Genomic DNA, 54,485 nt, shown 5'->3' with positions numbered 1-54,485 from the left:
GCGAGCTGCCCCAGAAGCTGACGTCGTTGCATGGTGTTGTCTCCGTTGTAATTGGGGGGTCGAGGCCTGGCTCTTCAGGCCAGTTCGGAAATCTCGATCAGGTTCAGGTCCGGGTCGCGCACATAGACCGAGCGGATCTTCTGCGTGGCACCGGTGCGCATCACCGGGCCTTCGATGATGGGCCAGCGGGCAGCTTCCAGCCGCTCGATCACCTGGCTCAGCGGCATGGTGGCGATGAAACACAGGTCCAGCGCCCCGGGCACCGGCAGGTGGGCCTTGGGCTCGAATTCGCGGCCCCGCACATGCAGGTTGATCTTCTGCAGGCCAAACTTGAAGGCCTTGCGTTCGACCGGTGGGGTGCCGCCGATGAAGCTCTCCAGTTGCATGCCCAGCACCCGGGTGTAGAAGTCGACGCAGGCGGCCTCGTCGTGGGTGGTCAGCACCAGGTGGTCCAGGTGGTCGATCATGCTGTCCTCTTCAGTCACAGGTTGAAGTCAAGTTGGTGCGTCTGCCGCCGCCGGGCCGCCCCAAGGCGGCAGGGGCCCCCTCGGGGGGCAGCGACCACACGAAGTGAGGGAGCGTGGGGGCCACTCATATCGGGGCAGGGTGCAGGTCGGTGATGCGGCCGGCCTTGGCCACCTGGCCCGGCACCTCGTGGCCCACGATGGTGGGCATCTGGCGCGCCACGGCCAGCAGGCGTGGCAGGTCGATGCCGGTGTCGTAGCCCATGGCGTCCAGCATGTGGATGGCGTCTTCGCTGCTGATGTTGCCGCTGGCACCCGGGGCATAGGGGCAGCCGCCCAGGCCGCCCAGCGAGCCATCAAAGCGGGTGATGCCGCTTTGCACGGCGGCCAGCACATTGGCCAGGCCCATGCCGCGGGTGTTGTGAAAGTGAAGCGTCAGCTGCAGATCCGCAAAGCGCGCCTGCAGGGCCTCGCACACCGCCTTCACCTGGGCCGGTTGGGCCATGCCGGTGGTGTCGCAGATCGTCAGGCCCCGCACCCCCAGCTCGGCAAAGCGGTCGGCAAAACGCAGCACCTCGGCCAGCGGCACCTCGCCCTCCATGGGGCAGCCGAAGCAGGTCGACAACGAGACATTGATCGGCGTGCGCCCGTCCACCCGCCGCACCACCTCGGTCAGCGCGGCCAGGCTGTGCTCGCGCGGCATGCGCAGGTTGGCCAGGTTGTGCGTCTCGGAGGTCGACATCACCAGGTTCAGCTCGTCGGCCCGCGATTCCAGGGCACGTTCGGCCCCGCGCAAGTTGGGCACCAGCACGGTGTATTCCACCCCAGGAGCCCGGCGGATACGGCCCATCACCTCTTCGGCGTCGCGCAGCATCGGGATCGCCTTGGGCGAGGTGAACGAGGTCACCTCGATCTTGGCGTAGCCACACTCGCTGAGCGCGTCCACCAGCGCCACCTTGGTGTCGGTGGGGATGAATTCGGGCTCGATCTGGAAGCCGTCGCGCGTGGCGACCTCGTTGAAGTGGATGCGTGTCATGGGGCGTGTCATGTGGGTTCTCCGGCGACGATGCCCCGGTCTTTCAGGGCCTGGATCTGATCGGCGCTCAGGCCGATGTCGCGCAGCACGGCGTCGGTGTCCTGCCCGATGCCCAGCGGTGCGTTGCGGCGGTGCCCGCCGGGGGTGCGCGACAGTTTGGGGATGATGCCGGGCACGGCCAGTGTGCTGCCGTCGTCCATCTGCACCTGTTCGATCATGCCGCGGGCCTGGTAATGCGGGTCGGCGGCGATGTCGGCCACCGTGTAGATGCGGCCCGCCGGCACCGAGGCCCGGTCGAGTGCGGCCAGCACCTCGTCCACCGTCAGCTTCGCCGTCCAGGTGCCGATGGCCGCGTCGATCTCGGCCACCCGGGCCACTCGGCCGGCGTTGTCGCCCAGGGCCGCGTCCTGGCCCAGGTCGTCACGCCCCATCTCGTGCATCAGGCGCTTGAAGATGCTGTCGCCATTGCCCGCGATCAGGGCGTAGCCCCCGTCGGCGCAACGGTAGGCATTGCTGGGGGCGATGCCCGGCAGGGCGCTGCCGGCCGGGCCCCGCACCGCACCAAAGGCGCTGTACTCGGGCAGCAGGCTTTCCATGCAGTTGAACACCGCCTCATACAGGGCCACGTCGATCACCTGGCCCTGTCCGCTGCGGTGGCGTTCCTGCAAGGCCATCAGGATGCCGATCACGCCATGCAGCGAGGCCAGCGTGTCGCCGATCGACACCCCCACGCGCACCGGCACGCGGCCGGGTTCGGCGGTGAGGTGGCGTAGCCCGCTCATGGCCTCGGCCACCACGCCGAAGCCGGGCTTGTCACGGTAGGGGCCGGTCTGGCCGTAGCCGCTGATGCGCAGCATCACCAGACGCGGGTTCAAGGCCAGCAACTCGTCCGGCCCCAGGCCCCAGCCTTCCATGGCGCCGGGGCGGAAGTTCTCGATCAGCACATCGGCCTCGGTGGCCAGTTGGCGCACGATGGCCTGGGCCTCGGCCGCTTTCAGATCAAGGGCCAGCGAGCGCTTGTTGCGCGACTGCACCTGCCACCACACCGAGGTGCCGTCCTTGAGCAGGCGCCATTTGCGCAGCGGATCGCCGCTGCCCAGGGGTTCGATCTTCACCACGTCGGCGCCGAAGTCGGCCAGTGTCTTGGCCGCAAACGGGCCGGCGATCAACTGGCCCAGCTCCAGCACCTTCAAGCCGGCGAGCGGGCCGGTGGCCGGGAGGAATTCAGAGGGGCTTGTCATGGCGGGCAGTTTGCCGCTGTCCGCGCCCGCCTGTCCATTTCTGTTGCCGCAAGCCCTGTTCGCATTTTGCGAAGTCAGGGGTGGGCGTCAGCCCGGGGGACGTCGCCGGCCCAGGTGCCGGGCGGCCTTGGGGCTGTCGGGTTCCTGGGCCTGGTTCAGCACCAGGGCTTGCTGCTGCAGGCGGGCCAAGGCCTGATCCAGGGCATCGACCTCGGGCGTGCTGAGCACCTGCAGCAACTGGGTGTTGAGCAGGCGCACCTGGGGCATCAATTCCATCACCAGGGCCTCGCCTGCAGGCGTCAGCCAGAGCAGGGCGCGGCGGTGGTCGCCGGGGCGGGGCTCGCGCCGCACCAGTTGCTTGGCCAGCAACTGCCCCAGCGCCTTGGAGGTGCGCGCCCGGTCGAGTTGCACCCGATCCGCCAGTTCGGACGGACCCAGGCCCTGCTGCTGCCACAGCAGCGACAAGACCGACCATTCGCGCCGGGTGATGCCATAGCGCCCCTCGCACAGGCGCACCACCGCCGCGCCCCCGACCGCCAACAAGCGGCTCAGGCGAAACAGCAACATGTCGTCGATGGCCTGGGGCTGGCGCAGGCGGGAGGGGGAAGGGGAAGGGGTCATGGCGTGTTCGGCGTCGCGAGGTGGGGCAGGTAGTGCTGCAGCAGGGTTTCAGTCACGGTGGCCTGCAAGGCATCCCGGCGGCGTTTGAGGGGGTCTCGTTCGGGCAGTTCGCTCATCCAGCGCTTGAACTGGATGAAGGTGGCTGGGTGCAAGGTGTTCATGCGGGCCATCCGCCCGTTGCTGGCCACGATGACGGCTGAAAAGGGGGGGCTGTCCATCAGCACCTGAGCGCGTCGAGCCTGTGTGACCCAGAAATCGTCCTCGTCGTCGCTCAATCGCAGTGGGTGGGGGTCGTCTCCGGCCTGCATGCGACGCAGGATGTCCACCTCGAAGCCCTCCTGGTTCACGGCGGTGTAGCGCTGCAGGCTCCGGATTCGGAAGCTGGGGTCCACCTTTTGCAGCACGCCCAGCATGGAGCTGTCTACCCGGGCCAGGGCGGTGGCAAACCGCAGGCGTCGCCGCACGTCCCACAGCAAATCGATGTCGCGCGTGGCCACGGCGTCGCTGTCCACCATCACCCCCGCCGCTGCTTCGTAGGCATACAGCGCATGGGTTTCCACCACCCTGAAAAAGCCTTGCAGATGGGTTTGGGCCAAGCGGTCCAGCACCGCCACCACCAGGGGGTCTACCCGCCCCACCCGCAAGGCCCGGTTGAGCCGTTGCTGTTCTGTCAGCTTGGTCTTCAGGGCGCTCAGGCGCGCGGTGGATGCCGCCTTTCGGTCCTGAAACTGCCGATAGATCTGCTCCGTCTCTGCATTGCGTGGACCCAGGCTTTTCTCGCCTCCGCCGGTCTGTGTGCGAATCAGGTAGCTCAACTCTGGGGCCCTGGCCGGGCCTTTGTGCCAGTACATCCCGCCGCGCAACTGGTCTGCTTGTGACCGCGCTTCTTCATGCGCCTCGAAAACGGCCAGCGCGTCGATGTACTGGCGTGCCTGAGAAGCATTGAGTTCGCGCATTTCGGTTAAAAATCAGAAAATTTAAAAATATACCGAAATCATATATAAATCAAAGGCTTAATGATTTTTTAAAAAGGCCTTCAAGAAAGAAATGAGACCGGATTTGTGGACCTCAGGGTTTTCAGGGGCATGGATTGATTTCATCAACTGAAGGGTGCGCTTCTAAAGTACTCCCAGCCCGCCACGCGGCCCTGTGACCCTGATGTTGAGCCTGCCCATGCCGAATTCTCACGAACCCTTGCCCCAACTGGCGCTCCGTCGCCGACATGTCCTGGGCATGCTTGCGGCCTTGCCCTTCGCGGCGAAGGCGCAGGGCAATGACTTCGCGTCGCGCCCCACGCGCGTGCTGGTCGGCATCCCGGCCGGTGGCACTCAGGATGTGCTGACCCGGGCGCTGGCCCAGGCGGTGCGGGGCACCTTGGGGCCCTGGGTGCTGGAGAACAAGGCCGGGGCCGCTGGGCGCATTGCGGTCGAGACGGTGAAGAACGCCGAGCCCGACGGCCATACCTTGCTGCTGGGCACCGCTGGCCTCATGACCATGTTCCCTCACGCCTACCCCAAGTTGGCCTACGACCCCTTCAAGGACTTCGTTCCTCTGGTGAATGCCGCCAGCTTCGAGCTGGCCCTGGTCGTCCACCAGTCCGTGCCGGCCAATACCCTGGCCGAGTTTGTCGCCTGGGCCAAGACGCAGGGCTCACAGGGCGAACAGTTGAGCTTTGCCTCCTACGGGGCGGGCACGCCTTCGCACTTTCTGGGCGAGATGCTGAACCGGGCGGTGGGTTTGCGCATGCTGCATGTGCCCTACAAGGGCTCGACACCGGCCCGGCAGGACGTCATGGGTGGCACGGTGCCGGTCTACTTCGACACGGTGGGCGGTGCCTTGTCGATGCTGCCCTCCGGACGGGTCAAGGTGCTGGCCACCAGCGGCAGCCGCCGCTCACCGGCCCTGCCCAGCGTGCCCACCTTTGTCGAATTGGGCTACCCCGATGTCATTGCCTCGGCCTGGTTTGCCTATTTCGCACCGGCCCGTACCCCCGAGCCCATCGTGGCCTTGCTGCGCCGCGAGCTGCTGAAGGCCGTCAACAGCCGAGAAGTGCGCCAGCAGTTGCTGCCCAATGGCATGTACCCGGTGGGGGACGGCCCCGAGGCCTTGCTGCAGACCATGCGCGAAGACAGCGCCCGCTGGGGCCGTATCATGAAGTCGGTTGGCTTCGTGGCGGCCGATTGAGCGCCGCCCAACCCATTTCCATCGAATGACTCCACCCATGTCCGCCTCGTCCCAACGCCCCAACATCATCTTCATCGTGGCCGACGATCTCGGCTACGCCGACCTCGGCTGCTATGGCGGCCGTGAGCCCGTCTCGCCGGTGCTCGACAGCCTGGCCGAGCAGGGCCTGCGCTTCACCCAGGGCTACTCGAACTCGCCGGTGTGCTCGCCCACGCGCTTTGCCATGATCACGGCGCGCTACCAGTACCGGCTGCGCGGCGCCGCCGAAGAGCCCATCAACAGCAAGAGCCGCGGCAGCACCACCCTGGGCCTGCCCACCGAGCACCCCACGCTGCCCTCTCTGCTCAAGGCCAGCGGCTACAACACCGCGCTGATCGGCAAGTGGCATCTGGGCTATCCACCCGCATTCGGCCCTTTGCGTTCGGGTTACGACGAGTTCTTCGGGCCCATGTCGGGCGGCGTCGACTATTTCACCCACTGCGATTCGCGCGGCACCCACGATCTGTGGTTCGGCGAAGAGGAGCACCAGCAAGAGGGTTACCTGACCGATCTGCTGTCTGACCGGGCGGTGGACTGGGTGAACCGCATGGCCCCGGCAGCCCAGGCCGGCCAGCCGTTTTTCCTGAGCCTGCATTACACGGCGCCGCACTGGCCCTGGGAGACCCGCGACGACGAGGCCCTGGCGCAAGAGGTCAAGGACAACCTGTTCCACCTGCATGGCGGCAACATCCATACCTACCGCCGCATGATCCACCACATGGACGAGGGCATCGGCCGCGTGATGGCCGCGCTGCGCGCGCAGGGATTGGCGGACAACACCCTGGTGGTCTTCACCAGCGACAACGGCGGCGAGCGCTTCTCGGACAACTGGCCCTTGGTGGGCGGCAAGATGGACCTCACCGAGGGTGGCATCCGTGTGCCCTGGATCGCCCACTGGCCCGCAGCCATCGCCCCGGGGCGCGTCAGCGACCAGCATTGCCTGACCATGGACTGGTCGGCCACCATGCTGGCTGCGGCTGGCGTGGCGGCGCACCCGGATTACCCGCTCGATGGGGTTTCTCTGTTGCCCGTGTTGCGCGATGAGGCCCCGGCCTTCGAGCGGCCCATGTTCTGGCGCATGAACCACCGCGGCCAGCGGGCCGCCCGCCTGGGCGACTGGAAGTACCTGCGCGTGGATGGGCACGACTACCTGTTCAACATCCCGGCCGATGAGCGCGAACGCGCCAACCATGCCAGCCGCCAGCCCGAACGCCTGGCCGAACTGCGTGCCGCCTGGGCGGCCTGGGAGGCCACCATGCCCCCCATCCCCGACGACGCCACGGTCAGCCTGGGTTACGGCGCCAAGGACATGCCCCAGCGCTGAGCGACCGGCCTGCGCTTCAGCTTGGGGTGAGGGCTGCCAGCAAGCGCTCCAGCCCCGCCAGCGCCTGTTCCACGGCCACACCGCCGGTCTGGGCGCGCACGATGGCCCCATCCGCCGCCAGGCCGGCCGCCTCGGCCAGGGCGTGGGCGTCGGGGCGCCCGACCAGCAAGGTTTCAATCGCGCCCACCATGTCCTGCTTGTGGGCGGCCGAGATGGCCAGCGCATCGCCCAGCCCCCCACCCAGTTCCGCCACCGCATTGATGAAGGCACAACCCCGGAAGCCTGGCTCGCGCAGCCATTCGCCCAGGGCCGCTGCCAGGGGGTGCAGGGGGTGGCGAAGGCGTTCTGCCGGGCTCTGAGCCTCCCGGTGTCTCGCCAGGGCGGCCTGGAACCAGCCCATCCAGCGTTCGTGGCGATAGGCCAGAAAGGCGCGGATCAGTTCGTCCTTGGCCGGAAAGTGCCGGTAGAACGTGACCTTGGTGACCCCCGCCGCCGCAATCACCCGGTCCACCCCGGTGGCGCGCAGGCCGTCGCGGTAGAACAGCTCATGGGCGGCCAGCAGAATGCGCTCGCGGGCCGGCAAGCTGGGGTCGAGCACGAAGGGCGCTGAAAAAGAATCTTCTGTCATGTCGATGATTGTAGACAGGTCTGTCTACATGGATTAGAGTTGTAAGTAGACAGATCTGTCTACATGCAGGATTTTCTGCCCCAACCTTCCTTTGACGGAGCCCTTTCATGGAAACCAAGCCCCCGCTGCCCCCCTTCACCGCCGAGACGGCGGTGCAAAAAGTCCGCCTGGCCGAAGATGCCTGGAACTCCCGCGACCCGGCTCGCGTGGCCCAGGTCTACACCGAGGACACGGTGTGGCGCAACCGGGCCGAGTTTCCGGTCGGGCGTGAGCAGGCCCGCCAGTTCCTGGAGCGCAAGTGGGCTCGCGAGTTGGACTACCGCCTGATCAAGGAGCTGTGGGCGTTCACCGGCGAGCGCCTGGCCGTGCGCTTTGCCTACGAGTGGCATGACGATTCCGGCCAGTGGTACCGCAGCTACGGCAATGAAAACTGGGAGTTCAACCCCCAGGGCCTGATGCAGCGGCGCTTTGCCAGCATCAACGACATGCCGATCCGGGCGGACCAACGCCTGTTCCACTGGCCACTGGGCCGCCGGCCTGACGATCACCCGGGCCTGAGCGAGCTGGACCTCTGAGCAGGCAAGAGGTCAAGCGGCCATGCACCAAACTGGCACAGGCGTTGCTTGATGCCGGGGCATGGTCGCCCGCTTCAACATCCCCCCCGGTACCGATGCCTTGTGGCAGCAGCGCCTGAGCCTGCTGCTCGATTCGACTGACGAGGGCATGTTCGGCATTGACCTGCAGGGCGATTGTGTCTTCATCAACCGGCCCGGGGCCAGCCTGATCGGCTACGAGCCCGCCGAACTGCTGGGGCGCAACATGCATGCGCTGACCCACCACAGCCATGCCGATGGCCGGCCCTACCCGGACCGCGACTGCCCGATCTTCAACGCCTTCCGCCAGGGCTTGCCCTGCCGCATCGACTCCGAGGTGTTCTGGCGACGCGACGGCAGCAGTTTCCCGGTCGAGTACTCCAGCCAGCCCATCCTTGACGGGACCGAGGTGCGCGGTGCGGTCATCACCTTTGTCGACATCACCGAGCGGCGCCGTGCGGCCCAGGCCTTGCAGCGTGCCCACGACGCCCTGCAGCGCAGCAACGATGTGCTGGAGCAGCGCGTGCAACAGCGCACCCTGGCGCTCAGCGAGGCCCTGGTGCGCCTGCGCGAACTCTCGGCCTACTCCGAGCGCGTGCGGGAGGACGAGCGCACCCGAATCGCCCGCGAGGTGCACGACGAACTGGGCAGCCTGCTGGTGGCCCTGAAGATGGACGTCAACTGGCTGCACAAGCGCTTGGGTGAGCAGGCGGCCCGCGAGCCCGAGGCGGCGCAGGATATGCGCGGCCAGATGCGCTGCAAATGCCAGAACATGAGCCGCCTGATCGAGAACGCCGTCGACAACGTGGGTCGCATCATCACCGACCTGCGCCCCAGCATCCTGGACCACCAGGGCCTGTGGGCGGCGCTGGAATGGCAGGCCCACGAGTTCGCCCAGTCGGCCGAGCTGGCGCTGGAGTGGTGCATGAGCGTGCCCGAAACGCTGAGCCTGCCTGAGCCGGCCGCGATGGCGGTGTTCCGCATCTTCCAGGAGATGCTGAGCAACGTGGGCCGCCATGCCCATGCCAGCGCGATCGACATCCTGATCGAGCAGCGCGATGCCCAACTGCACCTGCGCGTGCAGGACAACGGCGTGGGCGCCAGCCCGCAGGCCCTGGAGTCACCCACTGCCTACGGCGTCATGGGCATGCGCGAGCGGGCGCGCCACCTGGGCGGCCTGCTGTTGATCCAGAGCGCACCGGGCGAAGGCTCGTGTTTTCACTTGCAGATTCCGCTGGAGACGCCATGAACCTGGCTGCGACCGCCCCCGCCCCGATCCGCTTGTTGCTGGCCGATGACCACCTGATCGTGCGCCAGGGGCTCAAGCAGGTGCTCGGCGATCCGGCCAATGGTCAGCCCGAGATCACGGTGCTGGCCGAGGCCGCCACCGGCCCCGAGGCCCTGACCCAGATCGAGGCCCTGCAGGGCCCGGCCGGGCTGGACCTGGTGCTGCTGGACATCGCCATGCCCGGGCTCGACGGGCTGGAGGTGCTGCAGCAATTGCGCCGCCAATGGCCCGCCTTGCCGGTGCTGATGCTCAGCACCTACCCCGAGAAACAGTACGCCGTGCGCTGCATCAAGCTGGGGGCGGCCGGCTACCTCAACAAGAGTGCTGACCCCGACGACATGGTGGTCGCGGTGCGCAAGGTGGCCGCCGGTGGCCGCTACCTCAGCGAGGCCACGGCCGAAGCCCTGGCCGGAGCCCTGTCACGCACCACCCTGGCGCCCAGCACGCCGGCCGCGGTCATGGCCGCCATCGATGCCCTGTCACACCGCGAGCACCAGGTGTTCCGCCTGCTCACCAGCGGGCATTCGGTGAGCGAAATTGGTGCACAGCTCAAGCTGGCGCCCAACACCGTGAGCACCTACCGGGCCCGCATCCTCGAAAAGACCGGGGCCCGCAACGATGTCGAGCTGGCCTTGCTGGCGCGCAGCGCTTCTGGAGCCTGAAAAGCCGTCGGCTGCAATCGATTTGTAGGGCTGGCCCTACAGGGTGTCGACATGCCGGGCACGAAATGCAGTGGATCCCCGTCAACGCGCCACTTGGGCGGCAACTTGGCCCGCGCTTTGCGTAGCGCATCACATCCTGATCAACGAGGTGTGCCATGTCCGAGTTCTTTTCGCCCTACGATGCCGACCGCCCCCTGATGCTCAAGTGCAGCTGCGGGCGTGAGCACACGGTGGCCGACCATCAAGCAGAAGTCACTGCCGAAGCGGCCGCCGCCACACTGCGCCAGCGCAGCCTGAGCAGCGAGTTCGAGGCCTACAGCAACGAGTTCATCGAAGCCACCCTGGTCAAGGCCTTGTTTCCGCAGGATGCCTTGCGGCGCCGCTTCCTGCGCGCGGTGGGCAAGGGCACGGCCATGGCCGCCATCAGCAGCGTGCTGCCTGTGGCCAGCCTGCAGGCCATGGCCCAGGAGGCCGGCAAGGGCGGCACCAACCTCGAAAAGAAAGACCTGAAGATCGGCTTCATCCCGATCACCTGCGCCACCCCGCTGATCATGGCCCACCCCCTGGGCTTCTACAAACAGCAGGGTCTGAATGTGGAGGTCACCAAGACCGCGGGCTGGGCGCTGATCCGCGACAAGATCATCAACAAGGAATACGACGCCACCCACTTCCTCAGCCCGATGCCGCTGGCCATGTCGCTGGGCCTGGGCTCGAACGCCACCCCCATGAACGTGGCCACCATCCAGAACATCAATGGCCAGGCCATCACCCTGGCCCTGAAGCACAAGGACAACCGCGACCCGAAGAACTGGAAGGGCTTCAAGTTCGCCATTCCTTTCGAGTTCAGCATGCACAACTTCCTGCTGCGCTACTACCTGGCCGAGGCCGGCCTCAACCCCGACACGGACGTGCAACTGCGCGTGGTGCCGCCGGCCGAGATGGTGGCCAACCTGCGGGCCGGCAACATCGATGGCTTTCTGGGCCCGGACCCCTTCAACCAGCGCGCCGTGTACGAAGAGGCCGGCTTCATCCACCTGCTGACCAAGGACCTGTGGAACGGCCACCCCTGCTGTGCCTTCGGCACCAGTGCCGAGTTCATCCAGAAGAACCCGAACACCTTCGCCGCCCTGTACCGTGCGGTGCTGACTTCGGCGGCCATGGCCCGCGACCCCAAGAACCGCGAACTGATCGCCAAGGTGATTGCCCCGCAGGCCTACTTGAACCAACCCGAGGTGGTGCTGCAGCAGGTGCTGACCGGCAAATTTGCCGACGGCCTGGGCAACATCCGCAACGTGCCCGACCGGGCCGACTTCGACCCCATGCCCTGGCAGAGCATGGCCGTCTGGATGCTGACCCAGATGCAGCGCTGGGGCTACATCAAGGGGGCGGTCAACTACAAGCAGATCGCCGAGAAGGTGTTCCTGCTGACCGATGCCAAAAAGCAGATGAAGGCCCTGGATCAGAAGGTGCCCGAAGGCGGCGCCTACCCCAAGTTCAACATCATGGGCAAAGAGTTCGACGCGGCCAAGGCCGAGGCCTATGCCAAGAGCTTTGCCATCAGCAAGGGGACCTGAGCCATGAGCCCCTTCAAATCCCTGGGCTTCCGCGCCGGCGTGCTGTCGGTGCTGATGCTGCTGGTCCTGCTGGCAGTGTGGCGCACCGCCACCCTGCCCGATGCGCCGGCGGCGGCGCCGGCCAAGGCCTTGAGCGCCGAACAGATCGAGTACCTCAAGATGATGGGCAAGGACCCGGCGGCCGCAGCCCCGGCCGAAGCCGGCGGCAGCGCCAAGTCGGGGGGCTTTCCGACCCCGTTGCAGACCGCCACCGCGGCCTGGCAGCACCTGCGTGACCCGTTCTACGACAAGGGTCCCAACGACAAGGGCATCGGCATCCAACTGGCCTACTCGCTGGCGCGGGTCGGCCTGGGTTTTGGCCTGGCTTGCCTGGTGGCCATCCCGCTGGGCTTCGTGATCGGCATGTCGCCCCTGCTGCGCCGGGCCTTTGACCCCTTCATCCAGGTGCTCAAGCCCATCAGCCCGCTGGCCTGGATGCCGCTGGCGCTCTACACCATCAAGGACTCGTCGATCTCGGGCATCTTCGTGATCTTCATCTGCTCGATCTGGCCCATGCTGGTCAACACCGCCTTCGGCGTGGCTTCGGTCAAGCGCGAATGGCTCAACGTGTCGGCCACCCTGGAGGTCAACCCGCTGCGCCGGGCCCTGCTGGTGATCCTGCCGGCCGCGGCCCCCACCATCCTCACCGGCATGCGCATCAGCATGGGCATCGCCTGGCTGGTGATCGTGGCGGCCGAGATGCTGGTGGGCGGCACCGGCATCGGCTACTTCGTCTGGAACGAGTGGAACAACCTGTCGCTCACCAGTGTGATCTTCGCCGTGCTCGTCATCGGTGTCGTGGGCATGCTGCTGGACCTGGCCTTTGGCCGGCTGCAGAAGGCGGTGACCTATGTGGAGTGATCTCGGCAGCCGTGTCGCGCAGGCGGGGTTGGCCGGGCCCCAAGCAGCAGAAAGGAACCCCAAGGTGGATGGATTTCTGAAAGTCGAAGCATTGAGCAAGGCCTACGATCCGGCCCGCCCGGTGTTCTCGGACGTGTCCTTCTCGCTGGCGCGGGGAGAGTTCGTCTGCATCATCGGCCATTCGGGTTGTGGCAAGACCACCATCCTCAACGTGCTGGCCGGCCTGGACCAAGCCAGCTCGGGCTATGCCTACATGGACGGGCGCGAGATCGCCGGCCCCAGCCTGGAGCGGGGCGTGGTGTTCCAGAGCCATGCCCTGATGCCCTGGCTCACCGTGCGCCAGAACATCGCCTTCGCGGTCAAGTCGCGCTGGCCCGAGTGGAATGCCGCCAAGGTCAACGTGCACCTCGAGAAGTTCGTCGAGATGGTAGGCCTGAGCGCGGCCATCGACAAGAAACCCTCGGCCCTGTCGGGGGGCATGAAGCAGCGCGTGGGCATTGCCCGGGCCTTCAGCATCAGCCCCAAGATGTTGCTGCTCGACGAGCCCTTCGGGGCGCTGGATGCACTGACCCGCGGCACCATCCAGGACGAGCTGATGGGCATCGTGCGCCAGACCCAGCAGACCGTGTTCATGATCACCCACGATGTGGACGAGGCCATTCTGCTGGCCGACCGCATCCTGCTCATGAGCAACGGCAACGACACCCCCCAGGGCTACCGCCCCGGTGGGCTGGCCGAGGTGGTGGTCAACCCCTTGCCGCGTGAGCGCAGCCGGGCCAGCCTGCACCACCTCGACGGCTACTACGAACTGCGCAACCACGTGGTCGATTTCCTCGTCAGCCGCGCCCGGGCGCACTGAGCTTCCACCCCGAACCGGGTGCTTCAAGCCGCGGCCTGCCGGTCGCGGCGGGGCAGCGCTCGGCCCGGGACTTCCAACCTGTTTCCCCGTGTTCTTCAAAGGAGCCAACATGAACCGCAACGACATCACTGAAAAAATCATCACCACCAAGGTGCAAAAAGGCATCAAGTGGGAGGCCGTGGCCAAGAAGCTGGGCCAGTCCAAAGAGTGGACCACCGCCCTGTGCCTGGGCCAGATGACCGCCACACCCGAGCAGGCCAAGGTGCTGGGCAAGATCTTCGGCTTGACCGCCGACGAGCAGAAATGGCTGTGCGTGGTGCCTTACAAGGGCTCGCTGCCCACCCCCGTGCCCACCGATCCGCTGATCTACCGCTGGTATGAGATCGTGAGCGTCTACGGCAGCACCATCAAGGAGCTGATCCATGAGGAGTTCGGCGACGGCATCATGAGCGCCATCGACTTCAGCATGGACATCCAGCGCCAGGCCGACCCCAAGGGCGACCGCGTGAACGTGGTGCTGTCGGGCAAATTCCTGCCCTACAAGACCTACTGAGGCGCCCCGCGGGGCGGGCGCAGGCGTTAAGCTCGGGGCCGTTTTCCTCTGAGGCCCCGGTTTTCTCCATGCGCATCGAATCCATCCGCCAGCAACTGCGCGCCCATGGCGCCGGCCCCGCCCACGAGCAGCGGGTGCTGCGCCTGTGGGCCCAGGCCAAGCCGCAGGACAGCGGCCGGCGGCGGCTGGAAGACTTCATGCCGACGACGGTGCGTGAGTTGCTGCCCGCCTTGAGCGCCGAGCTGGCCGGCCTGGCCACGCTGCGTTCGCAACACCCGGGCGAAGACGGCTCGGCCCGCCTGCTGGTGGCGCTGGCCGATGGCCAGACCGTGGAGAGCGTGCTGTTGCCGCGCGACGGCCTGTGCGTGTCCACCCAGGTGGGCTGTGCGGTGGGTTGCGTGTTCTGCATGACCGGGCGCGAGGGCCTGCTGCGCCAGGTGGGCAGCGCCGAGATCGTGGCCCAGGTCGCCCTGGCGCGCTCGCTGCGGCCGGTCAAGAAAGTGGTGTTCATGGGCATGGGCGAGCCCGCCCATAACCTGGACAACGTGCTCGAAGCCATCGACCTGCTGGGCACGGTGGGCAACATCGGCCACAAGAACCTGGTGTTCTCCACCGTGGGCGACCCGCGGGTGTTCGAACGCCTGCCCCAGGGGCGGGTCAAGCCGGCGCTGGCCTTGTCCTTGCACACCACGCGCGCCGAGCTGCGCGAGCAACTGTTGCCGCGCGCCCCGCGCATCAGCCCCGATGAACTGGTGGACCAGGGTGAGCGCTATGCCCGCGCCACCGGCTACCCGATCCAGTACCAGTGGACACTGATTGACGGCGTCAACGACAGCCAGGAAGAACTCGATGGCATCGTGCGCCTGCTGCAAGGCAAGTACGGCGTGCTCAACATGATCCCCTACAACAGCGTGCCCGATCTGCCCTTTCAACGCCCCAGCTGGGAGCGTGCCGCCGAGATTGCCCGCCACCTGCACCGGCGCGGTGTGTTGACCAAGCTGCGCCAGTCGGCCGGGCAGGATGTGGAGGGGGGCTGTGGCCAGTTGCGGGCGCGCAGCCAGGCTGAAGCGCCGCAGCAGCCTGTGCATTGGGCGCCCCGGCCTGAGAACGTCAACACGTTCTGAAGGCCTGCTCAGTGGCGCGATGACTGCATCGGGTCCAGCCGCTCGCCGCGCAGCAGGGCCACGGGCGAGCGCCAGTAGATCTGCACGTTGTGGATCGGATCGGTGATGATCTTGAAGGCCCAGGCCAGGCCCCAGGCCGGGCTGCGCAGCACGAACAGGTGCAGCGTGCGCAGCAGCAGCCCCGTCACCCCCAGGGCCAGCCACAACAGGCCCACGTCGTGGGCATAGCCGGCCAGGCCAGCGCCCGGGTGGATCAGCCCGAACAGGTCAGGCCGCAGGGCCAGCAGCACCGGCAGCGCCAGCCACACCCCGATCAGGATGGCCTTGCGGCGCATGTTGTAGCCGACCTTGATGGCTTCCTTGTGGGCATCGCTGGCCTGGTTCACGGTGTCGTAACCGCGGGGCTCGAAGAAGATGTGCCCCGATTGGCGCGTCACCATGCCGACCAGCCAACCCACCATCGCGGCCGCCGCCGGGTCGACGAACAGCAGGCCGTAGGCGCACAGAAAGCTGATCGCGCTGATCAGGTGCAGCGTCTGGTTGATGCGGCACTGGTGGTAATAACGGTGGTCGTCCCAGCGCAGGGTGTCGACTTTCTGCAGGAAATCACGCACGGCAAACTCCTAGGTCATGAAAAAGGAATGACCGCAGCGTGACCGGCCCGCATGAAAGTGAATTGACAGCGGGGTGACCGGGCGATGTCACATGGCCTTTCCTTGATCTGGATCGAATCCCGAGCGGGTGGGCGTTCAGTGCAGGGTCAGCGGCTGTGAGCTGGTCTTGACCCGCACCACCGCGGGCCGGGCTTCGTAGCCCACGGACGTCCGGCCCAGCAGGGCCGCCGTCAAGGTGCTGACCTGGCGGGCGATCGGTTCGATGTAGCGGCTGGCCGCCCCGTCGACCGTGATGCAGTCGCCCAGGGCGTGGATGCCGGGCTGGCTGGTGGCCAGCGTGACCGGGTCCACTGCAATCCCGTCGCGCCAATGCAAGCCGGCGCTGCGTGCCAGCCGGCCGGGCGTTTGCAGGCCTGCGGCCACCACCACCTGGTCCACCTCGTGGTGCTGGCCGCCAGCGGTGTGCACCTGGTAGCGCCCGCTGGTGGCCGAGCGGGTCACCTGGGCCACGGTCTGGGCACCCTCGAAGGTGATGGGCAGGCCCTTCCAGGCGGCCAGCAATTGGGCCCCGGCTGCCTGGCTCTGCCAGCGGGCCAGGGGTTCGCGGGCCGCGTCGAGCAGGCGCACCCGGTGGCCGCCCAGGGCCAGGTCGTTGGCCAGTTCGCAACCGATCAGCCCGGCGCCCAGCACCAGCACGTCGCGCGGGCCGTCGCCCAGGGCCTGGCGCAGGCGCTGGTAGGCCGCCAGGTGGTTGATGCGCCAGCACAGACCGGGCGACAGCCCCGCCGGCAGCGCGGCCTCGGCCCCATGGGCCAGCACGAGTTGACGGTAGGGCAGGTTGCCCCGGGTGGTGCGCAGTTGTCGCGTCTCGACGCAGACGCGCACCGCGTGGGTGTGCGGGAGCAGGCGCAGGTTCAGTCGCCGGGCCGCTTCGGCCCCGCTTTCCTTGACCAGGCGCTCGGGGGCCAGGTGGCGTGCCAGTGCCACCGAGAGCAGCGGCTTGTCGTAGCGGTCGCCGCTGCAGGCACTGACCAGGGTGATGGGCAGCCCGGCATCGTGCTGGCGCAGGCTTTCGGCCAGTTGCCAGCCGGCCTTGCCAGCGCCCACGATGACAACGCCCGCATCGCCCCGGCGCACACGCACCAGGGGCGCCGAGGTGTTGGGCAAGGGCTGTCGATCGGTGCCCGGGCTGGGGGGCGTGTAGGGCGAGAAGTCGCTCTTGGTCACGCCGCACAGGGGGCAGGCCCAGTCCTCTGGGATGTCGGCAAAGCGGGTGCCCGGGGTCAGGCCGCTGTCCGGGTCGCCCAGGGCTTCGTCGTACAGGTAGCCGCAGGCGTGGCAGATGTAGGTCTGCCAGGCCGGGGCCAGGGCGTCGACCGCCAGGCCCACGGGGCTGGGGCGGGCATCGGGCTGGCGGGTTGGGGTGTTCATGCGGGCAACTCCTCGGCACTCAGGCGGGCGATTTCCTTGCGCAAGTGCTTGATGGCGGGCGTGACGATGGCCACGAAGTGCGATTCACGCACCCGGCGTTGCACCTCCGAGCTCATCAGGTAGCCCCGTGCGCCCTGGTGCATCAGGGCCGACTGGGCCGCACGCAGGCACAGTTCTGCGCCGTGGGCGCGGGCGTCCAGCACGTCGATGAAGAAGTCTTTGTCGGTGCTGTAGGGGGTGCAGGCCAGCTGCATGACGCGCGCGCTCAGCTCGTCGAGCTCGGCCTGCAAGGCGTCGGGCCGGTCTTCCAGGTACTGGTTGACGTGGCCCAACTGAGGTTCCACCGCCCACATCGAGTCGATGGCACCCTGGGTGATGCCCACGGCCATGCCGCATTGCAGCATCACGAAGGCGGCCCGGATGCGGGCAATGAAGGGGCGTGCCGGATCGGCCATGAGTTCGGCCTCACCCACGAACAGGTCTTTCACGCGCAGGGCATAGGTGGCCGTGCCCTCCATGCCTGAGAACGAGGGGCATTCGCGCAGTTCCACCCCGGGCGCGTCGCAGCGCAACAGGAACATGATCTCGTGCGCCGGGGCGGCGCCGTCCTGGGGCGATACGGCGGCAATGGCGCCGCAGTAGTGGTCCGGCCCCAGGTTGCTGACCCAGGGCAGGGTGCCACTGACCCGGTAGCCGCCGGCCACCGGGGTCGCCTTGAGCAACAGGCTTTCGATCTGCGCAAAGCTCTTCATGGGGTTGGACAGGGCGGTGCCGCCCAGGCGTTCACCGCGCACATGGGCGGCCAGCACCTCGCCACCCAGCGCGGGCTGGCCCGACTGTTGAAGGTACAGGCCGGCCACCGCCTGGCACCACATCATGAAGCCGGTGGCGCCGCACACCCGGGACACCTCGGCCATGGCCTGGATGGCCAGCGCGTAGTCGCCCGGCCCGTGCTCGCTGTCCAGGTGGGCACTCATGGCGCCAGCGCCGGCCAGGGCCCGCAGCACGTCGCGCGGGTACAGGCCCTCTCGATCAATGGCCTGCACCTGCTCGCGCAGGGGGCCCTGGGCCAGGGCTCGGGTGGCCGCCAGCAGGTCGCCGGCTCGAATTTCGGGGGGCAGGTCAGCGGGGTTCATGCTCAAGTCCTTGAGGTGGCTGCAGGGGCTGCGGAGCGGGCCGGTTCAAACCGTCAGTCAGCCAGGCTGATGGTGAACGGGATCGGGTTGCGCAAGGTGTTGGCCACCGGCGAGTAGAAGTTGGCGTGCTGCACGATGTCGTCCAGCACCTCGCGTGGGGCGTCGCCCTCGATCACCACCTTCACGCGAATGGCCTGGAAGCCCATTTCAGGCGGTGTCTTCTCAAGCGCGCCACCGGCGCCCCAGGCGGCCGGGTTGCCGATGTCGCCCTCCAGAAACACTTCCAGCTTGCTCAGCTTGATTTGCTTCCAGGTGGCCACGGCGGTGATCCCCACCGCCAGACAGCCGCCCAGGCCCGACAGCACGATCTCACCCGGCGCGGGGGCGGTGTCCTGGCCGAACAGGTGCAGGGGCTCGTCCACCACCACCGGGGTGTGCGTGCCCACGGTGCTGAGCGAGCGGTACTGGCCCTCCATCACCGTGTGGACTTTGTTGGTGCCGCGGCTGGCGGGGTTGGCCCGGCCCTTGGCGGCGAAGGCGGCCAGGCCCTCGCTGTCGATGGGGCGCAGGTAGGCCTTGACGGTGGTGGGGGTGGCGAGGGCGGAAGCGTCGGTCATGGGGTGGGTCCTTGATGGGGTGGGGGCAGGGCCATCGGCCCCGGCCTGCCTGCTTCATTGCAACCCACGTGCCAAGACCGGTTTGGCACGATCAAAACGCTTGAAACCAATATCCTGATTGAATTGTTTGCTCTGTATATGATAGCAAATTGAACGCCGATTGCGAATCGGCCAGGCCGCTTGTGTCGACCCAATGTCGACAATTTGTCGACCTGTTCAGCGCAGGCCGGCCTTGCGCAGACGGTAGGCAAACTGGCGCAGGGTCAGGCCCAGGCTCTGGGCCGCGCGGGACTGGTTGCCGTGGTGTTGTTGCAGGGCTTGTTGCAACTGGGCCACCGGGTGGGCGTGCACGCTCTGGTAATCGCGCACCAGCGGGGCGGGTGAGGCCTCATCGGCGGCGGCGGCCTCGGGCCAGCCCGCAGGGCCCGGCGGCCTGACCCGCATCGGCGGGGCGCCGGCCTGGCCACTGTTCTGGCTTTGGCGCAGCAGGCGCAGCAAATGGGGCTGGGTCACGGCACTGTGCTCGCTCAACAGGACCAGGCGCTCGATGAAATTGCCCAGCTCGCGGATGTTGCCGGGCCAATCCTGGTGCGTCAGGGCTTGCAGCGCCTCGGGTGTGAGGTTCACATTGCGCTGGTGGGCCTGATTGGCCCGGCTCACGAAATGCAGGGCCAGGGCCTGGATGTCCTCGCGCCGCTCGCGCAGCGAAGGCAGGCGGATCGGGATCACGTTGAGCCGGTAATACAGGTCCTGGCGGAAGCGGCCTGCCTGCACATCGGCCGACAGGTCGCGGTGGGTGGCGGCGACCAGGCGCACGTCCACCCGTTGTTCGCGGCGCCCACCCAGGCGCACCAGCGTGCCCTCTTGCAGCGTGCGCAGCAGCTTGGATTGCAGGCCCAGGGGCAACTCGCCGATCTCGTCGAGAAACAGGGTGCCGCCGTCGGCCTGCTCGAACCAGCCCGGGCGGGCCGCCACGGCGCCGGTGAAGGCCCCCTTCTCGTGCCCGAACAGCTCGGACTCGAACAGCGTCTCGGGGATGGCGGCACAGTTCACCTTGATGAAGGGGTGGTCACGCCGCCCGCTGGCCAGGTGCACCGCGCGAGCGAACAGCTCCTTGCCGGTGCCCGACTCCCCCAGCAGCAGCACGCTCACGCTGGCCTGAGAGACCTGCTCAAGCTCGCTCAGGGCCTGCAGCAGGGCGGGCGAACTGCCGATCAGCCCATAGCGTGCCGCATGGGTTTGCAGGGCGTGTGCCAGCTGGGTGTTGCGGGCTTCAAGCTGGCTCGTCTGCTCGCTCACCAGTTGCTGCAACTGCAGCAGTTGCCCGGCCAGGGTGGCCAGCACGCGCAGCAGCGCCAGGTCGTCGTTCAGGTGGCGCTGCCGGCTGCGGATGCGGTGGCAGGCCAGCACGCCCAGGGTCTGGCCCTTGGCCGTGATCGGCAGGGCGATGAAGGCGACGGTTTCGGGCGGCAGCTCGGCCCGGCGTACCGAGCGGAACAGAAACAAAGGCTCGTTGTCGATGTCCTGCACGAGGGCGGGTTGCCCGGTGGCCAGCACGCGCCCGGTGATGCCTTCGCCCACCGCATATCGGCCGCGCTGGGCTTCGGCGCGTGTGAGGCCATAGGCATGCTGGATGCGGGCCTGGGCCGACTCGGGCTCGCGCAGCACGATGCGGCCCCGGTTCAGGCCCAGCAGTTCGCTCATCAAGTGCAGCATCTCGCGCAACACGGTCTCGGGGCTGAGGCTGCGGCCGACCAGGCGCATCACTTCGTGCATCAGCAGCAGCTCCTGGGCGCGCCAGTCGGTGGTCGGCATCCGGGCGGAGGGCGGGTTCTGATCAGGGGGCTGGGCCATGCCGGCGGCCATGCAGTTGCCGTGCCAGCCCGAAGGAGGCGGTGTCCGAGGTGGGGTCAGAGCAGGATGTCGCTGCTGCCCGGGCACAGCAGGCGCGGAAATTCGCGCATGGGCAGCCAGGCAGCGGTGTGCTCCGGGCTGTGCCAGGGGGGCTGGCGGCTGAGGTCCGGCGGTGTTTCGAATTCGCGGTACTGGCCCTGGCCCAGGTAGATGGCCCAGCGTCCGCCGATGGGCCGCCGGGTATCCAGCATCCCGGGGCTGGGTGGTGGGCGCAGCCAGACGCGGTCGCCCGGCACCGCAAAGCCCGAGGGCAAGGGGGCTTCAGGGCTGCCGATCTGGCGCATCAGAGCCTGATGGAATTCGCAATCGCGCACCGGTCGGTGCTGGAAGCGGGCCTGCAAGCGGCTGTACAACGCCGGGTGGTGGCGGCGCGTTTCCTCGGCCAGACCCAGCAGCAGCACGTATTCCGAGGCGCGGTAGGGCGAGAGTGCAAACCCCGGGCCCTGGGCGGGTTGCAGCAGGGCCTGCAAGGCCGCCGTCAGGGGGCGCTCGGGGCGCAGCAGTGGGGGGTGGCCCGTTTGCAGCTGCCAATCTTCGGGCGGATGGCGCGGCCCGGTCGGGTCGGGGTGGAGCCGGGTGTCGCGTGCCGCCTGCACAATGCCCTGGCGCACCCGCACGGCGGCCGCCCATTCGGCATGGCTGGGAAACGTGAACGCCACCGGGCTGAGCAGCAGCGCCACCACGATCTCGCGCGCCAGATCGTCCGCGTGCCGGGGGTCCAGGGCCAGGGTTCTGGACAGGGCCCGGGTGTCATGGCCCGGCGCCCAGTGCTCGATCAGGGTCGGCTGCAGTGCCACCTGCATCGCGGGTGCCGTGGTGGCATCGCCCGCCAGCAATTGAACATCCACCAGGCTGGCCAGGCCCAGCTGCTGCAACTGCTCCATCAACTGCCAGTGGCCTTGCTGCAAGGCTGCCTTGCTGCTTCCCTGAAACACCACGCCGCAGGCCCCGGGCGGTGACGCCAGGGGAGGCTGCCCGGAGGGCGGAGGGTGGAGTTGGGTGGGCGCGCTCAGCATGTCCTCAGTATCGACAGGCTGATCGCAGCCATACAACCGTGAAAACCCGCCGCCGAGCACCGGCATCCCCCCTGGAAACCCGAAGCCCATGCTCAAGCGTGGGTGATCCAACTGGCGTAGTCGGGGTGGTCCAGATGGGGCAGGGTGTTGTAGGTGACCAACGAATGCCGCTTGGGGTTGAAGTGGAATTCGGTCACCGAACTGTTGCGGATGCGCAGGTTGAGTTCGATCGTGGCTTCAGGGGTGGTGCCCAGGATGTGGCCCACCGCAGTCGAGATGGGCCCACCGCTGGAGACCAGCAGGACGTTGCCCTCGCAGTTCTGGCGCACGTGGTCCAGGGCGCTGCTCACACCGTGCACGAAATCGTTGTAACTGGGCATGCCGCGGGGGCTGACCACCCCAGCCATCCATTGCGTCAGGCCGTCACGCAGCAGGCGAAAGTGGTGCCGATACAGTTCGGGGGTGTCCGGCTTGGGCAGGGGCATGGGGTGGATGGCCTGGATCACCGCCTCGCTGTCGTACTCGTTGAGGCCGGGCCACAGAACGGGCTGGGCCTGCCAGTCCAGGCCCCGGGCGATGCCGGCAAAGGTTTCCTGGTGGCGGCGCAAGGTGCCGGTGATGACGGCCTGGAACTCCAGACCCTTGCCTTTGAAGTACTCGCCCAGGCGTTCGCTCTGGCGGTGACCGAGCTCGCTGAGTCGGTCGTAATCATCGGCGCCAAACGAGGCCTGGCCATGGCGCACAAGGTAAAGGGTTCCCATGGGCGGATTCTGTCAAGCGCCCACAGACCGCACAGTCGCCGCGGCGACCGATTCGTCGGAAAACCGTCACATGGGTGACGGCACTGGGTGGCGCGGGTGCCTCAGGCGCCCGCCAACACCCCTGCCATCACGCCCGCATCGACATTGCCCCCCGACAGGGCCAGGCCCACGGTCTGGCCGCGCAGGGCGCTGCGCTCTTGCAGCGCGGCGGCCAGGGCGGCGGCGCCGGCACCTTCGGCCACGTTGTGGGTGTCGGTGAACAGCGCCCGCATGGCCTGGGCCACTTCGGCATCCGTGACCTGCACCAGGTGGTCCAGGCCGGGGCCCAGCACGGCCAGGGCGGCGGCATCGGCGACGCGGCAGGCCATGCCGTCGGCCAGCACGGTGCTGACCGGGGCTTCGACCACGCGGCCGGCCGCGATGGAGTCGGCGTAGGTGGTGGCATGGGCACTGACCACGCCGACGATGCGTGCGCGGTGGCCCAGGGCCTGTTTGGCGGCAATGGCCGAGCAGGCGCCCGAGCCCTGGCCGATGGGCACGTAGACCACGTCGAGCTCGGGCACGGCGCGCAGGAACTCCCACCAGTAGGTGCTGACACCGCGCAGCAGATCGCGGTGGAAGCTGGGCACCATGTGGGCCCCGCGGTCCTGGGCCAGTGCGATGGCGTGCTCGCGGGCGGCCTGGAAGTCGTCGCCGTGCTCGATCAGGTTCACCCCCAGGCAGCGCATGGCGGCGTTCTTCTCGGTGGAGTTGCCGTGCGGCACGACGATGGTGCAGGGCACGCCATGCGACCTGGCGGCCCAGCCGATGCTTTGGCCGTGGTTGCCCCGGGTGGCGCTGATCACCTCGCGCGGCAATTCGCCGCGCCGGGCGAGTTGGTCGAAGTAGGTCAGGCCGCCGCGGATCTTGAACGCGCCCACCGGGGTGTGGTTCTCGTGCTTGAGCCAGCAGGTAGTGCCCAGGCGCTCGCTCAGCAGGCCCCACTGATATTGAGGGGTGGCCGGGAAGGCGCGGTAGACCACCTCGGCGGCGGCTTCGATGTCAGCCAGGCTGGGCAGGCTGGCCTGGGGCAGTGCGGTGCTCACAGGTCCACCGTCCCTTCGATGCAGGTGACGCTGGCGCCGCCGACCCAGACCTGTTGCTGGTCGTCGCAGTCGATGTGCACCCGGCCTGCGCGGTCCAGGCAGGTGCCCTGGGCGGCCACGTAGTGGCGGGGGGCATGGCCGTCGGCGATCAGCCATTGGGCCAGGCTGGCGTTCAGGCTGCCGGTGACGGGGTCTTCCAGGATGCCGATGGGCGCGGCAAAGGCGCGCACCTCCAGCGTCGGGGCGGTGGGGTCTCCGGCGGGGGCGCTGCTGCTGCGCGGCGTGGCACCGAAGGCCCGGGCCTCACGGTTGGAGCGTGCGATCAGGCCGGTGCGCACCTCGGGGTGGTCGATGGCCACCACGCCGACCTTCTGGCCCAGGGCCTTGAGCTCCAGGTGATCGGGCTGCAGGCCCAGCACCGTCTGCGGGTGGTCCAGCAGCAGGCCCATCCAGACCGGGCCGTTGTCCAGCACCTGGGCCGCCAGCACCTGCTGGGGCTTCAGGCCCAGGGCTTTGGCCACCTGGGACAGCACGGTGGGGCTGGGGTCGCTGCGCCGCAGCGTGGGGGCGGCAAAGGCCAGGCGCTGCCCGGCGCCGCTGCCTTCGCGCCGGATGCGCACCAGGCCGACACGGCATTCCTGCACCACGTGGGCGGCCGAGCGCGGTTGGCCGCCGGCACGCAGCCAGGCGTGGCAGCTGCCCAGCGTGGGGTGGCCGGCAAAGGGCAGCTCACCGCCGGGGGTGAAGATGCGCACCTGGTAGTCAGCCCCCTGGGCGCGGCCCGCTTCGGTGGGGGGCAGCAGGAAGGTGGTTTCGGACAGATTGGTCCAGCGCGCAAAACGCTGCATGGCTTCATCGTCCAGGCCGCTGGCATCCAGTACCACGGCCAGCGGGTTGCCGTAACCGGCCGTTTGGGTGAAGACGTCGACTTGTTGGAAAGGGCGTTGACTCATGGGGCACTCGGGGATTCTTGGGGTGAGAGGGCGCCTGCCTCGGGGCAGGGGCTTCATCCCCGAGGCCAGGTGGTCGCGTCAGCCCAGCGCCTGGCGCAGGGTCTTGGCGAGGGCAGCGACGCCGATGTTGATCTGCTCGACGCTGGCGGTCACGAAGGACAGGCGCAGGGTGCGCGGGTCTCCGTGGTCGGCATAGAAGGGGGCCCCGGGCACGAAGGCCACGTTGTTCTCCACCGCCAGGGGCAGCAGCTTCACGCTGTCCAGCCCCTCAGGCAGGCGCAGCCACAGGAACATGCCACCCACGGGGCGGTTCCACTGCACACCCAGGCCAGCGAACTCGCGGTCCAGGGCGGCCAGCATGGCCTCGCACTGGGCCTTGTAGAGGGCGCGGATCTTGGGCACGTGGGTGTCCAGGAAGCCGTCCTTGATCACCTCGGCCACCATGCGCTGGTTGAAGGTGGGGGTGTGCAGGTCGGCCGCTTGTTTGGCTTGCAGCAGCTTGGGGTAGATGGCTTTGGGCGCCACGATGTAGCCCAGGCGCAGGCCTGGCGCCAGCACCTTGGAGAACGAGCCCAGGTAAATGGTGTTCTCGGGGTTGCGCGCGGCCAGGGGCAGGGCCGGCGGGGCGTCGAACCACAGGTCGCCGTAGGGGTTGTCCTCGACGATGGGCAGGCCGATCTCCGCGGCCTTGGCGGCCAGCGCGGCACGGCGCTCCTCGGTCATGGTGCGGCCGGTGGGGTTTTGGAAGTTGGGCAGCAGGTAGACGAAGCGGGCGCGGTCGGCCGCGCTGCCGTCACCGATGGCCTGGCGGGCCAGGTCTTCCGGATCCGGGCCTTGCTCGTCGCAGGCCACGTTGGCCACCCGGGGTTCCATGGGCGTGAAGGCCTGCAGGGCGCCCAGGTAAGTGGGGGTTTCCACCAGGATGCGGCTGCCGGTGTCGATCAGGATCTTGGCCACCAGGTCCAGGCCTTGCTGGCTGCCGGTGGTGATCAGCACCTGGTCGGGATCGACGTTCCAGGGCAGGTGGTCGGCGATGAACTGGCGCAGCACCGGCAGGCCTTCGCTGGAGGCATATTGCAGCGCGGCGGCGCCATCTTCGCGCAAGACCTTGGCGCTGGCGGCCGCGAAGGCCTCGATCGGGAAGGTCTTGGGCGACGGCAGCCCACCCGCAAAGCTGATGATGCCGGGCTTTTCCGTGACCTTCAGGATTTCACGGATGGCCGAGGGATTCATCTTTTGGGCGCGTGTGGACAGCGTCCAGCTGGGGGTGCTCATGAGGCGTTTCCTTTCGTTGGCAGGGAGCTCAAAACGTGATTGTCGGTGTTTGTGGGCGCGTTCACCGGCGACTTGCGTCCCAGGAACACGGTCAGCACCACGGCGGCGGCGAACAGCGCGGTGCCCAGGTCCAGTCGCTCGCCGAGCAAGGGCACGGCAAACAGCATGGACAAAAAGGGTTGCAGCAGTTGCACCTGGCTGACCCGCACGGTGCCCCCGAGGGCCAGCCCGCGGTACCAGGCAAAAAAGCCCAGCCACATCGAAAACAGGGCCACGTAGCCGAAGGCCAGCCAGGCCGAGGCAGGCAAGGCCTGTTCGGGGCGGCTGCCCCAGGCCAGCGGCAGCGTCAACGGCAGGCCCAGCAGCAGTGCCCAGCAGATCACATGCTCGGCCGGCATCTCGCGTGACAGGCGCCCGCCATAGGCGTACCCCACGGCGGCGCAGGCCATGGCCAGCAACAGCAGCCCGTCGGCCGGGCTCAGGCCCAGGCCCGTCCCCCCCGCATGGGTCAGCGCAAACACCACCACCAGGGCGCTGCCCAGGCCGGCCCAGGCCCAGAACTGCCACGAAGGCCGTTGGCGATGCAGCACGGCGCCCACGGCGGCGGTGGCCAGGGGCAACAGGCCCACGATCACGCTGGCGTGCACGGCCTGCACGTGGCGCATGGCCAGCGAGGTGAACAACGGAAAGCCGAACACCACGCCCAGCGCGGTCAGCAGCAGGGGCAGACGCTGCGCGGCGGTCGGCCAGTGCGCCCGGGTGGCCAGCAGGTAGCCGGCCGAAAGGATCGCCGCCACCACGGCGCGGCCCATGGCCACGAACAGGCCTGACATCAGGGGAGCCTCGGGGCTGCCCACGGCCAGCCGGGTCATGGGCAGGGTCAGGGCGAAGATGGCCACTCCCAGGGCACCCAGCCAGAGGCCGCGGCGCAACAGAGGGTCGGATCCCGTGCTGAGGTTGTTCACAGTGCGCTCCAGAGCAGCCAGGCCGCCGTGCCCGCCAGGGCGGCGGCCATGACGCGGTTGAACACCAGCAGGCGCTGGCCCTGGGCCAGCCAGTGCCGCAGCATCGAGCCCACCAGGGCGTAAGCCAGGTTGCTGAAGAACGCAAAGCACAGCATCACCGGCAGGATCAGCAAAAAGCGCTGCATTGGCTGCGCCTGGCCGGCCACAAAGCCCGCCACGATGGACAGGGCCAGCATCCAGGCCTTGATGTTGAGGAACTGCAGCATCACGCCCTGGCCGAAGGTGACTTGCAAGCGCGAGGCATCGGCCTGGGCCAGCTGGCGGCTGTTCATGAGGCGCGAGGCCAGCCACAGCAGGTAGGCGACACCGGTCGCCAGGATGGCCCAGCGCAAAGCTGGCAAGGCCAGGATCACGGCGCCCACCCCGGCCGAGCACAGCGCCAGCAGCAGCGACCAGCCCACCGGCACCGCCAGCACGAAACGCATCGCCCGGCGCAGGCCGAAGTTGGCCGCCAGGGCCGTCGACAGCGTGGTGTTGGGCCCGGGGGTGAAGCTGCTGGCAGTGGCCAGCAGCAGCAATGCGGAAAATTCTTGCCAGCTCATGTCGGTCACTTTATAGTTTTTGACCAACACAGGGCCAATACAGTTTGTTCGACATTTTCACAATCTGTATTGGCAAAACCTTCAATACAGTTTTGCCCATGCTGACGCGTCACGCCCAACAATCCCTGACCGAACAACTGGCCGAGCGCTTTGCCGAACGCATCCGGGCCCGTCTGCTGGCGCCCGGGGCACGCCTGCCTTCGGTGCGTGAATGCGCCCGCCAGCAAGGCGTGAGCGCCTACACCGTGGTGGCGGCCTACGACCAATTGCTGGCCCAGGGACTGGTGGAGGCGCGGCGTCAACGCGGTTTCTTTGTGCGCGATCTGGTCAGCCCCGAGCCGCCGGGCCCGACGCCTCAGCGCAGTGCCGCTGCCGGGGTGCTGGGCGAGGCCCTTCATGCCCTGCCTTCGGGCTCGCATGTGAACGCTGCGGCGCTGATCCGGGGCATGTTCCACCAGGCCTCGAACAAGCCACAGCCCGGCTCGGGGGTGCTGCCGCCGGACTGGCTGGAGACCACCTTCATGCCGGCGGCGGTGCGCAAGGTGACCAGCACACGGGCGCTGCAGGAGAGCTCCTTGCGTTACGGCGATCCGATGGGCGACGCCGAGCTGCGCCGGGTGCTGGCGCAGCGCCTGGCCGGCCTCAACATCCGGGCGCAGCCGCAACAGCTCATCACCACCGTGGGGGCCACGCACGCCCTGGACATCGTGAGCCGTACCCTGCTCAAGGCGGGTGATCCGGTGATGGTGGAGGAGCCGGGCTGGTCGGTCGAATTTGCCCGGCTCGATGCCCTGGGCATGCGCATCCTGCCCGTGCCGCGCCTGGCCGATGGCCCGGACCTGGCGGTGATGCAGCGCTACTGCGAGGTGCACGCCCCCAAGCTGTTCGTGAGTGTGAGCGTGTTCCACAACCCGACCGGTCACTGCCTGACCCCGGGCAGTGCTCACCGGGTGCTGCAACTGGCGACCCAGCATGATTTTCACATCGTCGAAGACGACACCTATGGCCACATTGCACCCGACCATGCCACCCGGCTGACCGTGCTCGATGGCCTGCAGCGCAGCATTTATGTCAGTGGCTTTGCCAAGATCCTGGCGCCCAACTGGCGGGTGGGATTTTTGGCGGCGCCACCCGATCTGGTGGAGCGCTTGCTGGACACCAAGCTGCTGGCCACGCTGACCACGCCCTCGCTGCTGGAAAAGGCCCTGGCCCTGTGCATCGAGCAGGGGCAACTGCGCCGCCATGCCGATCGCATCCGCACCCGGCTGGATGCCGCCCGGGCCCGCACGGTGAAGCTGGCGCTGCAGGCTGGCTGCACCTTTGTGGCCGAACCGGCCGGCATGTTCGGCTGGGTGGACACCGGGGTGGACACCGATGTGCTGGCGCAGCGCATGCTGGACGAGGGCTATCTGCTGGCACCGGGCGCGTTGTTCCACGCCAGCCGCAAACCGGGCACGCTGATGCGCATCAACTTTGCCACGGCGCAGGACGCCGCGTTCTGGAAGGTATTTGCCCGGGTGGTGGGCGAAAGCCGCTGAGGCGGCGGGCCGCCAGCTTGCTGACGCCTCAGCTGCGGGTGGCCGCGTTGGCCGGCACGTGCTGGCTCAGCAAGGTGTGCAGCAGGGCGCGGTTCAGGTCTTCGGTGTCGAGCTCATGGGCGTGGCGCAGCGCCCGCACGGTGGCCGTGTCGGCGCTGTCGATGGCGCGGGCCAGATCGAGTGCCGGCAGGTAGGGGCCGGACTGGGTGACGTTGGCCGAGTAGATGCGTTCGGACAGCGGCAGGCGGTGCAGGATGCTGCCCAGGGGCTCGTTCATCAACACGTCGAGTTGCGAGAACAGGCCGCACAGGTAGACCTCGCGGCGCAGGTCTTCTTCGATGCCGGCGTCCAGGATGTGCTCCATCAGGCGGGCCCGCAGCACCATGCCCTGGCGCACCGGTTGCAGGTTGAGGTCGGTGCCGGCGTGGGGCAACTGGCCGACCAGCCAGCGCTCCAGCTGGGTGTAGCCCATCATCATCAGCCCTCGGCGCAGTGAGTCGATGCCGGTGCGCAGGCCTAAAGCGGCCGAATTGGTCAGGGTCAGGAAGCGGTAACTCAGAATGGGTTCTTCGCTCAGGATGTCTTCGATGATGTCCATGGACTGGTCTTGCCCGATGGCGCGCAACAGGCGCTCGATGATGCTGCGTGCCGGGGCCAGTTCGCGCCCGCGGTGGCCGTACAGAACGTCGTCGTCGGGCCAGCCCAGCAAGGCCAGGCCGTGTTTCTGGTCCAGGCAGTGGTCGATCAGGGCGGCGCTGGCGATGTTCTCGTAGTAGTGCCCAGGCTGCACCGGGCTGCGCAAAAAGGCGGTGGAAGGCGCGTTGGGCTGGCGTTTCTGCTGCAGTGCGGCCTGCAGGGCGGCGGCAGCGTCTTCGGGTTGCAGATTCAGCAGGCAGCGGTGCACCGGGCGGTCGGGGGCGGGCGGCGGCATGTGGCGCACATCGCCGCGCCAGATCACACGCAGGCCACGTCGATGGGCTTGAACCACCCGGCTCTGCAAGCCGCCGTCGGCCTCCAGCCAGTCACCGGGCACCTCGATCTGGGGTGACTGGGCGTCGCCGTGTTCCAGCAGGCCTGCCAGCAGGGCCGGGGTCTCGGCACACAGCAGCAAGGGTGGCGCGTCAGCGGTCCAGAGCTCGTCGAGCGTGCGCAGCAGGTGGGGGGCGTCGACCGGCATGGCCGGCTCGGGGGCCACGCGCAGCTGGACACCGGCCAGTTCGCGGTTGCGACCCCACAGAGGGCGGTAGCCGAGGGTGATGCTGCCCAGGACGGATTGGACCATTCGATGTGCTACTTCAGGAAATCAAACAGGGACATGCTCTGGATCTGAGCATAGGACTTCAGCGCCGCCTGGTAGCCTGTGGTCTGGTTCTGGAAGTCCGAGATCCCCTGAAGCATATCCAGATCTTCGGCTCTTGAGCGGTCGCCTTCGAGTTGGACCGCCTTGGTCTGCTGGTTCGAGTCAATCACGTCGGCCTGGTTCAGGTAGTCACCGGCCAGGCCCCGTGCCGCCTGCACCGAGACGTAGGCGTTGTCGAGCGAGGCGAGTGAGCCGCTGACCGAGGCCTGGGCACTGGTGCCGCTGCTGGCGTTCTTGATGCCCGCGATGGCGCTGTCCATGACGTCGAAGATCGAGGCCTTGGGCTTGACCGTGAAGCTGTCACCGGCCGCGGGGGTGCCGGTCAAGGTCATCTGTTGATCGGCGTTGCCGGCGCCGCCAAAGGTCACAGTGCTGCCGGACATGGTCAGGCTGCCCGAGGTGGTCGGTGGGGTGGCCGACAGGTTGGTGACGGTGTAGGTGGTCCCGGAGGTGAAATTGATCTGGTAGTTGTTGCCGGCCAGCACATTGGGTGAGGTGGGGACCAGGATGGTGCCGGCACTGGCGGTGGCCGTGCCCGTGTTGGCCGACTGTGCACTGATGGCGAAGGCGCCGGTGGTGGGGCTGACATTGGCAAAGGCCGCCTGACCATCGATGGTGTTGGGAATGGTCAGGTCGGTGCCATTGGTTTGCCCGCCCAGGCCTGCGAACACCACGCCCGCCGTGGCATTGGGCTCGACGAAGGGGGTGTTGGTGCTGCCCAGGCCGCCAAACAGGGCCTGCCCGTTGGCATCGGTGGTGTTGGCGTAGGTCAGCAGTTGGTTGCGCAGGGTGGTCAGCTGCGAGGTGATGGTGCCCAGGTCGCTGGCGGTGTTGGCGCCATTGCCGGCCTGCACCAGCAGTTCACGAAAGGACTGGATCGCATCGCTGGCTTGGCCAAGCACGGTTTCTGCGTGCGACATATTGTCTTTTTGCAGTGACAGCGCGCGTTGCTGGATGGTGACCTGGGCCGAGCGGGTGATGGCGCGCTCGGCCTGGGCGGCCGCTGTGGGGTCGTCGCTGGGTTTGAGCACGCGCTTGCCGGACGTCAGATTGCCCTGCAACTGGGTCAGCCGCGACTGGCGGCCACCAATGTTGTTGATGGCGGAGGCATAGGCGTCGGCCGATCCGACGCGGGCGAAGAAGTTGGACATGGTGTCTGCCTTTCAGCCACTCAATGGGTTGGGTCAGTGCATGACCTGCAGCAAGGTGTCGAAGATGCTCTGGGCGGTCGACACGATCTTGGCCGAAGCCTGGTAGGCCTGCTGGTATTGAAGCAGGTGGGCGGCTTCTTCGTCCAGGTTGACCCCCGAGACCGAGGTGCGGGCGGCTTCGGCGTTGGCCGCGATCGAGCCCGAGACATCGGCCGCGTACTGGGCACTCTGGGCCCGCACACCGACTTGGGCCATCAGGCCGGCGTACAGGTCGGACATCGGGGTCTGGTCGGCCGTGACGCTGCGCGAGGCCAGGCCCAGCATGGACTTGGCATTGCCGCCGTCGTTTTTCTGGATGCCCGTGGTGGGTTGTTTCACCGTGACGCTGTCACCGGTCTGCGGTGTGCCGGTGAGGGTCAGGTTCCAGCCATTCCAGCTGATGGCCTGGCCTGGCGTGTAGTTGGCGCCTGTGACCAGTGTGGTGCTGGTGGTGGTATCCACCACGTTGTACTGGTTGGCACTGGTGAAGGTGATCTGCACCGTGTCGTTCAGGTTGGCGTTGTTGGCGTAGTAGGTGGCCGGGCTGCCGGTCTGCAGGGCCCAACTGGCGGGCGATGCCGGTGCGGCAGCAATGGCCTTGACGGACAGCGTGCCCTGGTTGGCCGCCGCCGGTGTGGCCACGACCGGGTTCGACATGGCCAGCGACGCCGGCGAGGACAGGGCCACGCTCATGGTGCTGGCGGCCGTGTCGTAGGGGCGCAGCAAGAAGGTGTCGCCGGCGGCGCCACCGGCACTGCTGGGCAGGGCATTGATGGACAGGCCCCCCACGGTGTAGGAGGGCGGCGGCCCGGCGGTGGTGACCATGCTGCTGGTGACGTCGACGGGCCCGTTGGCCGTGTTGGCCATCACCTTCGCGATGGTCGGGCTGCCGCCCGAGGGCGCCCCCAGGGTGATGGTGTAGGTGGCCACGTCCAGGGCCTGGTCGTTGGCCACATAGGCCCCCAGAGTGGCCGCGGGGGCACTGTTGGTGGCGCCGGCAATGGCGGTCATGGTGATCGGTGCGAACAAGGCCTTGCCGGTGTTGCCATTCAGGTCGACACCCGCAAAGTGCTGCTCGTTCATGTCCGTGGTCACCGCTACCGCCATGCGCCCGAGCAGGTTGCGGGCTTCGGCCAGGTCGGTGTTGTGAAAGCGCAGCAGGCCCACGGCTTCGCCGCCCCCCAGGGCGTTCTCGTCAACCTCTGTGGTCTGACCGTTCCCGGCCTGGGTGATCGTGAGCTTGAGGGTGTTGCCGTCGCCCGGAAATTCAATCGGCTGTGTGAAGTTCACGGTCGCGGCCTGGGCGCCCAGCACCAGCGGCTGGTTGGCCAGGAAGATGCTGAGGGTGCCGTCGTTCACCTTGACGGTGGTGGTCTGCACCTTCTGGTTGAGCTGGCTGAGCAGGTTGTCCCGCTTGTCCAGCAGGTCGTTGGGTGGCTGGCCCGAACTTTGAGCGAAGGAGATCTGCGCGTTCAGGCTGGCCAGTTGTTGGGCCAGCGAGTTGATCACGGTCTGGTCGTCCTTGAGCTGCAGCTGGGTGTTTTGCTGCAGGTCGCTGAGCTGGGTGCTGGCGCTCTGGAAGCGCGAGGTCATTTCCTGCGCCTGGGTGATGGCCACGGTGCGTGCGGTCAGGTCGGTGGGCGCGTTGGCCACGTCCGAGAACGCGTTGATGGTGTTGTTGATGGCCTGCCCCAGACCGTTGGTGCCCCCGAGGAAGATGTTCTCCATCTGGGCCACTTTGTCGGCCCGTGCAGCGTCCAGCGACTTGATGGACGCGGTGGCGGTGGCCTGCTTGGTGAGGAACTCGTCGTACACGCGCTGCACGGTCGAGACTTCGACGCCTTTGCCGATGTAGCCGCTGCCGGTGAAGTCACCCTGCACTGCGCTCATCACGGCGGTCTGGCGCGAATAGCCAGGGGTGTTGACGTTGGAGATGTTGTTGCCGGTGACCTGCAGGGCCACCTGGTTGGACATCAGGGCGCGCGCGCCCAGGTTGAGCAGGCCGCCACTCATGCGACACCTCGCCAGGGTTGGTTGCGCTGCAGTTGCTGCGTGGTGTTGATGGCCTTGCTGAGCTTGCTGGCGTAGGACGGGTCGGTGGCGTAGCCGGCGCGCTGAAGTTCATTGGCAAACGCGACCACCGAGCCGGTCTGCTGGCGGGCATTGGCGTAGCGAGGGCTCTGGTTGATCAGCTTCGCGTAGTCCTGGAACGACTGCTCGTAATTGTCGTAAGCGCGGAACTTGGCGGTGGTCTTGCGGGCTTCGCCGTTCACGTACTCGGTGGTGGTCACCGTGGCGACCTTGCCCGTCCAGCCCGGCCCGGCCTTGATGCCGAACAGGTTGTAAGAGGGGCTGCCGTTGGCATTCTTGATCTCGTGCTTGCCCCATCCGGTCTCATGGCCGGCCTGGCCCAGCATGTAGCTGGCCGGGATGCCGCTTTGCTGCTCGACCTTGGCGGCGGCGCCTTGCAGGCGCTGCACAAAGGCGGCCTGGCTGGCGGTGGTCTTGACCGGCGTGGCCGATGTGGCCGCGGGGGTGGCCTGCGACTTGGCGGGCAGCACGGTGCTGAGTCGATTGCCCAGCGACAGCGTGCTGGGGGTCTCGAAGGCCGGTGTTTCGGGCACGCCCATCTGGCGCGACAGTTGTTTGGCGATCAGGTCGGACAGGCCGCCGGGCTTGCCTGACATCTGCACCGAGAACTGCTGGTCGAGCATGTCGGTGCCCATGTTTTCCTGGGCGCTGTCGAGCATGCCCGACTTCATGGTGGCCTCGCGCATGCTCTTGAGCATTTCACGCATGAACAGCGATTCGAACTGCTTGGCCGCCTCCTGGATCGCGGCGGGATCTTTTTGCCCGGCCTGGAGTTTGAGGTTGTCGAGCGACCTCGAGTCCGTGGCGAGCTGGTTGTTGACCAGCGGCGAGAGTGCCATGTCAGATCACCTCCAGCTCCGCGTTCAGAGCGCCTGCAGCCTTGATGGCCTGAAGAATGGCCAGCAGATCCTGCGGGGTGGCGCCCAGCGCGTTCAGGGCGCGCACCACATCGGCCAGTTGTGGCGAGGCCGGCAGGTTCATGATGATGCCCGGATCCTGCTTGATCTGGATATCGGCCTTCTGGGCCACCACGGTCTGGCCGCCCGACAGGGCATTGGGCTGGCTGATCACCGGGGTCGAGCTGATGGTGACCGAGAGGTTGCCGTGCGCAATGGCGCAGGGCCCCAGGGTCACGGCCTGGTTGAGCACGATGGAGCCGGTGCGCGTGTTCATCACCACCTTGGCTGCTGGCACCATGGCTTCGATGGGCAGCTCTTCCAGGTCGGCAATGAAGTTCACCCGGGCGTTCGGGTCGTTGGGGGCCTTGACCTGCACGGTGCGGCCATCCAAGGCGCGGGCAATGCCATTGCCGAGTTTGTTGTTGATGGCAGCGGCCACGTGGCGGGCGGTCTGGAAGTCGGAGGCGTTCAGGCCCAGGCTGATGGTGTCGCCCTCCTGCAGCGGTGTGGGCACCGAACGCTCGACCTGGGCACCGGCCGGGATGCGGCCTGCGCTCAGGTGGTTGATCTGCACCTTGCTGCCGCCGGCTGAGGCACCGGCGCCACCCACGACCAGGTTGCCCTGAGCCAGGGCGTAGATCTCGCCATCCACGCCGCGCAAGGGGGTGGTGACCAGGGTGCCGCCCTTGAGGGACTTGGCGTTGCCGATCGAGGAAACGTTGATGTCGATGGTCTGGCCGGGCTGGGCGAAGGCTGGCAATTGGGCGGTGACGATCACCGCGGCCACGTTCTTGAGCTGCAGCTGGGCCGAGCCGACGGGCAGGGTGATGCCCAGTTGCTGCATGTAGTTGGACAGGCTCTGGGTGGTGTAGGGCATCTGGGTGGTCTGGTCACCCGTGCCATCCAGTCCCACCACCAGGCCATAGCCCGTCAGCGAGTTGCTGCGCACGCCCTGGATGGCGGCCACTTCCTTGATGCGGATCGCCTGCGCAGGCGTGCCGGTCAGTGCCAGGGCCATGAGGACCAGGGTCGCCAGGCACCGGACCCAGGGGCGGGTGTCTTGCCTGGCGCTTGTGAATGCGAGCATGGAGTTCATGCTTCACATTCTGGAAGCTTTCAGAACGGGCTAAGCGTCGAAAAGAATCGGGACAACCAGCCAATTGTCTGGGCTTCGTCGGCGCCGCCGCGACCCCGGGAGTGGATGCGCACGTTGGCCACCTGGGTGGAGGCCACGATGGAGCCCGGCTGCAGCGAGCGCGGATCGACCGTGCCCGAGAACTTCATCACATCCACGGTCTGGTTCAGGCCGATCTGCTTTTCACCACTGACCACCAGGTGGCCGTTGGGCAGCACATCGATGACGGTGGTGGTGATGGTGCCGGTGAAGGTGTTGGCGGCCTCGACATCGCCCTTGCCGGAGAAGGTGTTGTCGGTGCTGGCGCCCAGGTTCAGCTTGCTGGCCGTGGAACTGGAAAGGAACGGGAAAGCCGTGACCCCTGACGAGGTGGATGACTTGCGGGCGGTGTCGGTCGACACCTTGGTGCTGGCCGTGACGCTTTCGATGATCTGGATGGTGACCACATCGCCGACCAGGCGGGCGCGCCGGTCTTCGAAGGCCGGGCGGTAGGCCGAGGTTCGGAACAGGCTGCCGGCCGAAGCCGGTGCAGCATGCGTCATCGGGGCCAGGTCTGGCGGGGTGGTGGGCAGCACGTCGACTTTGGGCACGGGGGCCAGCGTTTCGCAGGCGGTGCACAGGGCGGTCGCGCAGGCCAGCAAGGTCAGTCGCACGACAGGGCGGGCGACCCAGGCGGAAAGTGAGGTGTTCATGGCAATCCTTCAGTCGAGACCTCAGTCCCGGGTCAGGCTCAGATCTGGCTGAGCTTTTGCAGCATCTGATCCGTGGTCTGCACGGCCTTGGAGTTCATTTCATAAGCGCGCTGGGTCTGGATCATGTTGACCAGCTCCTGCACGATGTTCACGTTCGAGGTTTCGACAAAGCCCTGCATCACGGTGCCCAGGCCGTTGGCGCCCGGGGTGCCGGTGGCCGGTTGGCCCGAGGCAGCAGTCTCGGCGTACAGGTTGCCCCCCTTGGGCTCCAGGCCGGCCGGGTTGACGAAGTTGGCCAGAGCGATGGTGCCCATGGGTTGGGGCGCGGTGTTGCCGGGGATGGTGGCGGTGACCACGCCGTCGGCGCTGATGGAGACGCTCTGGGCCGTGGCCGGGATGGTGATGCCGTTGGCAATGGGCAGGCCGGCCGAGGTGACCAGGCGCCCCTGCGAGTCGAGCTGGAACGAGCCGTCGCGGGTGTAGCCGATGGTGCCGTCGGGCATGGTGACCTGGAAGAAGCCATTGCCCTTGACGGCCACGTCCAGCGAGTTGCCCGATTGCTGCATGCTGCCCTGGGCAAAGGAACGGGCAGTGGCCACCGTGCGCACCCCCAGGCCAACCTGCAGGCCCGTGGGCAGTTGCGACTGCTCGGTGCTGTTGGAGCCGACCTGGCGCAGGTTCTGGTACATCAGGTCTTCGAACACGGCATTGGCGCGCTTGAAGCCATTGGTGGAGACGTTGGCCAGGTTGTTGGAAATCACGTCCAGCTGGGTTTGCTGGGCTTCCATGCCGGTCTTTGAAATCCAGAGCGAGTTGATCATGAGGGTTCTCCTGGGGCGCTGTCGGCTCAACCTTGCACGTTGAGCAACTGGCTGGCGGCCTTGTCGTTGCTCTCTGCGCTGGTCAGCAGCTTCATGTTGTTTTCGAACTGGCGGGCGGCCTGGATCAGGCCCACCATGGCTTCCACCGAGTTGACATTGGAGCCTTCAAGGGCGCCGGTCTGCAGTTTGGCGGTGGCATCGGTGTTCAGCGGGTTGCCCGAGGCGGCGCGAAACAGGCCGTCGGCCCCGCGGCGCAGCGGGTCGTCCGCCGTGGGGGTGACCAACTTGAGCCGGCCCAACGTGTTGGGGGGCTGGCCGGCCGTCTTGGAGGTGATGGTGCCGTCGTTGCCGATCGACAGTTCGGCATTCGGGGGCACGTCGATGGGCGCCCCGCCATCGGACAGGATGGGCAGGCCAGCCGTGTTGACCAGGGTGCCGGTGGACGAGATCTGCATGGCGCCGTTGCGCGTGTAGGCCTCGGTGCCATCGAGCCCCTGAACCGAGAACCATGAATTGCCCTGGGTCATGGCATCCATGGTGTTGTTGGTGCGCTGGGCCGGGCCGGCGCTGTTCTTGTAGCCCGTGGTGGCCTCCAGGGCGAACACCCGGGTGCTGGCCCCCGACCCTTCCAGAGGCACCGAGCGGTACGCCGTCATCTCGGCCCGGAAGCCGTTGGTGGAGGCGTTGGCCAGGTTGTTGGACAGCACGCTGGTCAACTGCGTGGCCGCGTTGGCGCCAGTCATCGCGGTGTAGATCAAACGGTCCATGGGGTGCTCTCAGGGGTTCGGGGTGGCAGCGCTGAGTTCAGGATCAGCGCAGGTTGACCAGCGTGTTCATGATCTGGTCTTCGGTCTTGATGGTCTGCGCGTTGGCCTGGTAGGAGCGCTGCGCCGTCATCATGTTGACCAGTTCCTGGGTCAAGTCGACGTTGGACTCTTCCAGGGCGCCGGCCTGCAGGGCGCCGAAGTTGCCGCTGCCGGGTGTGCCCTGGGTCGGGGGGCCGGAGGCGAAGGTTTCCTTCCAGTCGCCGCCATTGACCTGCATCAGGCCCTGGTTGTTGCGGAAGCTGGCCAGCGCCAGTTGACCAGCCGACTGGGTGGTGCCGTTGGAGTAGCTGGCCGTGAGGGTGCCGTCGGCGCCGATCTTCACGCCCGTGAGCTTGCCGTCGGCATAGCCCGTCTGGGCCACGTTGTTGGTGGCAAAGGCCGATGCGAACTGGGTGGTGCCGGTCAGATCCAGCGTGAACTGCACCTGATTGGCCCCGTCAGTGGGGGTGGCCGGGCCACTGATGCTGATCTGCCCGTTGCCGGACACGGTGGTGTCCAGCGCACCGCTGGCGGTGAATGTCAGGGTGGCTGGCGTGGCCGCGGTGATCGCACCGGTGTCGGTCTTGGTGTAGACGTTCCAGGTGCCGGCGGTGGCGGTCTTCTGGAAGTAGACAGAGACAGGCACCGTGTTGCCCAGCGAGTCGTAGGCATTGAAGGTGGTGCTGTACTGGCCCAGCAGGGGGTCGGCTGCGGTCAGTGTGGTGTCCACCGTGGCGTTGGCCGGCAGGTTGAACTGGGCCGTGGCGCCATAGGTGGTGGGCGAGGTGGTGGCGTCGTCCGCCGTGGCCTTGGCTGCGATCGAGCCCGAGGTGGGCAGGGTCAGCGGGGTGGGGCTGGTGCTCAGGGGCTTGCCGGTGGTGGGGTTGGTCTGGTAGCCCAGCACCTTGGCGCCATTGTTGGTGACGATGTAGCCGTTCTTGTCGAGCTTGAAGTTGCCGGCGCGGGTGTAGCCGGCCGAGCCATCGGCCTCCTGCAACTGGAAGAAGCCGTTGCCATTGATGGCGGCATCGAGGTTGTTGCCGGTGATGTTCAGCGTACCCTGCGAAAACTGCTGGGACACGGCGCCCACGGTGACGCCGATGCCCGCGTTGTCGCCACCGGCCACACCAATGGCCGAAGACACCAGCTCCGAGAACTCGGCGCGTGAAGCCTTCATGCCGTAGGTGTTGGCGTTGGCGATGTTGTTGCCGATGACGTCAAGGCCCTTGGAAGAGGCGTTGAGTCCCGAGAGTCCTGCTTGAAAGCCCATGTTGTGCTCCTTGGATGCGAGAGAGGGGGACGTGGATCAATAGACCGAAACGATCTTGTCGTAGCTCACCGTGCCGCCGTTCTGCAGCGAGATGGCCAGGGCGCCGTTGCTGGTGCCCACTGAGCTGACCACGTCATGCGAGTAGGTGGTGGGGGTGACGCTGGCGCTGCCGTTCTTGGCCGTGACCGAGAACTTCAGCGGCCCGGTGCCCTTGTAGGACGAGGCATCCCAGGTCACGTCGTGGCGGCCGGCGCTCTGCGTGCCCATGGGCACGGTGGCGACCAGCGAGCCACTGGAATCAGTGATCTGCACCTTCACGTCAGCAGCATTGCTGGGCAGATCGAAGGTGCCGGTGGCGGTGGCCTTGCCTGCGCTTGTGCCTGTGCCGGTGGTGATCGTCATGGTGTTCCCGGCGGTCAACACCTCGTGGCCGATCAGGCCGCCACCCTGCATCAGCTGCATGGAGGAGAACTGGCTGGCCATGGTCTGCATGGTGGTGTTGAGCTGCTGGATGCCGGTGACGGTGTTGATCTGTGCGATCTGCGAGGTCATCTGGGCGTTGTCCACCGGGTTCATCGGGTCCTGGTGGGTCATCTGGGCCACCAGCAGTTTCAGGAAGCGGTCCTGCTGGTCGGCGGCACTGGTGGTGCCGATGCCATTGGCGCTGGTGCTGCTCGATGTGCTGGAGGCGCCGCTGGTGGCATTGGCCCCCGTGCTGGTGGTGTAGGAGTAGCCGTTGGTGGCGTCAAAGGAGATGGTCATGGTGAAAGTCCTGTTGGCCGGTAGTTAGGAGCCCATCTGCAGGGTCTTGAGCAGCAATGACTTGGCGGTATTCATCACTTCCACGTTGTTCTGGTAGGCGCGCGAGGCCGAGATCATGTTGACCATCTCCTCCACCGGATTGACGTTGGAGTGCGCGACAAAGCCTTCGGCGTCGGCCATCGGGTGGTAGGGGTCGAAATCCTTGCGGCCCGGGGTGTTGTTCTCGGTGACGGCGGTGACCTTGACGCCTGCGGTGGTGCCGTTGTCGGCCATGGGCACGGTCTGGAAAACCACCTGCCTGGCCTTGTAGGTCTGGCCGTCGGGGCCGGCCACGGCGTCGGCGTTGGCCAGGTTGCTGGCCACCACGTTGAGGCGCTGCGACTGCGCACTGATGGCGCTGCCGGAGACATTGAAGATCGAGAACATCGACATGGGTGGCCTTCCTGTTCTGTTCAGCCGTTCACTGGCCCTGGATGGCGCTCAGAATGGTCTTGGTGTAACCATTGATGAAACGCAGCGTGGCCTCGTACCGGACCGAGTTGTCTACAAAGTTGGCGCGTTCGCGATCCAGGTCCACCGTGTTGTTGTCCATGGCGGGCTGGGAGGCCACCGCGTAGCCTTGTTGCAGCGAGGTGGTCGACAGCATCGGCAAGGGGATGTGGCCGGGCTGGCTCATGCCCGCGGCGGCAGCGGAGCCGCCGGCACTGGCCGAGGCGTCACTGGACGGGCTCATCTTCAGCGTCAGGTCCGACAGGGCATTGACGTCACGCATGGCGTCGGCGAACTTGAAGTCGCGCGCCACGTAGCCAGGGGTGTCCGCGTTGGCGATGTTGCTCGCGATCGTCCGCTGACGTTCGGCGCGCAGGGACAACGCCTTGGCCTGAAAGTCGATGGGTTGGGTGATCTTGTTGAGCATGTCGGTTCTCGCGGGGCTGGCGGTCTGGGTGGCGGGTGGGTTCTCCGGGTTGCTGTCGATTATGGAAATCCGGCCTGTTGCCGATCAGCCGATGAAGCCGCGGAAAGACCGGTTGTTTGATCGATCCGTGTCGGGGCGGCGCCCTACAGTTGCCCATGTCAAAAGGCCGTCAGGCCGTGTCCGGAGAACGCCATGAACCCATCCCAAGCCCGCAACCCCCAAGCCATCCGCAGCCGTTTGCATCGGTTGGCGGCTTGTGTGCTGCCCCTGGCCGGCCTGTTGCTGGGCACGTGGAGCGCCCCGGTCGTGGCCCAGCAGGCCAACCTGGACAGCGAGGCCACCCGCCTGACCCAGCAGTGGATCGATCAGGAGTTGGCGCGCAGCCAGTCCACCCAGGCCATGCCTTTGCGCATGGAGGTGGTGGTGGGTTCGCTGGACGAGCGCCTGCGCCTGGCGCCCTGCGCCAAGGTGGAGCCCTATCTGCCGGCGGGGCAGCGGCTTTGGGGGCGCACCCGCCTGGGTTTGCGCTGCACCGAAGGCAGCGTGCGCTGGAATGTGTTCCTGCCGGTGCAGGTCAAGGCCTTCGGGCCGGGTTGGGTGCTCAAGGGCAATGTGGCTTCGGGCGCGGTGCTCAATCAGGGGGACGCGATGGAGGCCGAGGTGGACTGGGCTGCCGAGAACGCGGCCATCGTTTCCGATCCTGCGCAGTGGGTGGGCCAGGTGGCGGCCCGCATGTTGCTGCCTGGGCAGGCGCTGCGCCAGTCCATGGTCAAGCCGCCGCAGGCCTTTGCCGCAGGCACCCAGGTGCGCGTGGTGGCCCAGGGCCCGGGTTTTCAGGTCACGGCCGACGGCCAGGCCCTGGGTGCCGGCGTGGTGGGGCAATTGGTCCGCGTTCGCATGGAGAACGGTCGTATCATGAATGGCACAGTGTTGGATCGAAACACCGTTCAGGTCGAGATCTGAGCGTGTTGCGCACTCTTTTTTGAGTCAATTTTTGCAATTGGGCTAAAGTTTCTCTGCCGCAGGTCGAAGAAAAGGCCACGGTACTCCATCAATAGGGGTCTTGGAGAGAACGATGAAAATTGGTCAAACGCCAGACATCCCTGTTGCAGTCACATCAACAGGGACGCAAGTCACAGGTCAGGGGTCGGCGGCCCCACCGGTCAAGAAGACCAGCAATTCGACAGCAGGCACCTCGGTTTCGGTGTCCAGCCTGGCCCAGACGTTGGGTTCTGGCTCGACCGACAGCGACATGGACCTGGACAAGGTCAGCGCCATGCGTTCGGCGATCGACAATGGCACGTACAAGGTGAATGCTGGCGCCATCGCAGACAAGCTGCTGTCCAACGCGCAGGAAGTCCTGCAGCGTGGAACTTCCCAGTAAGCACGCGCTTACTTAATTTGAATTGGAGTCATGGTGACGAATCGGGTTGCGTTTGAGGCCTTGCTCTCCGGTGTGGAGTTGCAACTGGACGCGATTGCCCAGGCCTTGGGCGGGCAAAACCCCGATGAGCTGGAGGCCGGTTCGCAGGCCTTGCGCGATGTCACCCTGCAGTTGACCCGGATTGCCCTGCCGTCTGCGCAGGACACGAGCCCGGAACTGCGCCAGCGTGTTCAGGCCATCAGCGCTCGCCTGGCGGTGTTGCGGGAAAGTCTGCAGCGTCTGGCCGTTCACGCAGATCGGGCTGTGACCACCTTGCTGCCCCGTGCGGGTGACGGTGCCACCTACGGCAAATCCCTGGGCCGAGGTGGCGCGGGCTTGGCCAAAGCCTATAAATCCTGAAAATTCGAGGGTGCGCGCTCGGGTGTAAACCCGTTCAGGCGTGGCCTGAATCGCGTCGGTGCGCCGTGGGCGTCTTGCGGGGGGCTTGTTGTCGTCGCCTCAGTGGCTGCGCATCTTGGCGCGCAAGCGGGCGATTGACTGGCTGTGCAACTGGCAAACACGCGACTCGGTGATGCCGAGCACGGCGGCGATTTCCTTGAGGTTCATGTCCTGCTCGTAGTACATGCTCATGATGTACTGCTCGCGTTCGGGCAGACCTTCGATCGCACTGACCAGGGATTGGCGCAGGCGCTGGTTGCGCAGCAACTCAAGTGGGTTGGCCTCGTCGTCGGCCACGTGGCGGTCGAGAAAACTGTCGTCATCGTCATGCCCGCCGGTCATGTCTTCGATGTAGACCAGTTGCGTGCCACGGACCTTGCCCAGCAGGCTCTGGTAGTCGGCCAGACTCATCTCGAGTTCGGCGGCGATTTCGGATTCGATCGGGCTGCGGCCCAGCTTTTGCTCCAGCCGGTGCACGGCATGCTCGATGTCTTTCTGGCTCTTGCGCGAGCCGCGCGACATCCAGTCGCCTTCGCGCAGTTCATCGAGCATGGCCCCGCGGATGCGCTGGGTGGCAAAGGTCTCGAACTGCACGCCCTGACTGGCCTGGTAGCGTGTCAGGGCCTCGGTCAAGCCGATCATGCCGACCTGGATCAGGTCGTCTACCTCAACATTGGGGGGCAGCTTCGCAATCATGTGGTGCGCCAGCCGGCGCACCAGGGGTACGTACTGCTTGAGCAGTGCGTCCCGGTTGAGCTGACCTTTTGCCGTGTACATCAATGGCTCCGAACCAAATGAACCTCTTCGTCTGCAGGGCGGTGAAGCAGGGAGGCCGGGGCTGCGCCAAGGGGAATCGCATTCTCCATCAGTCGCAGGGCCAGCATCTGGATATCGCGCCCTGCCACCTCATCGTCAGTGAAAGACTTTACTGTCATTGAATCGAGGTAGCAACCCATGTGACGGGTGAAGCAATTCTGCAGTGTTTTGCGGGCCTGCAAGGCGCGCATGACCACAGTTTGTGTCGGTTCCGTCACCATGATGGCCACGGAGGGCATCAGCAATGCCTGCTCCATCAGCACTTTCATGGCCTGGTAGGCGCTGAGCATGTGACGCGGCTCAGGCGCCACCGGCACCAGGGGGCGTACGCCTGTGTTGGCCAGCGCGGGACCCAGTCTGGCCGCGCTGCCATAGGCCAGCAGCATGCCAAAGGGGCTGAAATGCTCGCCCAGGGTCTCGCGCCCGTGGGCATCGAGTTGGCCCGTGCGGGTGAGTTCGCGCCAACCCAGGGCCGCGGGCACGATGGTCCAGGGCAACGCCAGATCGGCCACTTCAGAGGGGCTGCACTGGTCGCTCAGGATCTGCAGCAGGCCGGGCGTCTCGTCGGTTTCGGGGCTGTCCGTGTCCAGCACCGCCACCGACAGACCTTGTTCGACAAAGCCCTGGCAGAGTTGCCACAACAGGCGCAGTTCGGGCTCGCCGCTGCTGTGCCGGATCACCGGGACCAGGCGCAGCACCGGTTGGGGCATCTGCCGGCGCAGACCGGCACTTTGATCAAGACCCGCTTCAAACATGGGCACTCTCCGAGACGGCCATGTTGCTGTTGGAGAAGAAGTAGTTCAGGTCGACGGCCTTGGGGTCGAACGCGGACTTGCCCGGGGTGCGCATGGAGGCGCGCACCAGCTTGCCGGCGTCTGCGGCTTCCCAGTCTTCGGGTACGCGCTGGCCATTGGTGACCCCGCGCAGCACCACCTGGTGGCGGATCAGGGCGTCGAGGGCCGGGCCGAGTTTCACGGCTTCATCGACCTTGGACAGGATGGTCTGTTGCACGCCAGTGGTCTTGAAGCACGACAGGGTGTCGTCGATGGTGTCGCCATGGCTGCCGGCATTGACCACCAGCAGCTTCTGGATACCGGGCAGGTCTAGCACATCGAGCATCTCGCGCTTGCGGGGATCGCGCGGGGCCAGACCGGTGGTGTCGATCAACACCATCTTCTTGTTGCCCAGCAGACCCAGCAGGTCTTGCAGGGCGGCGCGGTCATGGGCCAGGTGGGCCACCACGCCGAGCATGCGGCCGTAGGTGCGCAGTTGTTCGTGCGCGGCGATGCGGTAGGTGTCGAGGGTGATCAGGCCCACGCTGCCCGGGCCATGCACGCGTGCGCACAAGGCGGCCAGCTTGGCGGTGGTGGTGGTCTTGCCCACGCCGGTGGCCCCCACCAGGGCGAAAATGCCGCCTTCTTCATACAGGGGGTAGCTGTCGGCGTCGGTCTTGAGGTTGCGCTCCAGCACTTCCATCAGCCAGCGCACCGCTTCGGCCGGGCCGGTCTCGGCCGGCAGGCGTTCCAGGATGGCACGGGCCAGGGCGGGCGAGTAGCCGGCGCGGATCATCTTGAGCATCAGGTTGGACTGGATCGGGTCCTGCTTGGCCTGGCCCAGCCAGGCCAAGGTGTTGAAGCGCTCTTCGATCAGCTCCTTCATGGCCTGCAGTTCATTGACGATGCCCTGCTGGTTCACGGCCGGTGCGGCGGCCTGGGCCACCGGGGCCTTGGCGCGGGCCGGCGTGACGTCTTCGAACACCGGGCGGGTGACGGCCGGGCGAGGGGCCGGGGCCTTTTTGAAGGCGATCGGCTGGATGTCCCTGGGGGCGGGGGCGGGCATCTCGCGCTGGGTGCGCGGGGCCATCTGGGCCATGGGGGCCTGGTCTTCGGCGGCCATGGCTTCCTGGCGGCGGCGCAGCATGCGTTCGCGCACATAGTCCTGGAAGGACAGGGTGCTCATGGCCAGCTCGGCGGTGTCTTCGCGCACACCACGTGGGCCCAGTTCGGGCGGGTTCATGGTCGCCAGCTTGCGGCTCAGGCTGGAGCCGGGCACCTGGGTCAGGCCGTGGCCTTGCGACGGGGCGCCTTCGGTGTGCTGCTCCAGGGCCGACAGGGCATCTTCGCCCGTGGCCATCACCTCGACGCCATTGGCCGTGGGGCGGTTGGACAGGATCAGGGTTCCCTCACCAAAAGCCATTCGTGCCTTGGCCAGTGCTTCGCGGGACGTTGCGGCGTGAAAGCGCTTGATGTTCATGATGCGGCACCTCTCAGGATGGGACCAATGCGGATCGTGTGTGTTTCAGGGATTTCGCTGTGCGCCAGGACTTGCATGCGGGGCGCCAGCCGGCGCACCAGGCGAGCCATGGCGCCGCGGATCTGGTCCGGGACCAACAGGCAGGCGGGCAAGCCCATCTCTTCTTGCTTGTTGGCGATTTCGGCAGCGCTGCGGGTCAGCGCGTCGGCCACACCCGGGTCGAGGGCGGTGCCGTTGTTGTTGCCCAGGGCCTGCACCAGCAGGCGTTCCAGGCCGGGCTCGATGGCGATGACATTGAGTTCACGCGCCGGGCCGTAGATCTGTTGCACGATGGCCGGCGACAAGGCGATGCGCACGCGGCGGGCCAACTCGACCGGGTCGGTGATGGTGCCGGCGAACTCGGCCAGGGTTTCGATGATGGTGCGGATGTCCCGGATGTGCACAGCCTCTTCCAGCAGCAGCTGCAGCACTTTCTGGAAGTTGGCGATGGTGACCATTTTGGGGACGACTTCTTCAATCAGTTTCGGGGCCAGTTTGCTCACATGCTCGACCAGTTGCTGGGTCTCTGTCCGGCTCAACAACCTGGCGGCCTGTGTTTGCATCAAGTGTGACAAATGAGTGGCCACCACGGTTTCTGAATCAACCACGGTAAAGCCTGCCATTTGCGCCGCTTCCTTCTGGCGATCGTCGATCCAGTGTGCTGGGAGGCCAAAGGCCGGGTCGGTGGTGGCGGTGCCGATCAAGGGCGTGGTGATGCCGCCCGGATTGATGGCCAGGAACATGCCGGGGAAGGCTTCGCCCTCGCCGACCATCACGCCACGCAGGGTGATGCGGTAGGCGCTGGGCTTGAGTTCGAGGTTGTCGCGCACGTGCACGGCCGGGGGCAGAAAGCCCACCTCCTGGGCGAACTTGCGGCGCACCCCCTTGATGCGGGTCAGCAGATCGCCCTGGCGCTTCTTGTCGACCAGGGAGATCAGGCGGTAGCCCAGTTCCAGCCCCAGCAAGTCGATGGGCTGCAGATCGTCCCAGCTGGCCTCGCCGTCGTTGGTGGCGGGCGGCGGCGGCGGCGGCACATTCTTTTCGCGTTCCAGACGGCGCGACAGGCGCCAGGCCCCATAGCCGATGGCTGAGCCCATGCTGAGGAACACCACGTGGGGCATGCCCGGCACGATGCCCAGCAGCGCCAGGATGGCCGCAGTGATGCCCAGCACGCGGGGTGAGCCCAGCATCTGGCTCATGATCTGCTTGCTGACGTCGTGTTCCTTGCCCACGCGCGAGACCACCATGGCGGCGGCCACCGAGATCAGCAGGCCGGGAATCTGGGCCACCAGCGCGTCGCCGACGGCCAACAGGATGTAGGAGTCAGCGGCCTGACCGGCGCTCAATCCATGCTGCACCACCCCCACCGTGAAGCCTCCGACGATGTTGATGAGCAAGATCAGGATGCCTGCCATGGCATCGCCGCGCACAAACTTGGAGGCACCGTCCATGGCCCCGAAGAAGTTGGCTTCTTCGCCCACTTCGAGACGGCGGCGACGTGCTTCGGCTTCGTCGATCAGGCCGGCATTGAGGTCGGCATCCACCGCCATCTGCTTGCCGGGCATGGCGTCCAGGGTGAAGCGGGCCGACACTTCGGCAATCCGCTCGGCGCCCTTGGTCACCACCACGAAGTTGATCACCACCAGGATGGCAAACACGATCAGACCGACCGCAAAGTTGCCGCCGATCAGGAAGTGGCCAAAGGCCTCGATCACGGCGCCCGCTGCGCCGGCGCCGGTGTGGCCTTCGAGCAGCACCACCCGGGTGGAGGCCACGTTGAGCGACAGGCGCATCAGCGTGGTGAGCAGCAGCACCGAGGGGAAGGCCATGAAGTCGAGTGGGCGCACCATGTAGGCCGCCACCATCATCACCATCAGCGCCACTGCGATGTTCAGGGTGAAGAAGGTGTCCAGCAGCCAGGCCGGCATGGGCAGCACCATCATGGACAGGATCATCACCACCAGCAGCGGCGCGGAGAGGCCCTGGATCAGGTGGGCGTGCGGGCCCAGGCGTTGTTGCAGTGTTTTGAGCAGATCGTTCATGCGTCAGCTCCGGCCCGGGTGGGCTTGTTGAGCGGATCGAGTTCAGGCGGCACGTGCGGATCGGGCTGCTGGGGCATCGGGCCCTGACCCCGCATGGCCGCCTTGAGGCGGTACACATAGGCCAGCACCTGGGCCACGGCGGCATACAGGCTGGAGGGGATGGTCTGGTCCAGCTCGGCGTGGGCATACAGGGCGCGGGCCAGCATGGGCGATTGCAGCACCGGCACCGAGTGGCTGTTGGCGACTTCGCGGATCTTGAAGGCCAGCAGGTCGGCGCCCTTGGCGATCACCTGTGGCGCGGCCATGGTGGCTTCGTCGTACTTCAGGGCGACGGCAAAGTGGGTTGGGTTCATCACCACAAAGTCGGCCTTGGGCACGTTGGCGATGCTTCGGCGCTGGGCCAGTTCGCGCTGCTTGGCGCGCAGCTTGCTCTTGACTTGCGGGTTGCCCTCGGCATCCTTGTTCTCGCGCTTGACTTCGTCGTGCGACATCTTCAGCTTGTCCATGAAGAAGTGCTTTTGCAGCGGGACATCGATCACCGCAGCGGCAAACACGGTCAGCAGCAACAAGGACAGACCCTTGACGATCCAGTTGACCAGGTGCATCACGGCGGACGCAGAGGGTTGCATCAGCAAGGACGCGATTTCTTGAAAGCTGCTCGACAGGTAGTGCCAGCCCGTCCAGCCCATGATGGTGGACAGCAGCATCAGCTTGAGGACGTTGACAGCCTGCTGCTTGGAGAAAAGATTGCCGATGCCCGAGATGGGGTTGAGCCGGTTCAGGTCGGGCATCATGGGCTTGAAGCTCATGACCCAGCCGCCCGAGGCCACCTCACTGGCGATGGCTGCGCAGGCGATGACGGCGGCGAACAGCAGCGACGCCCCGACAGCGATTGCTGTCATGTGCTGCAACTGGTTGATCATGTTGGCCGGCCGCAGCAGGGTCTCGGCATTGAAAGTCAGTTGCTGGACGAGCGCCTGCTTGAGGTGCTGCACCAGCGGTGGGGTCATGACCCACAGGGCAGCGGCACCGGCTCCCAGCACCACCATGTGAGACAAGTCCTTGGAGCGCGAGGCCTGGCCATCGCCGCGCGCTTGGCTGAGCTTGCGCTGTGAGGCTGGTAGGGGGCGGTCTTGGTTGTCCATGGTGACGGTACGAGGCTGTAACCGTCATTCTGAAAGGCCGGCGGGAAATCTAAAGTCTGAAAAGAGGGGCCATTCAGGCCTGTTCCCAGTGTGGCGAACGGATGTTCGCCCCGAGGCCATTTGAATGGCAGAAATGGTATTGCTGCCGTTTGGGCGTGCTATGGTGCTGGGCTGACCCGCCGCGGCCAGCCGTACCCCACCGGCCCAGGAGGGCTCAGAAGCCCAGGCTGGCCAGCAGATCGTCCACCTGCGATTGATCGGTGACGATGTCGGGTGTGTGTTCGGGGTCCACCACCGGCCCTGCCAGGTGTTCGCGCGGCGCCACGGCCGGTGTTTGCAGGGCCACCGGGTTGGGGGCGGTCTGAATCACCAGCTGAACCAGCTGTTCTTCGATGGTGGCGGCCAAGCTGACCACGCGGGCAATCACCTGACCGGTCAGATCGTGAAAGTCTTGCGCCATCATGATTTCGGTCAGGTGGCTGTCGGCTTCACGGGTGCGCTTTTCCACATCCGCCAGGTAGTTGAGCAGGCGCCCGCTGGCCACGGCGCGAACCGGGTCCTTGATCAGGGCGGCTTTCACGGCCTGGGTGTCGCTGGCGAGCTCGTCCTGTTCGCTCTTGGCCAGTTCTACGCGATTGAGCACCTTCTCGGCGGCTTCCCCGGTGAGCCTGGCGATGTAGGACAGGCGGCTTTTGGCATCCGGCAGCTCACCCATGGTGCCCCGCAGGCGCTCGGTGTAACCCAGCTCATTGAGTGCGTTGTGCAGCTGCCGGGTCAGGTGACCGATTTTTTGATGGACGTCGGTGGCGTCGCCATGGCTCGCAGACTGGGTGGAGTCGCTGGTATCCATGGTGATCTCACAGGCCCATTTTCTTGAGGATGTTGGCCACCTTCTCTTCGAGAGTGGCTTTCGTGAAAGGCTTCACGATGTATCCGGCCGCCCCGCCTTGGGCCGCTGCCACGATGTCTTCCTTGCGGGCTTCAGCCGTCACCATCAGCACCGGCAGGTGCTTGAGTTTTTCGTCCGATTTGATTTCGGTCAACAACTGGAAACCGTTCATGTTCGGCATGTTGATGTCCGTGACCACAAAGTCGAAGCGACTGTTGCGCAATTTATTCAATGCCGCGACGCCGTCTTCGGCCTCGTCAGCTTCGGTGTACCCGCTTTCTTTGAGCAGGTTCCGCACGATTCTTCGCATCGTCGAGAAGTCGTCGACGATGAGAAAGCGAAGGGTGTTTGCCACAGGTGACCCTTTCGATCTTGAAATTCTGTGTAAAAAGTCTTTAGGAGCGCTACCGGGATGTTAAGGTTTTTTTCCGCTCAAAACCTCAGTTTCTTTCCCGTTCTCGGTTTCTGTTGTGCTGGCAGGCATTTTTATTGAACTCAGCAGTCGTTCTTCAGCCTCCCGGGTCATCACCGTGATGCTGATGCGCCGGTTGACTGGGGCACGGGGGTTGTTCCTGTCCATCAGGTCGACCGCTGCCAGGCCCACCACCCGGGCCAGTTTGTCGTCAGGCATGCCTGCCGCCACCAATTCGCGGCGCGATGCGTTGGCCCGATCGGCTGAGAGTTCCCAGTTGCTGTAGCCCCGTTCGCCATTGCCATAGGGCGCGGCGTCCGTGTGGCCGGCCAGGCTGATGCGGTTCTCCACCCCGTTGAGGGCATTGCCGATCTCGCGCAGGATGTCGCGCATATAGGGTTTGACCAGTGCGCTGCCGCTGTCGAACATGGGGCGGTTTTGATCATCGACGATCTGGATCTGCAGACCGTCGGGTGTGATCTCCAGCTTGATCTGTGACTTGTACTCGTTGAGTTTGGTGCTGTCCGTGATCAAGGCCTCAATCTTGTTCTTGAGGTTGGCCATGCGCTTGGCATCTTGCTTGGCCAGTTCGGCGCGCACGGCCTCCGGGTGGTTTTTGGCGGCCGACTTGGCGTCGGCGGCCTGGTCGGCCTTCATCACCTGTCCCACTGACTTGCTCAGATCGGTGCCCCCGCCAGGGATGATGCTGGAACTGTTGCCGGCCCCTGAGCCGCCCGCCATGGCCACCTTCATGGGCGAGGCGAAGTACGAGGCAATGCCCTGCAGCTCGCCCTTGGCCGTGGAGCCCAGCAGCCACATCAGCAGGAAGAACGCCATCATGGCCGTCACAAAGTCGGCATAGGCGATCTTCCAGGCGCCCCCGTGCGCAGCGTGGCCGCCTTTCTTGACCCGCTTGATGATGATGGGCTGTAGCTTTTTGGCGTCTGCCATGGTGGTGCGCTTGTCTGCCTGCTATTTATTTCTTGCCGCGCACGTGCGATTCCAGTTCAGAGAAGCTGGGTCGGTCGGTCGAGAACAGCACCTTGCGCCCGAACTCGATCGCGGTGGTCGGGTTGTAGCCTTGCATGCTGGCCAGCAAGGTGGTCTTGATGCACTGCAGTTCCTTGGCGGCATCTTCCATCTTCTGCTCCAGCAGGCCACCCAGGGGCTCCATCACGCCGTAGGCCAGCAAGATGCCCAGGAAGGTCCCCACCAGCGCCGAGCCGATCATGCCCCCGAGCACCGCGGGCGGCTGGCCCACCGAACCCATGGTGTTCACCACCCCCAGCACGGCCGCCACAATCCCGAAGGCCGGCAGGGCGCCCGCCAGGCGGCCCAGTGCCGCCACCGGGGCGTGGGCTTCGGCATGGTGGGTGTCGATTTCGGAGTCCATCAGCGCTTCAATCTCGTGAGCATTGAGGTTGCCCGACACCATCATGCGCAGATAGTCGGTGGTGAATTCGATCACATGGTGGTCATGGCCCACCACGGGGAATTTGCTGAAAATGGGCGAGTCGTGAGGCGATTCAACATCTTTTTCAATCGCCATCAAGCCCTCTTTGCGCGCCTTCTGAAGAATTTCATAGAGCATGGTCAGCAACTCCATGTAGCGCGCCTTGGTGTATTTCGAGCCCTTGAGGGCATCGGGCAGCGCCTTCATGGTGGCCTTGAGCACCTTGGGTTGGTTGTTCACCACAAAGGCGCCCAGGGCGCCTCCAAAGATGGTGATCATCTCGAAGGGCAGGGCATGCAAGATCACGCCAATATTGCCGCCGTGGGCAATGTAGACGCCGAAGATGCAGCCTAGACAGACGACGTAGCCGATGATGACGAACATGCGGGGTCAGGTGTTTGCGGCTAGACAGGGCCGGTTGATCGGGTTTTGCCCATCCACCGAACACAGCGGATGGGGCATTGACAGCTCTAAATGTATCGGATTGCTGTGGCCATCAGGGGGGCAACAGAGGCCGAAACGGGGCCTTTCTCCCTTTCAGCCAGGCATTTCAGGCCTGCGACACGCGTTGCGGGGCCACGCAATACAGAACCGTTTCCTCTTGGTGAATGGTGTAGTGGTCCACGTAGAGTTGATAGAAGGGGTAGCTCTGCTGGAGGTAGAGAACGATCTCGAACAGATCGTTGGGCTTGTGATAGAGCGAAATCCCGAGCTTGGGCTGAAATCGCATGATGCTTTCGTGGGCGCCACGCAAGGCATCCATTTCTGAGCCCTCGATGTCCATCTTGATGTAATCGACGCGAGCGATATCCCCCGACCTCACCAGGCTGTCGATGGTTCGCAGGGGCACTTTTTGCTGATCGATGCGAAAGCCCGGCGAGTACTTGTTCACCACAATGGGTGCGCAATCGACATCGATGTTGGACAAGCCGTAAGGCATCAATTCAACGTTGGCGAGCGGGAATTGCTGGCGGTTGTGCGCCATCAGCTCCAGATGTTCGGCGACCGGGTCGAAGGCGAAAACCCGGCCGGTGGGGCCCACCGCATTCGAGAACACCAGGGCTGTGTCGCCCGTGCAGGCGCCACCGTCGATGACGTAGTCCCCGGTTTGGGGGGCAATCACAACGCCGTTTTTCTCGTAAAAATACTGGCGCCTGAACAAGTAATACTCAAGCCCCAGGCAGTCAATCTTGTATTGGTGCCCCTCAAACTGAAAGTCGAAATGCTTCAGTTTGCCAAACATGCCGGTCAAGGCGAGTTGGCTTTCCGTTCCTTGTTCAAGTGCTTGAAAGGCTGCATACTCCTGGGGCTTGAACAGGAAATCCACCGGTATTTTCACGCTGTGGTGACCCGCCAGGCGGTAACCGATCAAGAACAGATACAAGAGTTTGGAATCATCATTGCCCAAGGCCGAATAGGCTTGGTACAAATCATTGTGGTGTCGGTAGAACCAATCAAAATAGAAGGTTCGCTGACCCACTTCAAAAACACCTGATCGATCAACGCCATCGGAGTTATAGCGTTGCTTGTCGAAATTATCGAAATAGGTGTTCATTTTCAAAGCCTGAATGGAGGCTGAGAGAATGGAAACGTAGAAATCCTGGCTGGTGGTCGGAAGAGCGTTGAACATGGGGGCGACTCCTGTAGTGGCCATTGCCATCGGAAAACGCCGAGGCTTGGCACTAATGTATCGGGAGCGCACGCCCCTTGATGTTCGCAACAGTGGGGCGAATCCCTGTCTTTACCGCCCTTGCTCAGATCGACGGTCAGGGCTTGACGACTTCACGCAACCGCGGGCGAGGGTTTGAAAACGCGACCAGACTCATTTTTCCGCAGAACCCTGCAGGGATTGCCCATGGCGATCACATCATCCGGTACATCATGGAACACGGCCGACTGCATTCCGATGACCACTCGACTGCCAATCGACGTTCTCTCTTTGACGGCGCTGTTCAGTCCGATGAACGACTGTTCTCCAATCCTTGTGCCTCCGCCCAGAACTGAGCAACTCGACACCACCGAATGCATGCCAATCACAATATCGTGGCCCACGATGGTGTTGATTTCCAGCATCACATTTTCTTCGAGAACGGTGTTGCTGGAGACAAAGCAACCAGGGCCAACAAGGCACCCGGGTCCAATTTGGGCGGTGGGTGAAATGCGGGCGCTGGGATCGACGAGGGTTGCGAGCGAGAATTTTTTTTGCTTCAACCGTTGATGCATTTCCATGCGAAATTGTGGTTCGCCAATGGCAATGATGCATTCAAAGGGCGCAGGCCAAGTATCCAGATCCGCCATTTTTAGAATGCCCAGGCCATAATGTGCCTGGTCTTGGCGAAGGTCATCCAGAAAATGAATGGTGTCCCATCTGTTCTCTGCCCTGTTGATCAGTTGCGCGATGTCGGAAATCTCGCGCCCAGTACTGCCTGAGCCATAAATCATCAAATGCATGTTGATGATTTTAATGGGTTTGCATCCAGGGAAATGCAATGCCTTTGACGTCCTTGAGTTCGCTTGCAGGTGGAAAGTGCTTGTCGCGCTCCAGCATCCGCTTGATCAGTTCAGCCAGGGTCAGTTCGCCTTCGCCAATGCAAACGGCCTGGATGTTGTTGTTCAGCAGGACGTCTTCCGCCGCGATGGTGGGGTGCGGGCCGCCAGCGATGATGGGAACTGCA

The 54,485-nt window shown here is 65.9% G+C and carries 57 protein-coding genes (2 of these 57 running past the window's edge); 14 read left to right on the top strand and 43 right to left on the bottom strand.

The window, feature by feature from the left end:
- The 6 genes from AC3WUT_RS22205 to AC3WUT_RS22180 all read right to left on the bottom strand — a co-directional run.
- On the bottom strand, positions 1–32 hold the 5' end (the start) of the coding sequence (locus AC3WUT_RS22205) for a Bug family tripartite tricarboxylate transporter substrate binding protein (protein ID WP_492349263.1). The gene continues 949 nt to the left of window position 1, outside the view; the window shows 32 of its 981 coding nt (coding positions 1–32); its start codon is at positions 30–32; its stop codon lies beyond the left edge, outside the window.
- Between the two features lie 42 nt (positions 33–74).
- A complete protein-coding gene (locus tag AC3WUT_RS22200; RefSeq protein ID WP_492349262.1) occupies positions 75–467 on the bottom strand; it encodes a VOC family protein in 393 nt (130 codons plus the stop codon).
- Positions 468–591: 124 nt separating this feature from the next.
- A complete protein-coding gene (locus tag AC3WUT_RS22195; RefSeq protein ID WP_492349321.1) occupies positions 592–1,500 on the bottom strand; it encodes a hydroxymethylglutaryl-CoA lyase in 909 nt (302 codons plus the stop codon).
- An 8-nt stretch (positions 1,501–1,508) separates the two neighbouring features.
- A complete protein-coding gene (locus tag AC3WUT_RS22190; protein WP_492349261.1) occupies positions 1,509–2,741 on the bottom strand; it encodes a CaiB/BaiF CoA transferase family protein in 1,233 nt (410 codons plus the stop codon).
- A gap of 87 nt (positions 2,742–2,828) precedes the next feature.
- The gene (locus AC3WUT_RS22185) at positions 2,829–3,362 is read right to left on the bottom strand and encodes a MarR family winged helix-turn-helix transcriptional regulator (RefSeq protein ID WP_492349260.1); all 534 of its coding nucleotides are present in this window, start codon (positions 3,360–3,362) and stop codon (positions 2,829–2,831) included.
- A complete protein-coding gene (locus tag AC3WUT_RS22180; protein ID WP_492349259.1) occupies positions 3,359–4,318 on the bottom strand; it encodes a GSU2403 family nucleotidyltransferase fold protein in 960 nt (319 codons plus the stop codon). The genes AC3WUT_RS22185 and AC3WUT_RS22180 overlap by 4 nt, the downstream gene beginning before the upstream one ends.
- Before the next feature lie 217 nt (positions 4,319–4,535).
- Here AC3WUT_RS22180 and AC3WUT_RS22175 point away from each other — a divergent pair, with 217 nt between their 5' ends.
- On the top strand, positions 4,536–5,546 hold the full coding sequence (locus AC3WUT_RS22175) for a Bug family tripartite tricarboxylate transporter substrate binding protein (RefSeq protein WP_492349258.1): 1,011 nt from the start codon (positions 4,536–4,538) through the stop codon (positions 5,544–5,546).
- A 25-nt stretch (positions 5,547–5,571) separates the two neighbouring features.
- Positions 5,572–6,909 carry a sulfatase family protein gene (locus AC3WUT_RS22170; protein WP_492349257.1) on the top strand — a complete coding sequence of 446 codons (1,338 nt, stop codon included), beginning with the start codon at positions 5,572–5,574 and terminating at the stop codon, positions 6,907–6,909.
- 16 nt (positions 6,910–6,925) lie between these two features.
- On the opposite strand, the gene AC3WUT_RS22165 is transcribed toward AC3WUT_RS22170, so the two are convergent.
- Positions 6,926–7,537, bottom strand: coding sequence for a TetR/AcrR family transcriptional regulator (locus tag AC3WUT_RS22165; RefSeq protein WP_492349256.1), 612 nt, complete (start codon positions 7,535–7,537; stop codon positions 6,926–6,928).
- A gap of 107 nt (positions 7,538–7,644) precedes the next feature.
- Here AC3WUT_RS22165 and AC3WUT_RS22160 point away from each other — a divergent pair, with 107 nt between their 5' ends.
- The 8 genes from AC3WUT_RS22160 (at position 7,645) to AC3WUT_RS22125 (ending at position 15,090) form a co-directional block, all read left to right on the top strand.
- Positions 7,645–8,112, top strand: a complete 468-nt coding sequence (locus AC3WUT_RS22160) for a nuclear transport factor 2 family protein (protein WP_492349255.1) — start codon at positions 7,645–7,647, stop codon at positions 8,110–8,112.
- 61 nt (positions 8,113–8,173) lie between these two features.
- Positions 8,174–9,379: a sensor histidine kinase gene (locus tag AC3WUT_RS22155; RefSeq protein ID WP_492349254.1), complete on the top strand. Its 1,206-nt coding sequence runs from the start codon at positions 8,174–8,176 to the stop codon at positions 9,377–9,379.
- The gene (locus tag AC3WUT_RS22150) at positions 9,376–10,080 is read left to right on the top strand and encodes a response regulator (RefSeq protein ID WP_492349253.1); all 705 of its coding nucleotides are present in this window, start codon (positions 9,376–9,378) and stop codon (positions 10,078–10,080) included. The genes AC3WUT_RS22155 and AC3WUT_RS22150 overlap by 4 nt, the downstream gene beginning before the upstream one ends.
- A 155-nt stretch (positions 10,081–10,235) precedes the next feature.
- Positions 10,236–11,654, top strand: coding sequence for a CmpA/NrtA family ABC transporter substrate-binding protein (locus AC3WUT_RS22145; RefSeq protein WP_492349252.1), 1,419 nt, complete (start codon positions 10,236–10,238; stop codon positions 11,652–11,654).
- 3 nt (positions 11,655–11,657) lie between these two features.
- On the top strand, positions 11,658–12,554 hold the full coding sequence (ntrB, locus tag AC3WUT_RS22140) for a nitrate ABC transporter permease (protein WP_492349251.1): 897 nt from the start codon (positions 11,658–11,660) through the stop codon (positions 12,552–12,554).
- Positions 12,544–13,413 (top strand): ABC transporter ATP-binding protein, encoded by an 870-nt coding sequence (locus AC3WUT_RS22135; RefSeq protein WP_492349250.1) that lies wholly within the window; start codon positions 12,544–12,546, stop codon positions 13,411–13,413. Before ntrB ends, AC3WUT_RS22135 begins: the two co-directional genes overlap by 11 nt.
- Before the next feature lie 109 nt (positions 13,414–13,522).
- Positions 13,523–13,966 carry a cyanase gene (gene cynS / locus AC3WUT_RS22130; protein WP_492349249.1) on the top strand — a complete coding sequence of 148 codons (444 nt, stop codon included), beginning with the start codon at positions 13,523–13,525 and terminating at the stop codon, positions 13,964–13,966.
- Between the two features lie 68 nt (positions 13,967–14,034).
- The gene (locus AC3WUT_RS22125; RefSeq protein ID WP_492349248.1) at positions 14,035–15,090 is read left to right on the top strand and encodes an RNA methyltransferase; all 1,056 of its coding nucleotides are present in this window, start codon (positions 14,035–14,037) and stop codon (positions 15,088–15,090) included.
- Between the two features lie 8 nt (positions 15,091–15,098).
- Here AC3WUT_RS22125 and AC3WUT_RS22120 read toward each other — a convergent pair whose 3' ends face one another.
- From AC3WUT_RS22120 to AC3WUT_RS22065, 12 genes are all read right to left on the bottom strand, one after another.
- Positions 15,099–15,704, bottom strand: a complete 606-nt coding sequence (locus AC3WUT_RS22120; RefSeq protein WP_492349247.1) for a hypothetical protein — start codon at positions 15,702–15,704, stop codon at positions 15,099–15,101.
- A gap of 135 nt (positions 15,705–15,839) precedes the next feature.
- On the bottom strand, positions 15,840–17,135 hold the full coding sequence (locus AC3WUT_RS22115) for an FAD-dependent oxidoreductase (protein WP_492349246.1): 1,296 nt from the start codon (positions 17,133–17,135) through the stop codon (positions 15,840–15,842).
- Positions 17,132–18,271 carry an acyl-CoA dehydrogenase family protein gene (locus AC3WUT_RS22110; protein ID WP_492349245.1) on the bottom strand — a complete coding sequence of 380 codons (1,140 nt, stop codon included), beginning with the start codon at positions 18,269–18,271 and terminating at the stop codon, positions 17,132–17,134. The genes AC3WUT_RS22115 and AC3WUT_RS22110 overlap by 4 nt, the downstream gene beginning before the upstream one ends.
- A gap of 53 nt (positions 18,272–18,324) precedes the next feature.
- Complete coding sequence (locus AC3WUT_RS22105) at positions 18,325–18,888, bottom strand: OsmC family protein (RefSeq protein WP_492349244.1); 564 nt, start codon at positions 18,886–18,888, stop codon at positions 18,325–18,327.
- A 216-nt stretch (positions 18,889–19,104) separates the two neighbouring features.
- On the bottom strand, positions 19,105–20,742 hold the full coding sequence (locus AC3WUT_RS22100) for a sigma-54 interaction domain-containing protein (protein WP_492349243.1): 1,638 nt from the start codon (positions 20,740–20,742) through the stop codon (positions 19,105–19,107).
- A gap of 56 nt (positions 20,743–20,798) precedes the next feature.
- Complete coding sequence (locus AC3WUT_RS22095) at positions 20,799–21,818, bottom strand: hypothetical protein (RefSeq protein WP_492349242.1); 1,020 nt, start codon at positions 21,816–21,818, stop codon at positions 20,799–20,801.
- A gap of 92 nt (positions 21,819–21,910) precedes the next feature.
- Positions 21,911–22,579, bottom strand: a complete 669-nt coding sequence (locus AC3WUT_RS22090; protein ID WP_492349241.1) for a histidine phosphatase family protein — start codon at positions 22,577–22,579, stop codon at positions 21,911–21,913.
- Between the two features lie 101 nt (positions 22,580–22,680).
- On the bottom strand, positions 22,681–23,664 hold the full coding sequence (locus AC3WUT_RS22085) for a threonine dehydratase (RefSeq protein WP_492349240.1): 984 nt from the start codon (positions 23,662–23,664) through the stop codon (positions 22,681–22,683).
- Positions 23,661–24,617: a PhzF family phenazine biosynthesis protein gene (locus AC3WUT_RS22080; RefSeq protein ID WP_492349239.1), complete on the bottom strand. Its 957-nt coding sequence runs from the start codon at positions 24,615–24,617 to the stop codon at positions 23,661–23,663. Before AC3WUT_RS22080 ends, AC3WUT_RS22085 begins: the two co-directional genes overlap by 4 nt.
- A 78-nt stretch (positions 24,618–24,695) precedes the next feature.
- Positions 24,696–25,892, bottom strand: coding sequence for an aminotransferase-like domain-containing protein (locus AC3WUT_RS22075; protein ID WP_492349238.1), 1,197 nt, complete (start codon positions 25,890–25,892; stop codon positions 24,696–24,698).
- Complete coding sequence (locus AC3WUT_RS22070; RefSeq protein ID WP_492349237.1) at positions 25,889–26,857, bottom strand: DMT family transporter; 969 nt, start codon at positions 26,855–26,857, stop codon at positions 25,889–25,891. The genes AC3WUT_RS22075 and AC3WUT_RS22070 overlap by 4 nt, the downstream gene beginning before the upstream one ends.
- Positions 26,854–27,459: a LysE family translocator gene (locus AC3WUT_RS22065; protein ID WP_492349236.1), complete on the bottom strand. Its 606-nt coding sequence runs from the start codon at positions 27,457–27,459 to the stop codon at positions 26,854–26,856. Before AC3WUT_RS22065 ends, AC3WUT_RS22070 begins: the two co-directional genes overlap by 4 nt.
- Positions 27,460–27,557: 98 nt before the next feature.
- Here AC3WUT_RS22065 and AC3WUT_RS22060 point away from each other — a divergent pair, with 98 nt between their 5' ends.
- Positions 27,558–28,997, top strand: a complete 1,440-nt coding sequence (locus AC3WUT_RS22060; protein WP_492349235.1) for an aminotransferase-like domain-containing protein — start codon at positions 27,558–27,560, stop codon at positions 28,995–28,997.
- Positions 28,998–29,025: 28 nt separating this feature from the next.
- On the opposite strand, the gene AC3WUT_RS22055 is transcribed toward AC3WUT_RS22060, so the two are convergent.
- The 12 genes from AC3WUT_RS22055 to flgB are packed head-to-tail and all read right to left on the bottom strand — an operon-like array spanning position 29,026 to position 40,939.
- Complete coding sequence (locus tag AC3WUT_RS22055; RefSeq protein ID WP_492349234.1) at positions 29,026–30,279, bottom strand: HDOD domain-containing protein; 1,254 nt, start codon at positions 30,277–30,279, stop codon at positions 29,026–29,028.
- Between the two features lie 8 nt (positions 30,280–30,287).
- Positions 30,288–31,508 (bottom strand): flagellar hook-associated protein FlgL, encoded by a 1,221-nt coding sequence (flgL, locus tag AC3WUT_RS22050; protein ID WP_492349233.1) that lies wholly within the window; start codon positions 31,506–31,508, stop codon positions 30,288–30,290.
- Positions 31,509–31,541: 33 nt separating this feature from the next.
- Positions 31,542–33,560, bottom strand: a complete 2,019-nt coding sequence (flgK, locus tag AC3WUT_RS22045; protein WP_492349232.1) for a flagellar hook-associated protein FlgK — start codon at positions 33,558–33,560, stop codon at positions 31,542–31,544.
- Positions 33,557–34,477 carry a flagellar assembly peptidoglycan hydrolase FlgJ gene (gene flgJ, locus AC3WUT_RS22040; protein ID WP_492349231.1) on the bottom strand — a complete coding sequence of 307 codons (921 nt, stop codon included), beginning with the start codon at positions 34,475–34,477 and terminating at the stop codon, positions 33,557–33,559. Before flgJ ends, flgK begins: the two co-directional genes overlap by 4 nt.
- Position 34,478: 1 nt before the next feature.
- Positions 34,479–35,633, bottom strand: coding sequence for a flagellar basal body P-ring protein FlgI (locus tag AC3WUT_RS22035; protein WP_492349230.1), 1,155 nt, complete (start codon positions 35,631–35,633; stop codon positions 34,479–34,481).
- A 20-nt stretch (positions 35,634–35,653) separates the two neighbouring features.
- Entirely contained in the window at positions 35,654–36,364 is a 711-nt protein-coding gene (locus AC3WUT_RS22030) for a flagellar basal body L-ring protein FlgH (protein WP_492349229.1), read from the bottom strand.
- Positions 36,365–36,402: 38 nt separating this feature from the next.
- Entirely contained in the window at positions 36,403–37,185 is a 783-nt protein-coding gene (gene flgG / locus AC3WUT_RS22025) for a flagellar basal-body rod protein FlgG (protein ID WP_027476397.1), read from the bottom strand.
- Positions 37,186–37,211: 26 nt separating this feature from the next.
- Complete coding sequence (locus AC3WUT_RS22020; protein WP_492349228.1) at positions 37,212–37,952, bottom strand: flagellar basal body rod protein FlgF; 741 nt, start codon at positions 37,950–37,952, stop codon at positions 37,212–37,214.
- 43 nt (positions 37,953–37,995) lie between these two features.
- Positions 37,996–39,261 carry a flagellar hook protein FlgE gene (gene flgE, locus AC3WUT_RS22015; RefSeq protein ID WP_492349227.1) on the bottom strand — a complete coding sequence of 422 codons (1,266 nt, stop codon included), beginning with the start codon at positions 39,259–39,261 and terminating at the stop codon, positions 37,996–37,998.
- 36 nt (positions 39,262–39,297) lie between these two features.
- The gene (locus AC3WUT_RS22010) at positions 39,298–40,023 is read right to left on the bottom strand and encodes a flagellar hook assembly protein FlgD (RefSeq protein ID WP_492349226.1); all 726 of its coding nucleotides are present in this window, start codon (positions 40,021–40,023) and stop codon (positions 39,298–39,300) included.
- A gap of 24 nt (positions 40,024–40,047) precedes the next feature.
- The gene (gene flgC / locus AC3WUT_RS22005) at positions 40,048–40,455 is read right to left on the bottom strand and encodes a flagellar basal body rod protein FlgC (protein ID WP_492349225.1); all 408 of its coding nucleotides are present in this window, start codon (positions 40,453–40,455) and stop codon (positions 40,048–40,050) included.
- Positions 40,456–40,483: 28 nt separating this feature from the next.
- On the bottom strand, positions 40,484–40,939 hold the full coding sequence (flgB, locus tag AC3WUT_RS22000) for a flagellar basal body rod protein FlgB (protein WP_492349224.1): 456 nt from the start codon (positions 40,937–40,939) through the stop codon (positions 40,484–40,486).
- 192 nt (positions 40,940–41,131) lie between these two features.
- On the opposite strand from flgB, the gene flgA reads away from it, so the two are divergent.
- From flgA to AC3WUT_RS21985, 3 genes are all read left to right on the top strand, one after another.
- The gene (flgA, locus tag AC3WUT_RS21995; protein ID WP_492349223.1) at positions 41,132–41,902 is read left to right on the top strand and encodes a flagellar basal body P-ring formation chaperone FlgA; all 771 of its coding nucleotides are present in this window, start codon (positions 41,132–41,134) and stop codon (positions 41,900–41,902) included.
- A gap of 112 nt (positions 41,903–42,014) precedes the next feature.
- Positions 42,015–42,323 (top strand): flagellar biosynthesis anti-sigma factor FlgM, encoded by a 309-nt coding sequence (gene flgM, locus AC3WUT_RS21990; protein ID WP_492349222.1) that lies wholly within the window; start codon positions 42,015–42,017, stop codon positions 42,321–42,323.
- A 30-nt stretch (positions 42,324–42,353) separates the two neighbouring features.
- Positions 42,354–42,722 carry a hypothetical protein gene (locus AC3WUT_RS21985; protein ID WP_492349221.1) on the top strand — a complete coding sequence of 123 codons (369 nt, stop codon included), beginning with the start codon at positions 42,354–42,356 and terminating at the stop codon, positions 42,720–42,722.
- 99 nt (positions 42,723–42,821) lie between these two features.
- Here AC3WUT_RS21985 and AC3WUT_RS21980 read toward each other — a convergent pair whose 3' ends face one another.
- From AC3WUT_RS21980 to AC3WUT_RS21925, 12 genes are all read right to left on the bottom strand, one after another.
- The gene (locus tag AC3WUT_RS21980) at positions 42,822–43,538 is read right to left on the bottom strand and encodes an RNA polymerase sigma factor FliA (protein WP_492349220.1); all 717 of its coding nucleotides are present in this window, start codon (positions 43,536–43,538) and stop codon (positions 42,822–42,824) included.
- A complete protein-coding gene (locus AC3WUT_RS21975; RefSeq protein ID WP_492349219.1) occupies positions 43,538–44,332 on the bottom strand; it encodes a hypothetical protein in 795 nt (264 codons plus the stop codon). Before AC3WUT_RS21975 ends, AC3WUT_RS21980 begins: the two co-directional genes overlap by 1 nt.
- Complete coding sequence (gene flhF, locus AC3WUT_RS21970) at positions 44,325–45,830, bottom strand: flagellar biosynthesis GTPase FlhF (protein ID WP_492349218.1); 1,506 nt, start codon at positions 45,828–45,830, stop codon at positions 44,325–44,327. The genes AC3WUT_RS21975 and flhF overlap by 8 nt, the downstream gene beginning before the upstream one ends.
- Entirely contained in the window at positions 45,827–47,911 is a 2,085-nt protein-coding gene (gene flhA, locus AC3WUT_RS21965; RefSeq protein ID WP_492349217.1) for a flagellar biosynthesis protein FlhA, read from the bottom strand. Before flhA ends, flhF begins: the two co-directional genes overlap by 4 nt.
- Positions 47,908–49,056 carry an EscU/YscU/HrcU family type III secretion system export apparatus switch protein gene (locus AC3WUT_RS21960; RefSeq protein WP_492349216.1) on the bottom strand — a complete coding sequence of 383 codons (1,149 nt, stop codon included), beginning with the start codon at positions 49,054–49,056 and terminating at the stop codon, positions 47,908–47,910. The genes flhA and AC3WUT_RS21960 overlap by 4 nt, the downstream gene beginning before the upstream one ends.
- Before the next feature lie 214 nt (positions 49,057–49,270).
- Entirely contained in the window at positions 49,271–49,906 is a 636-nt protein-coding gene (locus AC3WUT_RS21955; protein WP_492349215.1) for a protein phosphatase CheZ, read from the bottom strand.
- A gap of 7 nt (positions 49,907–49,913) precedes the next feature.
- Complete coding sequence (gene cheY / locus AC3WUT_RS21950) at positions 49,914–50,300, bottom strand: chemotaxis response regulator CheY (protein ID WP_492349214.1); 387 nt, start codon at positions 50,298–50,300, stop codon at positions 49,914–49,916.
- 60 nt (positions 50,301–50,360) lie between these two features.
- Positions 50,361–51,308 carry a flagellar motor protein MotB gene (gene motB, locus AC3WUT_RS21945; protein WP_492349213.1) on the bottom strand — a complete coding sequence of 316 codons (948 nt, stop codon included), beginning with the start codon at positions 51,306–51,308 and terminating at the stop codon, positions 50,361–50,363.
- A gap of 25 nt (positions 51,309–51,333) precedes the next feature.
- Positions 51,334–52,194 carry a flagellar motor stator protein MotA gene (motA, locus tag AC3WUT_RS21940; RefSeq protein ID WP_019576265.1) on the bottom strand — a complete coding sequence of 287 codons (861 nt, stop codon included), beginning with the start codon at positions 52,192–52,194 and terminating at the stop codon, positions 51,334–51,336.
- A 166-nt stretch (positions 52,195–52,360) separates the two neighbouring features.
- Complete coding sequence (locus tag AC3WUT_RS21935) at positions 52,361–53,440, bottom strand: FkbM family methyltransferase (protein WP_492349212.1); 1,080 nt, start codon at positions 53,438–53,440, stop codon at positions 52,361–52,363.
- 152 nt (positions 53,441–53,592) lie between these two features.
- The gene (locus tag AC3WUT_RS21930) at positions 53,593–54,261 is read right to left on the bottom strand and encodes an acetyltransferase (RefSeq protein WP_492349211.1); all 669 of its coding nucleotides are present in this window, start codon (positions 54,259–54,261) and stop codon (positions 53,593–53,595) included.
- Between the two features lie 10 nt (positions 54,262–54,271).
- Positions 54,272–54,485, bottom strand: partial view of a B12-binding domain-containing radical SAM protein gene (locus AC3WUT_RS21925; RefSeq protein ID WP_492349210.1) — the 3' portion only. 1,460 nt of this gene lie beyond the right edge of the window; 214 of the gene's 1,674 nt are visible here — the last part of the coding sequence; its start codon lies off the right edge, out of view; the stop codon is at positions 54,272–54,274.

This window comes from Curvibacter sp. EU05-FHT14A10, from assembly GCF_058791075.1.
Note: the sequence above shows the minus strand (reverse complement) of the source record. Positions and strands in the feature narration are given on the sequence as shown.

Bases quoted from the DNA above. Each gene is read 5' to 3' on its own strand.
- flgJ (WP_492349231.1), bottom strand. From the start codon at position 34,477: ATGGCACTCTCGCCGCTGGTCAACAACCAGCTCGCCACGGACTCGAGG.
- AC3WUT_RS22145 (WP_492349252.1), top strand. From the start codon at position 10,236: ATGTCCGAGTTCTTTTCGCCCTACGATGCCGACCGCCCCCTGATGCTC.
- AC3WUT_RS22135 (WP_492349250.1), top strand. From the start codon at position 12,544: ATGTGGAGTGATCTCGGCAGCCGTGTCGCGCAGGCGGGGTTGGCCGGG.
- ntrB (WP_492349251.1), top strand. From the start codon at position 11,658: ATGAGCCCCTTCAAATCCCTGGGCTTCCGCGCCGGCGTGCTGTCGGTG.
- AC3WUT_RS22175 (WP_492349258.1), top strand. From the start codon at position 4,536: ATGCCGAATTCTCACGAACCCTTGCCCCAACTGGCGCTCCGTCGCCGA.
- flgG (WP_027476397.1), bottom strand. From the start codon at position 37,185: ATGATCAACTCGCTCTGGATTTCAAAGACCGGCATGGAAGCCCAGCAA.
- flgB (WP_492349224.1), bottom strand. From the start codon at position 40,939: ATGCTCAACAAGATCACCCAACCCATCGACTTTCAGGCCAAGGCGTTG.
- AC3WUT_RS22010 (WP_492349226.1), bottom strand. From the start codon at position 40,023: ATGACCATCTCCTTTGACGCCACCAACGGCTACTCCTACACCACCAGC.
- flgM (WP_492349222.1), top strand. From the start codon at position 42,015: ATGAAAATTGGTCAAACGCCAGACATCCCTGTTGCAGTCACATCAACA.
- AC3WUT_RS22065 (WP_492349236.1), bottom strand. From the start codon at position 27,459: ATGAGCTGGCAAGAATTTTCCGCATTGCTGCTGCTGGCCACTGCCAGC.
- AC3WUT_RS21985 (WP_492349221.1), top strand. From the start codon at position 42,354: ATGGTGACGAATCGGGTTGCGTTTGAGGCCTTGCTCTCCGGTGTGGAG.
- AC3WUT_RS22080 (WP_492349239.1), bottom strand. From the start codon at position 24,617: ATGAGTCAACGCCCTTTCCAACAAGTCGACGTCTTCACCCAAACGGCC.
- AC3WUT_RS21975 (WP_492349219.1), bottom strand. From the start codon at position 44,332: ATGTTTGAAGCGGGTCTTGATCAAAGTGCCGGTCTGCGCCGGCAGATG.
- AC3WUT_RS21955 (WP_492349215.1), bottom strand. From the start codon at position 49,906: ATGGATACCAGCGACTCCACCCAGTCTGCGAGCCATGGCGACGCCACC.
- AC3WUT_RS22100 (WP_492349243.1), bottom strand. From the start codon at position 20,742: ATGGCCCAGCCCCCTGATCAGAACCCGCCCTCCGCCCGGATGCCGACC.
- AC3WUT_RS22030 (WP_492349229.1), bottom strand. From the start codon at position 36,364: ATGAACACCTCACTTTCCGCCTGGGTCGCCCGCCCTGTCGTGCGACTG.
- AC3WUT_RS22060 (WP_492349235.1), top strand. From the start codon at position 27,558: ATGCTGACGCGTCACGCCCAACAATCCCTGACCGAACAACTGGCCGAG.
- AC3WUT_RS22095 (WP_492349242.1), bottom strand. From the start codon at position 21,818: ATGCTGAGCGCGCCCACCCAACTCCACCCTCCGCCCTCCGGGCAGCCT.
- AC3WUT_RS22185 (WP_492349260.1), bottom strand. From the start codon at position 3,362: ATGACCCCTTCCCCTTCCCCCTCCCGCCTGCGCCAGCCCCAGGCCATC.
- AC3WUT_RS22195 (WP_492349321.1), bottom strand. From the start codon at position 1,500: ATGACACGCATCCACTTCAACGAGGTCGCCACGCGCGACGGCTTCCAG.
- AC3WUT_RS22110 (WP_492349245.1), bottom strand. From the start codon at position 18,271: ATGAACCCCGCTGACCTGCCCCCCGAAATTCGAGCCGGCGACCTGCTG.
- flgC (WP_492349225.1), bottom strand. From the start codon at position 40,455: ATGTCGATGTTCTCGATCTTCAATGTCTCCGGCAGCGCCATCAGTGCG.
- AC3WUT_RS22155 (WP_492349254.1), top strand. From the start codon at position 8,174: ATGGTCGCCCGCTTCAACATCCCCCCCGGTACCGATGCCTTGTGGCAG.
- flhA (WP_492349217.1), bottom strand. From the start codon at position 47,911: ATGAACGATCTGCTCAAAACACTGCAACAACGCCTGGGCCCGCACGCC.
- flgK (WP_492349232.1), bottom strand. From the start codon at position 33,560: ATGAGTGGCGGCCTGCTCAACCTGGGCGCGCGCGCCCTGATGTCCAAC.
- AC3WUT_RS22020 (WP_492349228.1), bottom strand. From the start codon at position 37,952: ATGGACCGTTTGATCTACACCGCGATGACTGGCGCCAACGCGGCCACG.
- AC3WUT_RS22075 (WP_492349238.1), bottom strand. From the start codon at position 25,892: ATGAGCACCCCCAGCTGGACGCTGTCCACACGCGCCCAAAAGATGAAT.
- flhF (WP_492349218.1), bottom strand. From the start codon at position 45,830: ATGAACATCAAGCGCTTTCACGCCGCAACGTCCCGCGAAGCACTGGCC.
- motA (WP_019576265.1), bottom strand. From the start codon at position 52,194: ATGTTCGTCATCATCGGCTACGTCGTCTGTCTAGGCTGCATCTTCGGC.
- flgA (WP_492349223.1), top strand. From the start codon at position 41,132: ATGAACCCATCCCAAGCCCGCAACCCCCAAGCCATCCGCAGCCGTTTG.
- AC3WUT_RS22165 (WP_492349256.1), bottom strand. From the start codon at position 7,537: ATGACAGAAGATTCTTTTTCAGCGCCCTTCGTGCTCGACCCCAGCTTG.
- AC3WUT_RS21960 (WP_492349216.1), bottom strand. From the start codon at position 49,056: ATGGACAACCAAGACCGCCCCCTACCAGCCTCACAGCGCAAGCTCAGC.
- AC3WUT_RS22035 (WP_492349230.1), bottom strand. From the start codon at position 35,633: ATGAACTCCATGCTCGCATTCACAAGCGCCAGGCAAGACACCCGCCCC.
- AC3WUT_RS21930 (WP_492349211.1), bottom strand. From the start codon at position 54,261: ATGCATTTGATGATTTATGGCTCAGGCAGTACTGGGCGCGAGATTTCC.
- AC3WUT_RS21980 (WP_492349220.1), bottom strand. From the start codon at position 43,538: ATGTACACGGCAAAAGGTCAGCTCAACCGGGACGCACTGCTCAAGCAG.
- AC3WUT_RS22170 (WP_492349257.1), top strand. From the start codon at position 5,572: ATGACTCCACCCATGTCCGCCTCGTCCCAACGCCCCAACATCATCTTC.
- AC3WUT_RS21935 (WP_492349212.1), bottom strand. From the start codon at position 53,440: ATGTTCAACGCTCTTCCGACCACCAGCCAGGATTTCTACGTTTCCATT.
- AC3WUT_RS22180 (WP_492349259.1), bottom strand. From the start codon at position 4,318: ATGCGCGAACTCAATGCTTCTCAGGCACGCCAGTACATCGACGCGCTG.
- AC3WUT_RS22055 (WP_492349234.1), bottom strand. From the start codon at position 30,279: ATGGTCCAATCCGTCCTGGGCAGCATCACCCTCGGCTACCGCCCTCTG.
- AC3WUT_RS22125 (WP_492349248.1), top strand. From the start codon at position 14,035: ATGCGCATCGAATCCATCCGCCAGCAACTGCGCGCCCATGGCGCCGGC.
- cynS (WP_492349249.1), top strand. From the start codon at position 13,523: ATGAACCGCAACGACATCACTGAAAAAATCATCACCACCAAGGTGCAA.
- AC3WUT_RS22090 (WP_492349241.1), bottom strand. From the start codon at position 22,579: ATGGGAACCCTTTACCTTGTGCGCCATGGCCAGGCCTCGTTTGGCGCC.
- motB (WP_492349213.1), bottom strand. From the start codon at position 51,308: ATGGCAGACGCCAAAAAGCTACAGCCCATCATCATCAAGCGGGTCAAG.
- flgL (WP_492349233.1), bottom strand. From the start codon at position 31,508: ATGTCCAACTTCTTCGCCCGCGTCGGATCGGCCGACGCCTATGCCTCC.
- AC3WUT_RS22150 (WP_492349253.1), top strand. From the start codon at position 9,376: ATGAACCTGGCTGCGACCGCCCCCGCCCCGATCCGCTTGTTGCTGGCC.
- AC3WUT_RS22115 (WP_492349246.1), bottom strand. From the start codon at position 17,135: ATGAACACCCCAACCCGCCAGCCCGATGCCCGCCCCAGCCCCGTGGGC.
- AC3WUT_RS22105 (WP_492349244.1), bottom strand. From the start codon at position 18,888: ATGACCGACGCTTCCGCCCTCGCCACCCCCACCACCGTCAAGGCCTAC.
- AC3WUT_RS22190 (WP_492349261.1), bottom strand. From the start codon at position 2,741: ATGACAAGCCCCTCTGAATTCCTCCCGGCCACCGGCCCGCTCGCCGGC.
- flgE (WP_492349227.1), bottom strand. From the start codon at position 39,261: ATGGGCTTTCAAGCAGGACTCTCGGGACTCAACGCCTCTTCCAAGGGC.
- AC3WUT_RS22200 (WP_492349262.1), bottom strand. From the start codon at position 467: ATGATCGACCACCTGGACCACCTGGTGCTGACCACCCACGACGAGGCC.
- AC3WUT_RS22160 (WP_492349255.1), top strand. From the start codon at position 7,645: ATGGAAACCAAGCCCCCGCTGCCCCCCTTCACCGCCGAGACGGCGGTG.